The sequence below is a fragment of the Shewanella sp. YLB-07 genome, from assembly GCF_009377275.1.
Genome location: NZ_VOQB01000003.1, coordinates 519,043 through 576,713 on the forward strand (window position 1 = coordinate 519,043; position 57,671 = coordinate 576,713).

At 45.5% G+C, this 57,671-nt stretch carries 55 protein-coding genes and 1 pseudogene (2 of these 56 only partly in view); 15 read left to right on the top strand and 41 right to left on the bottom strand.

Going from position 1 to position 57,671, the window contains the following annotated elements:
* From dapB to dnaK, 5 genes are all read right to left on the bottom strand, one after another.
* A protein-coding gene (gene dapB, locus FS373_RS09080) for a 4-hydroxy-tetrahydrodipicolinate reductase (protein WP_144045366.1) crosses the window boundary here: on the bottom strand, window positions 1-23 show its 5' portion. Its footprint begins 790 nt before the window's first position; the window shows 23 of its 813 coding nt (coding positions 1-23); the start codon lies at window positions 21-23; its stop codon lies beyond the left edge, outside the window.
* A gap of 136 nt (window positions 24-159) precedes the next feature.
* Entirely contained in the window at window positions 160-777 is a 618-nt protein-coding gene (locus FS373_RS09085; RefSeq protein WP_152829290.1) for an FKBP-type peptidyl-prolyl cis-trans isomerase, read from the bottom strand.
* Window positions 778-860: 83 nt separating this feature from the next.
* A complete protein-coding gene (locus FS373_RS09090) occupies window positions 861-1,661 on the bottom strand; it encodes a M48 family metallopeptidase (protein ID WP_144045364.1) in 801 nt (266 codons plus the stop codon).
* 320 nt (window positions 1,662-1,981) lie between these two features.
* Window positions 1,982-3,112, bottom strand: a complete 1,131-nt coding sequence (gene dnaJ / locus FS373_RS09095) for a molecular chaperone DnaJ (protein WP_144045363.1) — start codon at window positions 3,110-3,112, stop codon at window positions 1,982-1,984.
* Window positions 3,113-3,238: 126 nt separating this feature from the next.
* Window positions 3,239-5,161, bottom strand: coding sequence for a molecular chaperone DnaK (dnaK, locus tag FS373_RS09100; protein ID WP_144045362.1), 1,923 nt, complete (start codon window positions 5,159-5,161; stop codon window positions 3,239-3,241).
* A 390-nt stretch (window positions 5,162-5,551) separates the two neighbouring features.
* Between dnaK and FS373_RS09105 the strand changes: the two genes are divergently transcribed.
* The gene (locus tag FS373_RS09105; protein ID WP_144045361.1) at window positions 5,552-6,469 is read left to right on the top strand and encodes a DMT family transporter; all 918 of its coding nucleotides are present in this window, start codon (window positions 5,552-5,554) and stop codon (window positions 6,467-6,469) included.
* 100 nt (window positions 6,470-6,569) lie between these two features.
* Here FS373_RS09105 and FS373_RS09110 read toward each other — a convergent pair whose 3' ends face one another.
* A complete protein-coding gene (locus tag FS373_RS09110; protein WP_144045360.1) occupies window positions 6,570-7,238 on the bottom strand; it encodes a hypothetical protein in 669 nt (222 codons plus the stop codon).
* 263 nt (window positions 7,239-7,501) lie between these two features.
* On the opposite strand from FS373_RS09110, the gene FS373_RS09115 reads away from it, so the two are divergent.
* Both FS373_RS09115 and FS373_RS09120 read left to right on the top strand, forming a co-directional pair.
* Window positions 7,502-7,732 carry a thioredoxin family protein gene (locus FS373_RS09115; RefSeq protein WP_144045359.1) on the top strand — a complete coding sequence of 77 codons (231 nt, stop codon included), beginning with the start codon at window positions 7,502-7,504 and terminating at the stop codon, window positions 7,730-7,732.
* Between the two features lie 110 nt (window positions 7,733-7,842).
* A complete protein-coding gene (locus FS373_RS09120; RefSeq protein WP_144045358.1) occupies window positions 7,843-8,166 on the top strand; it encodes a hypothetical protein in 324 nt (107 codons plus the stop codon).
* 59 nt (window positions 8,167-8,225) lie between these two features.
* Here the strand turns inward: FS373_RS09120 and FS373_RS09125 are convergent, their stop codons facing one another.
* Both FS373_RS09125 and bla read right to left on the bottom strand, forming a co-directional pair.
* A complete protein-coding gene (locus FS373_RS09125) occupies window positions 8,226-8,642 on the bottom strand; it encodes a GNAT family N-acetyltransferase (RefSeq protein ID WP_144045357.1) in 417 nt (138 codons plus the stop codon).
* A 581-nt stretch (window positions 8,643-9,223) separates the two neighbouring features.
* Window positions 9,224-10,060 carry a metallo-beta-lactamase gene (bla, locus tag FS373_RS09130; RefSeq protein WP_152829291.1) on the bottom strand — a complete coding sequence of 279 codons (837 nt, stop codon included), beginning with the start codon at window positions 10,058-10,060 and terminating at the stop codon, window positions 9,224-9,226.
* A 132-nt stretch (window positions 10,061-10,192) separates the two neighbouring features.
* Between bla and FS373_RS31445 the strand changes: the two genes are divergently transcribed.
* Window positions 10,193-10,336 carry a hypothetical protein gene (locus FS373_RS31445; protein WP_185976970.1) on the top strand — a complete coding sequence of 48 codons (144 nt, stop codon included), beginning with the start codon at window positions 10,193-10,195 and terminating at the stop codon, window positions 10,334-10,336.
* A gap of 305 nt (window positions 10,337-10,641) precedes the next feature.
* On the opposite strand, the gene FS373_RS09135 is transcribed toward FS373_RS31445, so the two are convergent.
* The 5 genes and pseudogenes from FS373_RS09135 to FS373_RS09155 form a co-directional block, all read right to left on the bottom strand.
* Window positions 10,642-11,916, bottom strand: a complete 1,275-nt coding sequence (locus FS373_RS09135; protein ID WP_144045355.1) for a glutamate-5-semialdehyde dehydrogenase — start codon at window positions 11,914-11,916, stop codon at window positions 10,642-10,644.
* A 56-nt stretch (window positions 11,917-11,972) separates the two neighbouring features.
* Entirely contained in the window at window positions 11,973-13,091 is a 1,119-nt protein-coding gene (gene proB, locus FS373_RS09140; RefSeq protein ID WP_144048859.1) for a glutamate 5-kinase, read from the bottom strand.
* Between the two features lie 196 nt (window positions 13,092-13,287).
* Entirely contained in the window at window positions 13,288-14,577 is a 1,290-nt protein-coding gene (locus FS373_RS09145; RefSeq protein ID WP_152829292.1) for an NCS2 family permease, read from the bottom strand.
* Between the two features lie 1,748 nt (window positions 14,578-16,325).
* Window positions 16,326-16,529 (bottom strand): annotated as a pseudogene (locus FS373_RS09150) (leucyl aminopeptidase family protein); the annotation flags it as partial.
* A gap of 24 nt (window positions 16,530-16,553) precedes the next feature.
* Window positions 16,554-18,089 (bottom strand): M17 family metallopeptidase, encoded by a 1,536-nt coding sequence (locus FS373_RS09155; RefSeq protein WP_144045354.1) that lies wholly within the window; start codon window positions 18,087-18,089, stop codon window positions 16,554-16,556.
* Window positions 18,090-18,389: 300 nt separating this feature from the next.
* Here FS373_RS09155 and FS373_RS09160 point away from each other — a divergent pair, with 300 nt between their 5' ends.
* A complete protein-coding gene (locus FS373_RS09160; protein ID WP_144045353.1) occupies window positions 18,390-19,850 on the top strand; it encodes an aminoacyl-histidine dipeptidase in 1,461 nt (486 codons plus the stop codon).
* 143 nt (window positions 19,851-19,993) lie between these two features.
* On the opposite strand, the gene dinB is transcribed toward FS373_RS09160, so the two are convergent.
* From dinB to FS373_RS09185, 5 genes are all read right to left on the bottom strand, one after another.
* The gene (gene dinB / locus FS373_RS09165) at window positions 19,994-21,079 is read right to left on the bottom strand and encodes a DNA polymerase IV (protein WP_144045352.1); all 1,086 of its coding nucleotides are present in this window, start codon (window positions 21,077-21,079) and stop codon (window positions 19,994-19,996) included.
* A 207-nt stretch (window positions 21,080-21,286) separates the two neighbouring features.
* Complete coding sequence (gene fghA / locus FS373_RS09170; RefSeq protein ID WP_144045351.1) at window positions 21,287-22,144, bottom strand: S-formylglutathione hydrolase; 858 nt, start codon at window positions 22,142-22,144, stop codon at window positions 21,287-21,289.
* Window positions 22,145-22,305: 161 nt separating this feature from the next.
* Window positions 22,306-23,436 carry an S-(hydroxymethyl)glutathione dehydrogenase/class III alcohol dehydrogenase gene (locus FS373_RS09175; RefSeq protein WP_144045350.1) on the bottom strand — a complete coding sequence of 377 codons (1,131 nt, stop codon included), beginning with the start codon at window positions 23,434-23,436 and terminating at the stop codon, window positions 22,306-22,308.
* A 165-nt stretch (window positions 23,437-23,601) separates the two neighbouring features.
* Window positions 23,602-23,868 (bottom strand): DksA/TraR family C4-type zinc finger protein, encoded by a 267-nt coding sequence (locus FS373_RS09180; RefSeq protein WP_144045349.1) that lies wholly within the window; start codon window positions 23,866-23,868, stop codon window positions 23,602-23,604.
* 19 nt (window positions 23,869-23,887) lie between these two features.
* Window positions 23,888-24,094 carry a phosphate-starvation-inducible PsiE family protein gene (locus tag FS373_RS09185; RefSeq protein WP_227992633.1) on the bottom strand — a complete coding sequence of 69 codons (207 nt, stop codon included), beginning with the start codon at window positions 24,092-24,094 and terminating at the stop codon, window positions 23,888-23,890.
* Window positions 24,095-24,357: 263 nt separating this feature from the next.
* On the opposite strand from FS373_RS09185, the gene FS373_RS09190 reads away from it, so the two are divergent.
* Entirely contained in the window at window positions 24,358-25,227 is an 870-nt protein-coding gene (locus FS373_RS09190) for a LysR substrate-binding domain-containing protein (RefSeq protein ID WP_144045347.1), read from the top strand.
* A gap of 56 nt (window positions 25,228-25,283) precedes the next feature.
* Here the strand turns inward: FS373_RS09190 and FS373_RS09195 are convergent, their stop codons facing one another.
* The 18 genes from FS373_RS09195 to FS373_RS09280 all read right to left on the bottom strand — a co-directional run bounded on the left by FS373_RS09195 (window position 25,284) and on the right by FS373_RS09280 (window position 42,046).
* A complete protein-coding gene (locus FS373_RS09195) occupies window positions 25,284-27,284 on the bottom strand; it encodes a methyl-accepting chemotaxis protein (protein WP_152829294.1) in 2,001 nt (666 codons plus the stop codon).
* Window positions 27,285-27,467: 183 nt separating this feature from the next.
* Window positions 27,468-27,674 (bottom strand): hypothetical protein, encoded by a 207-nt coding sequence (locus FS373_RS09200; protein WP_144045345.1) that lies wholly within the window; start codon window positions 27,672-27,674, stop codon window positions 27,468-27,470.
* A gap of 183 nt (window positions 27,675-27,857) precedes the next feature.
* Complete coding sequence (bfr, locus tag FS373_RS09205) at window positions 27,858-28,325, bottom strand: bacterioferritin (RefSeq protein ID WP_144045344.1); 468 nt, start codon at window positions 28,323-28,325, stop codon at window positions 27,858-27,860.
* 11 nt (window positions 28,326-28,336) lie between these two features.
* Window positions 28,337-28,807, bottom strand: a complete 471-nt coding sequence (bfr, locus tag FS373_RS09210; protein WP_144045343.1) for a bacterioferritin — start codon at window positions 28,805-28,807, stop codon at window positions 28,337-28,339.
* 235 nt (window positions 28,808-29,042) lie between these two features.
* A complete protein-coding gene (gene nqrM / locus FS373_RS09215) occupies window positions 29,043-29,267 on the bottom strand; it encodes a (Na+)-NQR maturation NqrM (protein ID WP_144048858.1) in 225 nt (74 codons plus the stop codon).
* 125 nt (window positions 29,268-29,392) lie between these two features.
* Window positions 29,393-30,409 carry an FAD:protein FMN transferase gene (locus FS373_RS09220; RefSeq protein WP_144045342.1) on the bottom strand — a complete coding sequence of 339 codons (1,017 nt, stop codon included), beginning with the start codon at window positions 30,407-30,409 and terminating at the stop codon, window positions 29,393-29,395.
* Window positions 30,410-30,544: 135 nt separating this feature from the next.
* A complete protein-coding gene (nqrF, locus tag FS373_RS09225) occupies window positions 30,545-31,792 on the bottom strand; it encodes an NADH:ubiquinone reductase (Na(+)-transporting) subunit F (protein WP_144045341.1) in 1,248 nt (415 codons plus the stop codon).
* Between the two features lie 45 nt (window positions 31,793-31,837).
* Entirely contained in the window at window positions 31,838-32,446 is a 609-nt protein-coding gene (gene nqrE / locus FS373_RS09230) for an NADH:ubiquinone reductase (Na(+)-transporting) subunit E (RefSeq protein ID WP_144045340.1), read from the bottom strand.
* A 5-nt stretch (window positions 32,447-32,451) separates the two neighbouring features.
* A complete protein-coding gene (locus FS373_RS09235) occupies window positions 32,452-33,084 on the bottom strand; it encodes an NADH:ubiquinone reductase (Na(+)-transporting) subunit D (protein WP_144045339.1) in 633 nt (210 codons plus the stop codon).
* On the bottom strand, window positions 33,084-33,878 hold the full coding sequence (locus FS373_RS09240; protein WP_144045338.1) for a Na(+)-translocating NADH-quinone reductase subunit C: 795 nt from the start codon (window positions 33,876-33,878) through the stop codon (window positions 33,084-33,086). The genes FS373_RS09235 and FS373_RS09240 overlap by 1 nt, the downstream gene beginning before the upstream one ends.
* A complete protein-coding gene (locus FS373_RS09245; RefSeq protein WP_144045337.1) occupies window positions 33,871-35,070 on the bottom strand; it encodes an NADH:ubiquinone reductase (Na(+)-transporting) subunit B in 1,200 nt (399 codons plus the stop codon). Before FS373_RS09245 ends, FS373_RS09240 begins: the two co-directional genes overlap by 8 nt.
* Window positions 35,070-36,404 (bottom strand): Na(+)-translocating NADH-quinone reductase subunit A, encoded by a 1,335-nt coding sequence (locus FS373_RS09250; protein WP_144045336.1) that lies wholly within the window; start codon window positions 36,402-36,404, stop codon window positions 35,070-35,072. The genes FS373_RS09245 and FS373_RS09250 overlap by 1 nt, the downstream gene beginning before the upstream one ends.
* Window positions 36,405-36,874: 470 nt before the next feature.
* On the bottom strand, window positions 36,875-37,384 hold the full coding sequence (gene luxS / locus FS373_RS09255) for an S-ribosylhomocysteine lyase (protein WP_144045335.1): 510 nt from the start codon (window positions 37,382-37,384) through the stop codon (window positions 36,875-36,877).
* Window positions 37,385-37,569: 185 nt separating this feature from the next.
* A complete protein-coding gene (locus FS373_RS09260) occupies window positions 37,570-38,667 on the bottom strand; it encodes a TRAP transporter substrate-binding protein (protein ID WP_152829296.1) in 1,098 nt (365 codons plus the stop codon).
* A gap of 34 nt (window positions 38,668-38,701) precedes the next feature.
* Window positions 38,702-40,027, bottom strand: a complete 1,326-nt coding sequence (locus FS373_RS09265) for a TRAP transporter large permease subunit (RefSeq protein WP_152829338.1) — start codon at window positions 40,025-40,027, stop codon at window positions 38,702-38,704.
* A gap of 38 nt (window positions 40,028-40,065) precedes the next feature.
* Window positions 40,066-40,602 (bottom strand): TRAP transporter small permease subunit, encoded by a 537-nt coding sequence (locus FS373_RS09270; protein WP_144045333.1) that lies wholly within the window; start codon window positions 40,600-40,602, stop codon window positions 40,066-40,068.
* A 269-nt stretch (window positions 40,603-40,871) separates the two neighbouring features.
* Window positions 40,872-41,171: a BolA family protein gene (locus FS373_RS09275; protein ID WP_144045332.1), complete on the bottom strand. Its 300-nt coding sequence runs from the start codon at window positions 41,169-41,171 to the stop codon at window positions 40,872-40,874.
* 200 nt (window positions 41,172-41,371) lie between these two features.
* Window positions 41,372-42,046 (bottom strand): alpha-ketoglutarate-dependent dioxygenase AlkB family protein, encoded by a 675-nt coding sequence (locus FS373_RS09280; RefSeq protein WP_144045331.1) that lies wholly within the window; start codon window positions 42,044-42,046, stop codon window positions 41,372-41,374.
* A gap of 157 nt (window positions 42,047-42,203) precedes the next feature.
* On the opposite strand from FS373_RS09280, the gene FS373_RS09285 reads away from it, so the two are divergent.
* The 3 genes from FS373_RS09285 to FS373_RS32560 all read left to right on the top strand — a co-directional run bounded on the left by FS373_RS09285 (window position 42,204) and on the right by FS373_RS32560 (window position 49,034).
* On the top strand, window positions 42,204-43,469 hold the full coding sequence (locus FS373_RS09285) for a methyltransferase (RefSeq protein WP_144045330.1): 1,266 nt from the start codon (window positions 42,204-42,206) through the stop codon (window positions 43,467-43,469).
* A gap of 1,062 nt (window positions 43,470-44,531) precedes the next feature.
* The gene (locus FS373_RS09290; protein ID WP_152829297.1) at window positions 44,532-44,762 is read left to right on the top strand and encodes a hypothetical protein; all 231 of its coding nucleotides are present in this window, start codon (window positions 44,532-44,534) and stop codon (window positions 44,760-44,762) included.
* Between the two features lie 390 nt (window positions 44,763-45,152).
* Complete coding sequence (locus FS373_RS32560; RefSeq protein ID WP_152829298.1) at window positions 45,153-49,034, top strand: S8 family serine peptidase; 3,882 nt, start codon at window positions 45,153-45,155, stop codon at window positions 49,032-49,034.
* 272 nt (window positions 49,035-49,306) lie between these two features.
* Here the strand turns inward: FS373_RS32560 and FS373_RS09300 are convergent, their stop codons facing one another.
* The 4 genes from FS373_RS09300 to FS373_RS09315 form a co-directional block, all read right to left on the bottom strand.
* Window positions 49,307-49,573 carry a hypothetical protein gene (locus FS373_RS09300; protein ID WP_144045329.1) on the bottom strand — a complete coding sequence of 89 codons (267 nt, stop codon included), beginning with the start codon at window positions 49,571-49,573 and terminating at the stop codon, window positions 49,307-49,309.
* A gap of 12 nt (window positions 49,574-49,585) precedes the next feature.
* Entirely contained in the window at window positions 49,586-50,149 is a 564-nt protein-coding gene (locus FS373_RS09305; RefSeq protein ID WP_144045328.1) for a porin family protein, read from the bottom strand.
* A gap of 307 nt (window positions 50,150-50,456) precedes the next feature.
* Window positions 50,457-51,317, bottom strand: a complete 861-nt coding sequence (locus FS373_RS09310; protein WP_144045327.1) for a sterol desaturase family protein — start codon at window positions 51,315-51,317, stop codon at window positions 50,457-50,459.
* 157 nt (window positions 51,318-51,474) lie between these two features.
* Window positions 51,475-52,551, bottom strand: a complete 1,077-nt coding sequence (locus FS373_RS09315; RefSeq protein ID WP_152829299.1) for a DUF2804 domain-containing protein — start codon at window positions 52,549-52,551, stop codon at window positions 51,475-51,477.
* A gap of 184 nt (window positions 52,552-52,735) precedes the next feature.
* Between FS373_RS09315 and FS373_RS09320 the strand changes: the two genes are divergently transcribed.
* The 4 genes from FS373_RS09320 to FS373_RS09335 all read left to right on the top strand — a co-directional run bounded on the left by FS373_RS09320 (window position 52,736) and on the right by FS373_RS09335 (window position 56,003).
* Window positions 52,736-53,302 carry a YajG family lipoprotein gene (locus FS373_RS09320; protein ID WP_144045325.1) on the top strand — a complete coding sequence of 189 codons (567 nt, stop codon included), beginning with the start codon at window positions 52,736-52,738 and terminating at the stop codon, window positions 53,300-53,302.
* A 50-nt stretch (window positions 53,303-53,352) separates the two neighbouring features.
* Window positions 53,353-53,949 carry a peptidylprolyl isomerase gene (locus FS373_RS09325; protein ID WP_144045324.1) on the top strand — a complete coding sequence of 199 codons (597 nt, stop codon included), beginning with the start codon at window positions 53,353-53,355 and terminating at the stop codon, window positions 53,947-53,949.
* A gap of 162 nt (window positions 53,950-54,111) precedes the next feature.
* Window positions 54,112-54,438, top strand: a complete 327-nt coding sequence (locus FS373_RS09330; protein ID WP_144045323.1) for a hypothetical protein — start codon at window positions 54,112-54,114, stop codon at window positions 54,436-54,438.
* A 146-nt stretch (window positions 54,439-54,584) separates the two neighbouring features.
* Window positions 54,585-56,003 (top strand): AmpG family muropeptide MFS transporter, encoded by a 1,419-nt coding sequence (locus tag FS373_RS09335; RefSeq protein WP_144045322.1) that lies wholly within the window; start codon window positions 54,585-54,587, stop codon window positions 56,001-56,003.
* Between the two features lie 114 nt (window positions 56,004-56,117).
* Here FS373_RS09335 and FS373_RS09340 read toward each other — a convergent pair whose 3' ends face one another.
* A complete protein-coding gene (locus FS373_RS09340; RefSeq protein ID WP_144045321.1) occupies window positions 56,118-56,603 on the bottom strand; it encodes a YajQ family cyclic di-GMP-binding protein in 486 nt (161 codons plus the stop codon).
* Between the two features lie 194 nt (window positions 56,604-56,797).
* Here FS373_RS09340 and FS373_RS09345 point away from each other — a divergent pair, with 194 nt between their 5' ends.
* Both FS373_RS09345 and FS373_RS09350 read left to right on the top strand, forming a co-directional pair.
* Window positions 56,798-57,163 (top strand): VanZ family protein, encoded by a 366-nt coding sequence (locus tag FS373_RS09345; protein WP_185976969.1) that lies wholly within the window; start codon window positions 56,798-56,800, stop codon window positions 57,161-57,163.
* A 79-nt stretch (window positions 57,164-57,242) separates the two neighbouring features.
* On the top strand, window positions 57,243-57,671 hold the beginning of the coding sequence (locus FS373_RS09350) for a ketopantoate reductase family protein (RefSeq protein ID WP_144045319.1). The gene runs 510 nt beyond the window's last position; the window shows 429 of its 939 coding nt (coding positions 1-429); it begins with the start codon at window positions 57,243-57,245; the stop codon falls past the right edge of the window.

Genomic DNA, 57,671 nt, shown 5'->3' on the forward strand with positions numbered 1-57,671 from the left:
GCCACTCTTACTTGTTCTGTCATCGTATTACTTCCTTAATGCTATCTAGCTAAATTATATAACGGGCAGTTCAACTCTTTATAGTCATAAAAGAGGAACTGTTAATTCTGATTCTAAAAAAATGCCTAAGCGTTAGCTTAGGCATTTAATGATATTGAATTAAAGAATGTCGAGCAATTCGACTTCAAATACCAATGCGGAGTATGGCGGGATAGAAGCACCGGCACCACGTTCACCGTATGCCAAGTGATGAGGAACATAAAGCCTCCACTTAGCACCCACTGGCATAAGTTGTAGCGCCTCGGTCCAACCGGCAATCACACCTGACACAGGGAACTCGGCAGGTTGATCACGAGCGACTGAGCTATCGAATACATCACCATTGATGAAAGTACCGTGATAGTGAGTACGGACCATAGCGTCAAGACTTGGCTTGTCACCCTCGCCTTCATTGAGGATCTCATACTGAAGACCAGACTCAAGCGTCACGATTCCATCACGCTTAGCGTTCTCACCTAGGAAAGTTTCGCCTTCAGCAGATGCCGCTTCAGCAGCTGCTTCCTGAACTTTCTGAATACGCTGACTGATCTCAGTAAACGCAATTTGAAGGTCTTCCATAGCAACTTGGCTCTCTTTACCTTCAAACGCATCGGCAAGGCCTAGCTGAACAGCTGAGATATCGATACCTTCGAATGAGTTAGCAGCCAATTGCTCGCCAAGTTGACGACCTACGCCATAACTTGCTTGCGCTTCAATACTAGTGAACTTGTCAGACATAATGATTCTACTCCCAGTTATTCAATTAATTTTCGCGCGCTAGTTTACCATATTTAAAAAAAGTGTTCTTTATAAGCTCAAGTTTATTTCGCAATCTGACAGCGATTCTTTACTTTATTTTTGCTCGCAAGATAAAGAGGCATAACTTGCGCCTGCATTTGGCTTAGATCATCAATTCTATGGCCGTGAGATGGATGGGTAGACAGTAACTCGGGACCTTGCTCCCCTCCGACTTTGGCCATGTTCTGCCAAAGCAGCATACTTTGACTCGGATCAAACCCCGCTCGAGCCATCAACTCCACTCCCATGATATCGGCCTCATTCTCCTGCTCACGACCATAGGGCAATATAAAGCCAACCTGAGTACCTAAACCAAGCGCCGCCATATACAGGTCTTTATTACTGACCCCTCCAGCCCCTAGCGCCGCATCAGCCAATTGCATACCCAGCCCGGTCATTTGTACACGAGACACCTGTTCATTACTGTGATGAGCCAATACATGAGCCACCTCATGTCCGATAACGGTGGCCAATTGGTCTTCATTTTCGGCAACTTTTAACAAACCGGTATAGACACCGATATGACCACCAGGCAGAGCAAACGCGTTAACTTGCTCGGACTCGAACACCACTACATCCCATTTAAGCGACTTATCGGGTAAGACCTGGGTCACTCGATTAGCGACGCAGTCTACATAAGTCACCAACTTGCTATCTTTACTCATCTTCTCTTGTTTTTTAATCTGCTCGAATGAAGCATCTCCCATCTGGTTAATTTCCTGAGATGAAAACAGCAAGGTCTGCCCACGTCCAGTAGGTGATTGATGAGTGGCACAGCCAGATAAGATCAAGGCAGAGAGGAGTAATGCAGGTATAGATTTCATCAGGAGATGGTCCTTTGTAATACAAGTCCTAGGAGCTAGAGTTTATCAAATTTCAGCAACATTATTATCATGAACGAAACACTTTATTGTTACCCTCGGATTTATTTGAATGAGGGAGTTAGGAGGAGATACGAGCCCACGGATGGCTAAAGGTAGAATAATGCAGGAGCAATTATCGAGAGTAACGTATGGAGCTGTTACCGAGGGAGCATTTCAGGAGCCCTGCGCCCGAGGATAACTCTTGTTAAAGAAGGGCCATGTACAAAAAAACCTCGCGAAGCGAGGCTCTATAAACTTAATTTCTGCTGTTTGAAATGAAGTTAGGTATTCAAATCCTGGAAGAACTTCTTCACGCCATCGAAGAAACCTTCGGCTTTCGGACTGTGCTTCTTGGAAGCATCCGAGAGTGTCTCATCGAATTCGCGTAACAGCTCTTTCTGACGTTCGTTAAGTTTGACCGGAGTTTCCATGACAACCTTACACAACAAGTCACCCACGGCATGGCTGCGCACAGACTTAACACCCTTACCACGCATGCGGAACATACGACCGGTTTGCGTCTCTGCAGGTATCTTAAGGTTCACCTTACCATCGAGTGTAGGCACTTCAATCCCACCACCAAGTGCGGCTTTACCGAATGAAATCGGTACTTCGCAATAGAGGTTATTACCGTCACGAACGAAGATTGAGTGCTCGCGTACGCTCACCTGCACGTAAAGGTCTCCTGGAGGAGCACCATACTCACCCGCTTCACCTTCGCCAGACAAACGAATACGATCGCCATTATCGACACCGGCTGGTATCTTAACTGATAAAGTCTTGCTCTTCTCGACACGGCCTTCACCATGACACTTGTTACAAGGATCTTTAATGATCTTGCCGCGTCCATGACAGGTAGGACAGGCTTGCTGCACCGCGAAGAAACCTTGACGCATCTGCACTTGGCCTTGACCATGACAGGTACCACAGGTTGTTGGTGAGGTGCCCTTCTTAGCACCACTGCCATCACAGCTATCACAGGTAGTCAACTTTGGTATGCGTAGCTCTTTAGTCAGACCTTTAACAGCTTCTTCCAAAGACAGCTCAAGGTTGTAACGCAGATCACTACCACGAGCAGCCTGACGTTGGCCACCACGACGGCCACCACCGAAGATATCACCAAACACATCACCGAAAACATCACCAAAATCGGCATTGCCACCGAAACCACCACCGCCACGATTAGGATCGACGCCAGCATGACCAAATTGATCATAGGCCGCCTTCTTATCGCTATCGGTAAGGATTTCGTAAGCTTCCTTTATCTCTTTGAAATTGGCTTCTGCAGTCTTATCGCCTGGGTTGCGATCCGGGTGAAACTTCATGGCTAAACGCTTATAAGCCTTTTTAATTTCACGTTCACTGGATTCACGACCGACACTTAATACTTCGTAATAATCTCGCTTTGACATATTCTCACGCTTTCTTTGCTGATGTGGTAGCTGTTCTAGTCGCTAATTTTGTAGCTAAAAACACAACTACGGGCATTAGAGTTTCCCCTAACGCCCGTATTCAAATAACTCAGGAGTTAGCCTTTATTACTTCTTGTCTTCTTTCACTTCTTCAAACTCTGCATCAACAACATCTTCGTCTGGCTTAGCCGCTTGTGCTTCGCCTTCAGGTGCTTGCTGTCCCTGCTCAGCTTGGGCCTTAGCCTGGGCAATTTCCATCAACTTAGAAGATGCTTCCATCAGCTCTTGAGTTGACTTATCGATAGCCTCTTTGTCCTTACCTTGAACCGCTGTTTCAACAGCAGTCATAGCAGTTTCAATTTTCTCTTTCTCGTCACTTGGCAATGCTTCACCAGCTTCTTCAATCTGCTTCTTGGTTGCGTGAACCATGCCATCGGCCTGGTTACGAGCCGTGACCAACTCTTCGAACTTAGCATCTTCATCGGCATGGGCTTCGGCATCACGTACCATAGCTTCTACTTCTTCATCACTCAGACCAGAAGAAGCTTTAATGGTGATTTTCTGCTCTTTACCTGTCTTCTTATCGGTAGCTGATACATGCAAGATACCATCGGCATCGATGTCGAATGCCACTTCAATCTGTGGAGCACCACGAGGAGCAGCCTCGATACCTTCCAGGTTAAATTGACCCAGAGACTTGTTACCACTCGATTGCTTACGCTCACCCTGGAGTACGTGAATAGTCACTGCACTCTGGTTATCGTCTGCAGTAGAGAAGGTTTGGCTAGCCTTAGTCGGGATAGTGGTGTTCTTCTCGATAAGCTTAGTCATCACGCTACCCATGGTCTCAATACCCAGAGACAGAGGTGTAACGTCGAGTAGCAATACATCTTTCACTTCACCAGAAAGTACACCAGCCTGAACTGCTGCGCCTATGGCAACCGCTTCGTCCGGGTTAACGTCTTGACGAAGTTCTTTACCGAAAAACTCAGAAACCTCGGCGCGAACCTTAGGCATACGAGTCTGACCACCAACCAGAATCACTTCGTTGATATCTGACACTGAAAGGTCTGCATCGGCTAAAGCAATTTTTAATGGCTCTAATGTACGAGTGATCAGGTCTTCAACCAGAGACTCAAGCTTAGCACGAGTGATCTTAACCACTAAGTGCTTAGGACCTGATGCATCGGCTGTGATGTAAGGCAGGTTAACTTCAGTCTGTGATGCACTTGAAAGTTCAATTTTGGCTTTCTCTGCCGCTTCTTTAAGACGCTGCATAGCCAGTGGATCGTTACGTAGATCCAGACCTTGGTCTTTCTTGAACTCATCGGCAAGATACTTAATCAAACGGTTATCGAAATCTTCACCACCTAAATGAGTGTCACCGTTAGTCGCTAGTACTTCGAAGGTTTGCTCACCATCGACACTATCAATTTCGATGATAGATATATCGAAAGTACCGCCACCTAAGTCGTATACGGCTACTATGTTATCGCCTTGCTTCTTATCGATACCATAAGCCAGTGCAGCAGCAGTTGGCTCGTTGATGATACGCTTAACTTCAAGACCAGCGATACGACCAGCATCTTTAGTTGCTTGACGCTGTGAATCGTTGAAGTATGCAGGTACGGTAATAACCGCTTCTGTTACTTCTTCACCTAAGAAATCTTCGGCAGTCTTCTTCATTTTCTTCAAGGTTTCGGCAGAAACCTGAGGAGGAGCCATCTTCTTACCATGAGCTTCAACCCATGCATCACCATTATCTGCAGCGATGATATTGAACGGCATGATGTCAACATCACGCTGAACTTCGTCATCTTTAAAACGACGACCGATAAGACGCTTAATGGCGTAAAAAGTATTAGTCGGGTTTGTCACTGCTTGGCGCTTTGCAGGTTGACCAACCAAAATCTCATCGCCAGTGTAGGCGATAATAGAAGGTGTAGTACGATCGCCTTCGGCATTCTCGAGTACACGTGGTGTGTCGCCGTCTAATACTGCTACGCAAGAGTTTGTTGTGCCTAAATCGATACCAATAATTCTACCCATGGGGTGCTCCTGAAATCTTTTCTTAAGTAATGCTAAATTTGTTATCTGATGGAGATATGGGGTTAGTAAAGACGATTTCAAGCCTGAAATTAAGTTAGTAAGAAATAGTTCTTAAGAATTTGGTCTCAGCGAATGGCTTGCTATATCAAGTTTCACTTTGGCGCTAACCGGCCCCATAATCTTGCCTTAACCTCTATATTGGGCCGTTTACATTAATTACAAGTGTAAATAGATAAAAATTGCACACAGGGGCATTTTTTTGATCTTCGACTCAAACTCAACACAAAAAATACCGTATAATGAATGCAATCTAGGAGTGCGCTCTCTTTGGCTTAAATAAGCAGCCAGGAAATCGTGTCGTTGTCTCTGCTGTAGTTAAGAGTAAAATCATTGAAACAATCAAATCAGGCCTATCTGTATGGCATTGCTGCCATCTGCCTTTGGTCAACGGTCGCCACCGCTTTTAAGTTGGCACTCGCCCATTTTAGCCCACTTCAGTTAGTGTTTGTCGCTACCATCACCTCTATCTTCGCCTTGAGCATGATTTTGCTGCTCCAAGGAAAGCTACACCTGATAAAAGCGCAATTTAAAGCCAAGCCACTATTTTATCTACAGACAGGTTTACTCAATCCCTTCCTTTATTACCTGGTGCTTTTCAAAGCTTATGACCTGCTACCGGCTCAACAGGCGCTGTCACTTAACTACACCTGGGCCATCTTGCTGCCGCTATTGTCGGTGCCGCTTCTTTCCCAAAAACTAAGAAAGAGTGACATGACCGCGGCCATCGTCGCCTATTTTGGGGTCTTCGTTATCGCTACCCAAGGCAATCTCACTAACTTTTCCTTCGAGAGTGGCACTGGTGTCATCCTAGCACTGACCAGCACAATACTTTGGTCTCTGTATTGGATAGTCAATACCAAGGACAAAGGAGATCCGGTCGTGAGTCTACTACTCAGCTTCCTTGTGGGTTTTCCGTTCATTTTGGTCACACTATTATGGACTCAGGAACTGCCCAGTTGGAACCCACAAGCGTTCGCTGCGGGTATCTATGTCGGCCTGTTCGAGATGGGAGTCACCTTCGTACTCTGGTTAGTAGCACTTAAAAAAGCGGAAAGAACGGCGAGCATCAGCACCTTAGTCTTCATGTCCCCAGTGATGTCTATCGGTTTTATCGCCTGGATTTTGCAAGAGCAGATAGCCAGGTCTACCTATATAGGTCTGGCCTTAATTTTAACGGCACTGGCATTGCAACAACTGCTGCCTCATTTGAATAAGCTCAAAGGAAAAGACAGCAGAGAATCAGTCTAAAACTTAAGTTCCGGATAGAATGAAGCCCACTGAAATGTGGGCTTTGTGTTGTTAATTAACGCTATTTCGCTCTTTGTTAATCAAAACTAAACACTGTTGACTAGAATTTGTGGTGTACATCTATCTGACCCACTCCCACATTTACATTTAATTGACCAAAACCTGTTTGGTCTTCACTGTGATAAGTCTGTCTTACAAAGTGTCTGCTAACCTCTACTTGCTGTCCGTGTAGGTCTACCGAGACCTCCCCAACACCCGATTCTAATGACACTGAGCGATATAGCATTTCATGCCTGATTTCTGCATGTCCAACACCTAAATCTATATCTATGCTGCTTTCCATGTTTAACACTTCAACTTGACCAACACCGACATTCAGGTTTACCGCTGCTTGACGCGGAAGGTAAACCACCCACTCTTGTTTAACATCATCTTGATCGGTTAGCTTAAGCTCAATCTCTTTAGACGCCTCAATGACATCCAGTTCAACATCGTCGATATCCAGGCTACTCCAAAGAGAAAACCAATTACTCTCACTAGGAGTGACCAAGACTTCGACACGAATATTTTGCTCATCGGTGGCAATAAACTTAACCGAACCTATATCCATATCCAGCAATACTTTTTGACCATCATAGGCATACGTCCGACTCAGTGATTTGGCGCTATCAGCCAATGCAGAGGTCACTGCCAGAGAAGAAAACGCGGCAGTAACCACCATGACACTACTCAAAGTTGCTGTTAGCAGTTTTTTTATTAGCTTATTCATGTTCGCCATCCTGATATTGAAATCCCTTGAGGTATACATAGACAAAGCAAGACCCAAGCCAACATTTAATCCACAAGTATTTTAATGACTTACACAACAACAAGTATGAAAGAGTCTCCTTATCCCCCTATACCTAGTCAATATCACTAATGGTTAGTGAATTTATCAATGAAGGATTCGGCGGCACCAACTAATGTTCAGCCACTATACTTATACAGATAGGTATCGAATCAAATATCACGCTTGGTTTATGGGAGCGCTTCATGCACGTACAACTGTTAGTGACACATACGGATTTTTGTATTCATAATCTAGAACGTGAACTCAATAATGTAGGTATTCAATACCGGATAGATTATATCGAGGATAACCCTAAGCAGATGAATGCCAATCATATAAGACACTCACCCAGCATATTCATTGAGGATAAGTTAGTCTTCAGGTACCAACCTAGCCCCACCGAGCTGAAAACACTACTCGCGAATGAAAACTGATATCTCGCGTTATCAGTAAAATCTAGTTTTAGATTTAATCAAATATCGCCATCAGCAACTATAATTATGGATCCTATGTTGATTGTTACAGTCCCTATGGAGGGTCTAAAATGTTATTTCTTATATACTGGGAATTGAATGAAGAAATTGATGCGATTTCTCGGCTACAAGCAGCTGAAAAACTTGCCGCCGCCGAGCTATTTCCACCTCAAAATGTCGAGGTACTCAGATTCGACAGTACGCCAGATCTCTGGGGCATGACTCTCATCGAGGCCTCTAATGTGGAAGATGTATCGAACGTAGTCAACATGTGGCGTATCGCCTGCCCGGGAATATTCAAAAAAACGAAGATCTCGCCCGCCAGACCAGTACAGGAATCTATGGCATCGATCGGCGAGCTAATCAAAAAGCTTGCAGCGGACAAACATACATAACCGCTTTTCTTATTCCAGCTCCTGAAAACGTGGGGGGAGGATTAACAACCTTTCCCCAATTACTTATAATTTTTAAGCATAAAATATCGAGCTGGACTGCCTGGAAACTCAGGCACCGTTCCTACAATTTCAAAACCCATCTTTTGGTAGAAGACGGGGGCTTGATAAGACAATGTATCTAGCTGGGCAGTAAGGCAGCCTCGTTTCTTTGCCTCAACTTCTGCTAGCTCCATTAATCTGCGCCCAAGCCCTGTCCCTCTGGTCTTTTTATCTACCCAGACTACGTCAATTAAGAAATTTCTATAAATAGTCTGTCCCGAGACACCACCAATGAGTTCGTTATCCTCATCACGAGCAACCACAGACAGAGGCAGAGTCTCTTCCGGCCCCATATTTTCATATTTATGCTCTCGAACACCTGCAACGAGCTCATCAAAAACAGCACTATCTTCTTCATTAATCACTTCAATTTTCACTACATGGCCTCCAAGCCAAGATAAACTACAAAGAGAACCCTATTTACTTATTAGAACAATGTAAAGAATCCCAGCGTATAGACTCTGACTCCAAGAAAGTTCCTTCTTATAAATGTTCCAGTGTAGATACAACTTAGGGCGTAGTATAAATGAGGCGAGCGGATTCATTCATTACCATAATCAAACACGCCTGAGGATTACAGTGGCCCCGTTGGAAGTTGCCGAAGTGGTTTGCTGAAAATAGTGTAAGGCTCACATGAATGTGAGACTAGCTTTCGGGGGCTTGGCCGTTCTTTGGCATCCATGCCATCACGGCATTTGTAAATCCATTGACATCAGATGCCCCATCGGAAGCGTTAGCTATTTTCAAAAAACACGTAGGAAAACAACTTCGCCGGGGCGTCATGTTGGATGCAAGGAGGATAAGGACGAACAGTCCTCCTTGCCCTGGTGTGGAATGGAGTTCCACGACTTTAATTTCAAACGAAGTTTGGACAAACATTAGAGTATCAAAAGTAGATATGAAGTTTCAGCTTTCAAACCTTTACCCTACATCAAATGAGCCCCCAAATGCCTCAGCTTCATTCCAAGCTGGCTAAACCTTTGGTGAGAGCCAAAGTATGGTCAATTATCGATGAGCCTTGGGCCCCATCTCCATGCCCAGGAAATACTAGCTTCACTTGCGGGTACCTGGCTTTAACCTTACTCGCAGAGTAGTACCAGTTTGCTAAGTCGGCATCTCCAGTCCAACCTAAGCTATTGGTATTAGTGGACTTAAAAAAACAGCCACCTATAAGTATTTTTTCATCTGGCAGCCAGACAACCAAATTATCCATGCTATGACCGGAACCAGGGAAATACGCCTTTATCTTGCCTTTAAGCAACTCGAATTCATCACCTAAAAATATATGGTTCGACCTTGGCTTGTGATCTTGCTCCAGTAAAGTATTGGTCATATCCGAGGCATACGTAACGAAACCATTCTTATCCAGATAGCCCAAGCCTGCCGCGCTATCTGAGTGATAATGAGTGACGAGTGCCCCTTTTAGCGTTAACCCTTTAACATGCAACCAACTCATTAAATCTGGCATATCCGATACGTTCCAAGGAGTGTCGATAAGATAAGCATCCTTTTCGTCGACATAGATAAAGGAGTTTGCATCCATCATGACTGCAGGTTTATCGGCAAAAAGCTGCACCTCTTGATGAGACCTCACCACGTAAAGCGTCGGTAACACCATCTCTATCTCAATCACCTCGGAAGACCAATCAGCCTGATTAGATGTGTTGTGCAGAGCAGCCTGACTTGAACTTATACTCATCAAAAGTATGAGAATGGAGGTAGGAATAATGAATGTACGCATAGAGGAAAGTGCGAAATGGTACATTGAAACGAGAAAACCTAGATATTTAGACATAACAAAACCTTATCGGTAAATATGTCCCTCAATATATAGATCAATTGTGGCGAAATTATAGCGCGATAATGGCAATCTGCTGTTTTGATTGATAAGCCATAAGAAACCGCATAGCGGCCAGGGATGCTTCTTATGAAATCAAGAGCCAGCGACTCGCAGACTATAAATAGCGATGAAGGTCAGGCCTTCAAAAAATTATCATACGCCAAAGAGGCTGGATTCCCGCCCAGAAGCATTGCGGGAATGACGAGCCGTAGAGAAACTATCGACAATTAGAAAACCTAAATCGAAGAGAATAAATCATCCAGTATAGATGTGACTGCGAGCTTAGGTTTCAGGGCGAAGTATCGCATTGTGAAACTCTCTGAGCGAGAGATAGGGATATCGAACTGGCCGTTAAACATGGAAGTTGTTGGAAACCGCAGAGCGGCCACGGATGGCTTTACAGCGACTCGCAGAAGTATCCGCATAAAGCCCGCTGCAAGCGATAGATAACCATGAAGGAACGACCTTCAATCACATCAACCAATAATAAAGTAATTAATGCTCCCCAAAAATGCCGTCAGCTTCATTCCAAGCCATCAACTCCGAGATGTATATTCCCCTACGCCGATCCACTTGTAGGTGGTCAAGGCTTCCAGCCCCATGGGACCACGAGCATGGAGTTTCTGGGTGCTCACCGCCACCTCGGCGCCTAGGCCAAACTGGCCGCCATCGGTAAAGCGGGTACTGGCATTGACGTAAACGGCTGCCGAGTCCACCTGATTGATAAACTCTGCCGAGGCGTGAATATTATCGGTTAATATCCCTTCCGAGTGTCCGCTGGAGTAGATTCTGATATGACTTATCGCCCCATCCATATCATCGACAACCTTGATGCCTAAGGCCAGTGATAACCACTCTTGTGCATAAGTTTCTTCGGTGGCAGTCTCGATTGCCACCCCTTGCTTTTCTGCAATAGCGATTGCCTTATCGCAGCCATAAAAGCTCACACCTAAGGCTGCAAGTATCTGATACAGTTGAGGTAACATCTTTGCGGCAATATCTCGATGGATTAATACCGTATCCAGCGCATTACACACGGTAGGTCGCTGCACCTTAGCATTGGTGATGACTTGAATAGACTTGTCAATATCGGCATCTTTATCGGCGTAGAGATGGCAGATGCCAACGCCGCCCAAAATCACAGGTATCGTCGCCTGCTCGGCGCATAAACGCTGCAGATTTGGACCACCGCGAGGCACTATCATGTCGACATATTTATCCAGCTTAAGCAGAGCCGATACCAGACTACGATCCGGACTTTTAATCAGCTGCACCGCATCGGCGGGTAATCCTTGCTCGACCACAGCTTCGCGTATAGCTTCGCTCAAGGCCAGATTCGACTGCAAGGTTTCCTTGCCGCCACGCAGTATCACCGCATTGCCAGTCTTAAGCGCTAACACAGCAATATCGACGGTGACATTGGGACGCGCTTCGTAGATAACGCCGATGACCCCAAGCGGGACCCGACGACGGGACAGGCGCAGACCATTATCCAGTAGCTGGCTCTCGAGCTCAGTGCCGACGGGATCGCTCAAATTGATCACGTTATCGATATCTGTAATCACAGCATTAAGACGTGACTCATCCAGTAGTAAACGATCGACCATAGCATCATTGAGGCCATTATCTTTCGCAGCTGCCACATCTTTCGCATTAGCAGCGACAATAACATCACTTTTTTCATTCAACTTAGCCGCAATCGCTTCGAGCAAAGCCTTTTTTTGAAGTCCATTCAGCCCCGCAAGTGCATAGCTTGCCTGTTTGGCTTGTTGACCGAGTGTCTGTATATTTACTTGGTTATTCTCTATCACGTCTCTTCATCCTAGATTTACGAAGGATCCGTCACTAAGATCCATTCACTTTCATTTTAAAGAACGACCATATCGTTGCGATGCACGATGGCATCGCCATAGTCATAGCCGAGCAGAGACTCAATATTGTCTGAATGTTTCCCCGCTATCTTGATAAGATCTTTGGCGCTATAACGGCTCATGCCTCTGGCATATTCTTTACCGTCACGGTCAATAAGCTGCAGAGTTGCCCCGCGTTCAAACTCGCCCTGCACTTCAATTATGCCTTTAGAGAGTAGGCTTCGTCCCTTCTGCGTCACCGCCAATACTGCACCTTGGTCGAGCACCAGTTTACCTTTAGTAGCCTGACCCGCTAAAATCCACTGTTTACGGCTCTCCAGCGGATTTTCCAACGCGGTGAAATGAGTGCCTACGGGCGCCTTACAGACAGATTTTTGTATCACCTGAGGATGATGACCCGAGGCGATAACCACCTCTACGCCAGCCCGACGGGCGATATCCGCCGCCTGCAGTTTTGTCGCCATACCACCGGTTCCCAGACCAGACACGGCACCGCCGGCTAACATGCGCAGGCTGTCATCGATATTGACCACTTGCTTGATAAGCTTGGCATCGGGATTTGAGCGGGGATCAGCATCAAATAAACCCTGCTGATCCGTTAACAAGATAAGCAAGTCTGCATCACAAAGCAGCGCCGCTCTAGCCGAGAGATTGTCATTATCCCCCACCTTAATCTCATTGGTCGCCACCGCATCATTCTCATTGATGATGGGGATAATGCCATGAGCGAGCAGTGCATTGAGTGAATCTCTGGCGTTGAGGTAGCGCTCCCGATCGTGAAGGTCGGCGCGAGTGAGCAGCATCTGACCCACGTGTAAGCCATAGATACTGAAAAGTTGTGACCAGGCTAGAATAAGCTGACTCTGGCCAACGGCCGCTAACAGTTGTTTATTGGCTACCGTATCGGGGAGTTCGGGGTAACCTAAGTGCTCTCTCCCTGCCGCGATCGCCCCCGAAGTACACAAGACGACTTCGACGCCCGCTTTCATCAGCGTCGCCATCTGCCTTGCTAACTCGACCATGTGTGCCTTATCTAGCTGCTTGCTGCCGGATGTCAGTACACTCGTTCCCAATTTTACCACTACGCGGCGGTAACCAATCTCACTTAAATTCATTATCATTATAAAAAAAGAGCCGAACTTAGCGTTATACCCAATCCTGAGGACAAATGGTAGTCAGCGGGGTAAAAGAAGCGTTAAAACCAGTTAATAGTGAATAAAAGCCATAAAAAAAGGCCATACACTGTATGACCTTTAATTTTCTGCCGCTATCCGTTGATAGTATGCAATATTCACTTTATCTCACTAATTGTTAGCCATGGATAAATTTCGCGATAAAGAGTAAAGCCAACACCACCACGCCGACATTGAGATCTTTATAACGACCACTCATCAATTTTATCACGGCGTAAGAAATGAACCCCATAGCAATGCCCGTCGCAATTGAAAATGTCAGTGGCATCAATATACAAACCACTACAACGGGGGCTGCTTCGGTCAAGTCTTCCCACTCCACATGTACTAGGCCTGACATCATCAGAATAGCCACATAAAACAAAGCTCCAGCCGTTGCATAGGCAGGCACCATGCCAGCCAGTGGTGAGATAAATAGCGAGAGTAAGAAAAGAACACCAACCACCACAGCGGTTAAGCCCGTACGGCCACCAGCGCTGACACCAGCAGTAGACTCGATATAGCTGGTCGTTGTCGAAGTTCCTAACATGGCCCCGGCTATGGTGGCCGTACTATCGGCAGTTAATGCGCGTTTAAGCCTGGGCAGACGTCCCTTATCATCCAAGAATCCGCCTCGCTGGGCCACGGCGACTAAGGTGCCAGAGGTATCAAACAAGTCGACAAACAAGAAGGCGAATACCACCGATAACATGCTGATCTCAAGCACACTGGCAAGATCCATCTTCATAAAAGTCGGCATGATAGAGGGAGGCATAGAAACCACCCCTGTATATTGCACGTCACCAAACAGTAATCCGAGTAGAGTAATAGACAGAATACTCACCACCACAGCCGATTTCATCCCCCGCTGTACCATGGCGATGATCAAGAAAAATCCCACAGCCGCCATCACGGCAGGAAAGGCTGTGATATCTCCCATGGTCACTAGAGTTGCAGGACTCGCCACCACTATCCCCGCGCTTTTCAAACCAATGAGAGCGAGGAATAAGCCTATACCCGCGGCGATGCCAAGTCTCAAGGACATAGGAATACTGTTGACAATCCACTCCCTGATCTTGACTAAAGAGAGGACCAGAAAACAGAGGCCCGATAAAAATACCGCCCCAAGCGCCGTCTCCCAGGTGTAACCCATCTCGCCAACCACGGTATAAGTGAAGAAGGCATTGAGACCCATACCAGGAGCCAAGGCGATTGGATAATTAGCCACGATCCCCATGATCAAACAACCAATAGCCGCGGCCAGACATGTCGCCACGAACACTGCGCCATGATCCATGCCGGCATCGGCAAGCATCATAGGATTGACGAAGATGATGTACGCCATGGTCAGAAATGTGGTTAACCCAGCCACCGCTTCCTGTTTTAACGATGTATGGTTCTCTTTAAGTTTAAATAGTCTTTCTAACATGACGCTCAATCCCTGAATATGAGTGTTGGAACATGTGGTCCTAATAAGCCTATAGTCAGTGAAATCCAGCTAAATGACAAACACTGATAAGGCAAACACTGAAAGGTAACCAGTCTTCAAGCTGAAGTTGGCTGGATTTGAGTCGCCACCTTGCACAATAAACAAGTTCAAGCTGCAGAATAAAAGGCAAAAAAAAGCCTGCTCAATGAGCAGGCAAAGACTAATTCAAGTGTTCCAAATGGAAAGAGTTTCCGCGCTAACAGTTACACTGGCATATAGACTCGCTCAAAAACGATCATCAATATACAACTTGAGTCATAACATCCCAAAAGGGATAAGGGTCGATAGATGGTAACTAGTTTGCTATCACAAGGGGTTAACTTAGATGATAGAAGGGACAGTCAGCCCTTTGTACTCTACAAATTAGCTTCTAAGGAAGGTTAGTCCTTGAAAGTCATCGGGTATAAGCCACCACGTAAAGCATCAGTACAAAACCAAGCGCTGTGCCAATAAGTGTGTTGCATTCCGGTATAAGACATAATTAATACTCCTAAACAAAGTTGTAATACATACTCTAGTCAAACTTGGTATGGCGTTAATCTAAACGCGATACCTCAGAGACAACTCGTCGCTCGATTCCTTGGAGAATTATCCATCCTGGATAGACTTAGAGGTGGAAGGCATCATTGCCTAACCAACGAGAGAGATTATATTCAAACTGTAATTTAATTACAAGATTTATTTCAATTTAACGTAAATAAAGCAAAAAACAGTCACTTTTAGTAATTAAAGTACAAACCCACACTTATTAGAGATTGATCGTAAAAAGGCAGGTATAGAGCTAAGTAAACTGGTTGAATAAGTGCGAAAGAAGCTCACTAAAATTCATCGAAAAAAAAAGCCTGCTCAATGAGCAGGCAACGACTAATTTCAAGCGTTCCGAAAGGAAAGAGTTTCCGCGCTAACAGTTACACTGGCTTATCATTCTGTTATTCAACATAAATTGAATAACTTAACAACAAACCTCTTGAGTCTAAAGATCCCAAAAGGGATTAAGGTTGATGGATGGTAACTAGATGGCTATCACTCAATATTAAAAATAGTGAGTAGATAACAGGGTAGTCAGCCCTTGAAACTGAAACTACAAGGAGGGTTAATCCTTGAAGTTCATCGGGTACAAGCCGCCACGCAAAGCCTCGGTACAAAACCAAGTATTTTGCCAATAAACGTACTGCATTCCAGTATAAGACATAGTCAACACTCCTAACAAAGTTGTAATTAAATTACTCTAACCATTCTTACCTGTTATCAGCGGGTTAAGCCTTTAAAGAAAAGAAAACACGGTAGAGTCAACTTGTCGCTCGATTCCTTGGAGAATTATCCTTCCTGGATAGACTTTATTGAAAGAGGCTGATTGCCTAATCAATAAAGCCATTATAGATAAATGTAGTTTTATTACAAGCTTTATTTGATCTAGATTAATAAAGCTTAATAATCAGGCTGAATCGACAATAAAACGCGTAACTTTACAACAAAAAAAGAAGTTTTAAGTCTATCTGTTGTAACAGAATGAAAACTGATGACAAGAATTAAACCACTCGGCTGTAGGAATAGCTAATAAGAATGAATGCCATTGGCTTATTAGAGCTAAGACCATGGGCACTCAGACCCGATGCTTCTAACAGAAACGCTGCTGGATACTGATGACCACGAGCCGTTACCGATAATAGATACCCATTATTCCTGAATCATTTACTGGTCATGTACTGAAAAAGACCGACAAGTGGTGTGGCCGTTGGGCTGCCATAAAGTGGATGGCCTTCAGTAGCACTGCCCGCGATATCTACATGGGTGAAGGCCATTGCCTTATTAGAGCTAAGACCATGGGCACTCAGACCCGATGCTTCCAATAAAAAGGCTGCTGGATACTGATGACCACGAGCCGTTACCGATAATAGATACCCATTATTCCTGAATCATTTACTGGTCATGTACTGAAAAAGACCGACAAGTGGTGTGGCCGTTGGGCTGCCATAAAGTGGATGGCCTTCAGTAGCACTGCCCGCGATATCTACATGGGTGAAGGCCATTGCCTTATTAGAGCTAAGACCATGGGCACTCAGACCCGATGCTTCCAATAAAAAGGCTGCTGGATACTGATGACCACGAGCCGTTACCGATGACGGTCCATTATTGGATGAGAGTATATCCGCCGCACCCGATGGATCGACTATCTTGGCAAAATCTTCACGGCGCAGCACAGACTGCTCGATAGGCTCGCCCCAAGCCAGCCCTAAGTTAGCCATACTGGCAGCCACGCCCGCCTGCTTCGCCACAGCATTTTCTACGGTGGCAGTATATCCGCCGAAACAGCGCACCACATGGCCGGTTAATGTCGCCACCGAAAAGAGCTCAGGCTTAACAGATTTTTCTGCTTTGATCCGCAAATGAGAAAGCAAGTCCGCCAGTACGAGGCGACCTTCCGCATCAGTATTGCCAATTCTGACTCGAACGCCGGCATGGCTTGTGATGATCTCATCGGTAACGAAGGCTTCGCTGCCTATGCTATTACGCACCAAGCCAAGCTCGGCAACCACACGGATCCCCTTTGGCTTAAGCATAGAAAGTGTCTTCATCAGGCCAGCGACTGCCGCCGCGCCACCTTTATCTCGGCTCATGCCAGCCATGCCACCGGCAACCTTGATATCCGCGCCGCCGGTATCATAGATAACGCCTTTACCCGCATAGAAGTAGGTATGTTCTATCTCACCTTCGCCAACATACTCAAGTTTAACCACACGGGGCTGATGCCTGGAAACCGCAAATGACGAGCGTCCTACGGCGCTAAGCAGAGGGTAATCCCGCTCCAAAACATCTCTGTCTTCCACCACACAAACCTTCAAACCGGAATCTTGATAGGCAGCAACACAATAATCTGCAAAGGCTGCTGCAGACATGCGCTCCGGCTCTGTGCCACATAGATCTCTGGCTAAGTTTCTGCCAGCCTCTATGGCATTCAGGCTCTGGCTAGCTTGGGTCGAATTGAACAGGCCTATGGCCTCAAATGCTGGCGTGTCGCCACTGACTTCACGTCTCTCAAGGGTTTGCCACAATTCCTGACCACAGGATAAAGCAGCGACTTGGGTAGAAAATTGGTAGCGCTCATGACCGTCACCAGCAACAACCATTAAAGGACGAATAGCACCGGCATCTCTGGCTAGCTTGATGCCCGCTCTCGCCGCATCGGCAAAAATACGCACATCTTCAAAATCATCCTTACTGTTCTTCACCGGTGAGATGATCAAGCGGCCACCAGCGAGTCCTGGGGCAAACAATAGCGTCGGAGATTGTCCTACGCGCTTATCGACCTTAGCGCCGTGCTCCGCCAGCAATGTCACCTCGTCAAAACCAGATTTACTGATATCTGTGGCTATGATAACCAAAGCATCCCAACCACTGCCTTCGAAGATTGCATCATCATCGAGTACATCAACAAAATTAACCTGAGCCATGAACCATCCTTCTGCTTGTGAGATCGTGTCATTTGATTCTATAAATCGCAGATAAAACCTTGTTTTAAATGAGTCATTACAGAACACACATTCTTATAGCTATTAGCAACTAGCGTGTGTTTATTGGTTAGTAATAATAACCTAAGTTAAGCCGATGCCAAGTGCTTATAAAATATTGCTGGAAACTTTGTATGACAGCCTTTACATAGGCAAAATTCTTGCCTGATATTCTTGGTGTTTAGCTGTGATAGAATGCGGTTAAATTTAGCCTCCAAGTCGTATTCTAAAGGGGAATTATCCGTGACAGCAATAAGCCAACTACAACCTCAAGCACTCTGGCAGTGGTTCGATCAGATCTGTGCGATCCCGCACCCTTCTAAGCATGAGCAAGCGCTCAGCGAGCACATTCAAGCTTGGGCTAGAGACAAGCAACTTGAAGTTGTTGAAGATAAAGTCGGTAACCTCATCATCAAGAAGCCGGCCACGCCAGGCATGGAAAACCGTAAAACAGTGGTCCTGCAAGCCCATATCGATATGGTGCCACAGAAGAACTCAGATAAGGTTCATGATTTTGAGAAAGACCCTATCATTCCTTACGTGGATGGTGACTGGGTTAAGGCTCAGGGCACGACTCTGGGTTCTGACAATGGCATTGGCATGGCGTCTGCGTTAGCCGTTTTGGGCGCAGATGATATCCCTCACGGCCCATTGGAAGTCCTGTTAACTATCGATGAAGAGGCAGGCATGACAGGCGCTTTTGGCCTGGAAGCCGGTTATCTCGATGCCGAGATCCTGATCAACACAGATTCTGAGCAAGAAGGCGAGATCTACATGGGCTGCGCCGGTGGTGTAGACGCCCAGATCAGTGTGCCTATGGTGTGGCAAGCCCCAGAGTCGAGCAATTTGACATACACCTTGACCCTCTCGGGTTTAAAAGGCGGCCATTCGGGTGTGAACATACATCTTGGACGTGGTAATGCCAACAAGCTGCTGGCCCGTTTCCTGTTTAACCATGCCGATGACTTGGCGCTGGAATTAACTGACTTCACCGGTGGTTCTCTGCGTAACGCCATCCCACGTGAAGCCAGCGTCAGCTTTATGCTACCCGCTGAAAATATCACTAAACTTGAGGCTCAGATCCAAGAGTTTCAGGCACTAATAAGGGCAGAGCTAGCCATTGCCGATCCCGATATGTTACTCGAGCTAGCCGAAGTGCCAGCGGCCAAGCAAGTGATGAGCGAAGATACTCAAAATATGCTGGTTGACCTACTCAATACTTGTCCAAATGGCGTCATTCGCATGAGTGATGAGGTTGAAGGTGTTACTGAGACTTCATTAAATGTCGGCGTCATCAGCACAGAAACACAGAGCGTTGAGATTCTATGCTTAATTCGCTCACTGATAGATTCAGGTCGTGAGGAAGTCGAGAGCGTATTAACCTCACTGACAAACTTAGCCGGCGTCGAGATAGAGTTCAGCGGTGCTTACCCGGGATGGAAGCCAGACAACAGCTCACCTGTGATGGCCCTGGTGCGTGAAACCTATGACGACATCTACAACAAGAAGCCGGTGATCATGGTGATCCATGCGGGTCTTGAGTGTGGACTGTTCAAGAAACCTTACCCTGAGATGGACATGGTATCGATTGGTCCAACTATCCGCTACCCACATAGTCCTGATGAGAAAGTACTCATAGAAACGGTAGGCCAGTACTACAAGCTGCTATTAGCAGTTCTGGAACGTATTCCAGAGAAAGGTTAAACAAGATTTCGAGTGCCTAGGTTTTAGTATCTAGGCACTCGAACTTCATTCCATAAACCTAGGCACTCAAATTTAGCATCTAGTTACGTCTTAAATCCTAGGAACTCGAACCTAAGACCTAGCGACTTCTTTTAAAAACCTTCTTAAAATCCTAAGTCCATCTGCGACTCTTTCACTCCACTCTCTGCCGCTCTGGTGTTAATCGCCGACTGACTCGCTAATCCGACAGATACTCCTAATAAACGAATGCCTCTCCCCTGCTGGCGTTCCAGCGCTTGTAAGAGCAGATCATAAAATAACTTCACCGACATCTCATCGGCTCTGTGCTCTATGGTGGTCTGTTTAAAATCACTAAATTTAAGCTTAACCACTTGTTTGTTGATGCTGCGATCTTTAGCGCTACGCGTCACCCGAGCCGCCAGCTCCTGAATAAGCTGAGGCATCACACCATGACATTGCTCCAGAGTGTAGATATCTTTTGCCAATGTCGTCTCGACTCCCACAGATTTACGCTCTCTGTGTGGCGAGATACCGCGCTCATCTAAGCCTTGAGCCCGCTCAATCAAGACAGCGCCAAATTTCCCAAAACGCTCAATCAGGGCCGATTGGGGATAGTCCTGTAGATCGCCGCAGGTTTTAAGGCCAATATCCTCAAGCTTCTTGCCCGTCACCTTGCCCACACCAGGGATCTTAGTCAGGGGTAAGCTTTTCACAAAAGGAGAGATCATATCCGGGGTAATCACATATTGTCCGTTAGGTTTATTCAGATCTGAGGCGACCTTGGCAAGAAATTTAACCGGCGCAATACCGGCTGAAGCCGTAAGGCCTGTGACCTCGAAGATCTCCAGCCTGATGGCTTCAGCTATCAAGGTAGCCGAGCCCTGGCATAAAGTGCAGTCGGTGACATCCAGATAAGCTTCATCCAAAGAAAGAGGCTCAATCAAGTCGGTATAGCGAGCAAAAACTTCACGGATCTGCATCGAGACCTCTTTGTAGACCGACATGCGCCCAGGCACCAATACCAGATCGGGGCAAAGTTTTAATGCATAGCCTGAAGCCATGGCCGAACGGACACCGAAGACCCGCGCCTCATAGTTACAGGTGCTGATCACTCCGCGGCGATCACTGCGCCCTCCCACAGCTATGGGCTTGCCCCTCAACTCAGGAAAGTCACGCATCTCGACCGCGGCAAAATAGCAGTCCATGTCGATATGAATTATTTTCTTCAAATTAGTTTTCAAAGCAGTTTTCAACACACTCTTCTAAACACTCTCTAAATAAGAAGCTCTCACGCCACTATACTGTATATAAAAACAGTACCCAACGAATATCGGACCAAAACAGAGGATTAGTTGCAGAAATGAACAAGGAATAAACAAAAATGCCATCAACATAAGCGTTAATGGCATTAAGAGGTGTGAAATTTACATCAAAGACTAATTAGATTTAAGATATTCTGCATGAAATTTCAAGTGTTGTTCCATGAAACTGGCAATGAAAAAGTAGCTATGGTCGTAACCTTCATGGCTTTCAAGCACTAGAGGATAACCACTCGCCTTAGCCGCAGCTTGCAACATCTCAGGTTTAAGCTGCTCGACTAAGAAGTCATCCGCTTCGCCTTGACTAACCAGAGCTGGAACAAATGACAAACCATTTCCCTCTGAGGCGTTACGCATTAAGGTACTGGCATCATAGTCAGACCAAACGGATGTGTCTCGGCCTAAGTAAGCGGTAAAGGCTTTCTTGCCCCAGGGGCAATTTATCGGATTGCTGATAGGACTATAAGCCGACACAGACTGGTAAGCAGCACTGTTTCTCAGGGCTATGACTAAGGCGCCATGTCCGCCCATTGAGTGCCCGGCAATAGAACGCTTATCGGTCACCGGAAACATGGACTCAATCAGGGCGGGTAACTCATGGACTATGTAATCATACATCTGATAGTGCTTGTTCCACGGCGCCTGAGTCGCATTGACATAGAAACCGGCACCTTGACCTAAGTCGTAGCCCTCATCGTCGGCAACGTCTCTGCCACGGGGACTGGTATCCGGCGCAACGATAGCCATACCGAGCTCAGCAGCCAAACGCTGGGCACCCGCTTTGTGCATGAAGTTTTCATCGCTACAGGTCAAACCAGATAACCAATAAAGTACTGGTACTTTCTGGCCATTCGATGCTTGTGGTGGCAGGTAGATGGCGAAACGCATGGCACAATTTAAGCTCGTGGATTGGTGACTATATTGCTTGTTCCAGCCACCAAAGCTCTTATTACTACTGAGATTTTCTACTGTCATTATTTATCCTTATTACCACTGTAATATCCCTATTCCCAACGTGTTTACAGGAATATTATAGCAGTAGGACGATTGATTAATCTAAGGTTGAAGCGGGGTTATCCGCTTCGAGAGCATTTATCCAAATGACTATTTGTCAAAGTGACTATTTGCCAAAGCGACTACTTATCGAAATGGATCACGGTACGAATGCTCTTGCCTTCATGCATAAGATCGAATGCATCATTGACCTGCTCAAGACCCATGGTATGAGTGATAAAGTCACTTAACTTAAACTCACCCGCCATGTAACGTTCAACATAGTCAGGTAACTCAGAGCGACCTTTAACGCCACCGAACGCTGAACCTTTCCACACACGGCCAGTGACGAGCTGGAATGGACGGGTTGAGATCTCCTGGCCTGCACCAGCGACACCGATAACCACAGACTCGCCCCATCCCTTATGACAGCACTCAAGCGCCGAGCGCATCACGTTGACGTTACCGATACACTCGAAGGAGTAGTCGACGCCGCCATCTGTAAGCTCAACGATGACATCCTGTATTGGCTTATCATAATCTTTAGGGTTGATAAAATCGGTAGCACCAAGCTTACGAGCCAGGGCAAACTTACTCTCGTTGATGTCGATAACTATGATGCGGCCAGCTTTTGCCATAGTCGCACCAATAACAGCAGACAGACCGATACCGCCCATACCGAAGATAGCAACAGTTGCGCCCTCTTCGACCTTAGCCGTATTCATCACCGCGCCCATACCGGTTGTTACACCGCAACCTAACAAACACACTTCTTCTAATGGTGCCTCTGGGTTGACCTTAGCCAGAGATATCTCAGGCAGAACTGTGTACTCAGAGAAAGTAGAAGTGCCCATGTAATGGAAGATGTCTTTACCGTCTTTGGAGAAACGAGTGGTACCGTCTGGCATCAAGCCTTTACCTTGAGTCTCACGGATTTTCTGACACAGGTTTGTCTTACCTGATTTACAGAACTTACACTCACCACACTCAGGAGTATAAAGTGGAATAACATGGTCGCCGACCTTTACACTCGTCACGCCTTCACCGATAGACTCGACGATGCCGCCACCTTCGTGACCTAAAATACACGGAAAAATCCCCTCAGGATCATCACCCGAGAGTGTGAAAGCATCGGTATGGCATACGCCGGTAGCGACCATCTTAATGCGCACTTCACCTTTTTGTGGTGGCATAACATCGACAATTTCCATAGACAGAGGTTGGCCAACGGCCCAAGCTACGGCGGCTTTAGATTTGATTGTTTGTGCTGTCATTTTAGCTCCAAAATATAATGGGTTAAATCATGGGACCGATACCAGAGAAAGATACTAAATCTAATTCCTGGCACCATGTCGTTTTGAATATGGGATAAGTATATCCCTTAAGATTAAAATGATAATCCTACTTATGGGTAAATTACTTTTACTCTAGAGTAACAATCATCGTAATTGACTGTCTTTACTACCACGTCGGTTATAACCAGCCATCTTTGTCTGTAGATTATCTTGCTCAGCTTGGCAACTAATGCACAAACGAACGCCAGGTACTGCATCTCGACGTGCCAGTGGAATTTCGGTGCCGCACTCTTCGCAATGAGCCAGACCCGAACCTGCACTTAATTTCCCTCTGGCTTGTGCAACGGCCTCACCCACACTGCTATCTATTTGCTCTTGCACCGCGCCATCTCTTGACCAACCTCCAGCCATGGATCTCTCCTATTTATTTCTAAGAATCTGTCAAAGCTTCTTTCTGTTTAAACGCGATCAACCAATAGGTTACACCTAGGGCGATAATGACCGCGGCAGAAGCCCAGACGTATTCGGCATCAACCTCTTTAAAATCCAGTACTATGATCTTTCGTGATATGGCCATCAGTGCTGTCGCTATCACTATCTGCACATCTATCACGCCCCATAAAATGACTAGAGTCATTAGGACCGCCAAAGCTCTTACAGCATAGTGCACTGCTTGGCCCAGCTTATTGATAATAGGTTCGTTATCTATTTTTCCATTTAAACTCCTTAAAGGCATAAGCGCAGAGCAGTAATATCAATGCTATCAGCCCCTAAACATGAGAAGGCACTTATCGGCTGACGTAAATTAAAAGCTGTACCGAAGAATTGGGTGTATTATATTCCTAATCAAAATAATGATAATCTAGTAAATTATAAAATCACTTTTACCAGGAGGTAATAATGTTTAACTGGGAAGGTGTCAGTGAGTTTGTCGCCGTGGCAGAAACCGAAAGCTTTACTCAGGCAGCAAAACGACTGGGCATATCCACGGCTCAAGTCAGTCGTCAAGTCAGTGCCCTAGAGACCCGCTTAGCCACAAAACTCTTCCACCGCACCACACGTAAGGTCTCGGTAACGGAAGCGGGACAAGTCTATTTTCAACATTGCAGGCAAGTTCTCGATGGGCTAGAAGAGGCTGAAAGAGCGATCACCAACCTGCAGAGCACGCCGCGGGGACGCTTGAAAATAACCGCTCCAGTGACCTATGGCGAGAGAACGCTAGCTCCCTTAATAAATGACTTTATCGCCAAATATCCCGAGCTCGAAGTTAAGCTCAACCTGACTAACCTCAAGGTAGATATGATCGATGAAGGCTATGATCTGGCTATCCGTCTGGGACAACTCGAAGACTCGAGCATGATGGCTAAGAAACTGGGAAAGCGAACACATTATATCTGCGCTTCTCCGAATTACCTTTCGACCTATGGTATCCCCCACTCCTTATCTGAGCTAGAGCAACATAACTGCCTGCTAGGCACCTTAGATTATTGGCGTTTTCAGGAAGGCGGCAAGACCAGAAATATCAGAGTCAGGGGTAGCCTGAGCTGTAACAGCGGCAGAGCTCTGGTCGATGCAGCAGTGAAAGCCATAGGTATCACTCAGTTGCCCGACTATTATGTCTTGCCCTATCTCGAGAGCGGCAAGTTAATGTCAATACTCGAACAACATAGGCCTTTCGATGATGGGATCTGGGCCATCTATCCACAAAACAGGCACCTGTCACCTAAGGTGCGTATGTTGATCGATCATCTGACAGAAAAGCTAAAATAAAAATGCCTGTCACTATATAACTGGCATTTCGCTGATTTGCACTCAAGGTCATGCTGCTAGATCGTAAACTGCTGGATATTCTTCGACAGCTCCCCTGTCACATGTTGGAACTCGGCCAAACTCACCGACAGGGCTTCACTCGATGCCAATGAATCATCGGATAAGCCTCGAATATTCTCCACATTACAGGCCACCTCTTCGGCAACCACGGCCTGCTGACCTATGGATGAGGTGATCTCTATCGTCTGCTGCTGAATCGCCGAAATGGCACTGGTGATCCCGGTTAGGGCTTCTTCGACCTGAATCGTCAGCTCCTGACCCACATTCGCCTGTTCGACCCCCTCTTCCATGACTTGCTCGGCCTGGAGTGCATTTTGTTGCAGGGTCTGGATTATCTCCTGAATATTGGCAGTCGAGTCTTGTGTCCTAGAAGCTAAGGTTCTCACCTCATCGGCGACTACGGCGAAACCTCTGCCCTGCTCACCTGCGCGGGCCGCTTCGATCGCGGCGTTGAGTGCTAACAGGTTAGTCTGCTCTGCAATACCACGGATCACGCTGAGCACCTCGCCAATCTGCTCCGAACTGGTCCTCAGATGGCGAACCACCTTAGCAGCCTCAATGACCTGAGAAGAGAGTGACTGCATACCTTGAGTGGCCTTAGCGACAATCTCCATCCCATCACGAGACTCTTGCTGGGCTTTCTCGGAAAAATCACTGGCACGTTGAGCACTATTCGCCATCTCCTGAGAGGTATGAGCCATCTCAGTGGCCGCCGTTGCCACGCTGGATATCTCCTGCTTCTGCTGTGAAACCGAATGCAATGCCTCATCACATATAGCGACCGCACCGCTTACCCCGGAATCGACTCTATGTGTCAGCTCTCGGGTCTGCTCCAGCATCCCTTGTACCTTAGCCGCGAAACGGTTAAATGCATCACCTAGTTTGCCCAGCTCATCTTCTCTGTCCATATGAATACGTTTAGACAGATCGCTATCACCTTGGGCAATATCTTCCATCGCCTCGAGTAAACGATTGATCTGACGCCTAAAGGGTAACAGCATCATCCAAACTGTAGCGCCTACCAAGAGCATGATGACCACGGCAAGCAAGCTTGCGTTGACCATAGCCTGGTTGACTGGCGCTTCTATCACAGCGTTAGGTAACATGAAGGCAAGGTGCCATTTTTGCTGGGGGAAGTCACCGCCTACGCTGACATAGCTGACTCTTTGTTCTACGCCCTTAAAAGTCACCTCGGCAACGCCCTGCTCCTGTGAACTCATCAGGCGGCTCAGTTGTCCAAAACCTTGGGTATCATTAAAATAGCTATCGACTTTGCTGGCTTGAGAGCCTGGCTGGAACTGCTGAGTAAATCCTGGGAAGTACACCAGTTGCCCGCTTTGAGTCATCAAGAATGCCTGGCCCTGACCATGGTACTTCATCCTGGCTAGCAGCTCGGTGCCTATGGTATCGATCAAGATATCCATGCCACCGATACCGATAAACTCCCCATTAGCATTCTTTATTACAGACTTAACCGTAGCCGAGATAGAGCCATCGTTGGCATCAACCGCAGGATCGGTCACATACATGCCATTTTTATTTATACCTTCCTGCCACCAGGGACGTTTGTTGGTGTAGTAGCCCGCATCATTGTATCGGCCATTGAGATCGAAATACTCGAAAGTATTCGCCGAGCCAAAGAACACCGACTTAATATCACTGTCACTATCTGAGAAATGTTTGAAGTATTGGATAACACTTTGATACTCGACATCGCGATCTAAGTTACTGAGTCGCTTATTGTACTGGCTTAACCAATTCAATACTTGAGGTGAAGCAAACACAGAATCGATCACCTTTGCTTTCTCGACAAAGTAACTGGTCACTTCGTTGGATTTCAGCTGTACCAGGGCGGAGAGATCGACATCGATCTGTTTACGGGTTCGGTCACTTTCGCCATTGACGAGGAAGGCGGAAACGATGGCGAGTAAAATAGCTAATGCCCCGACAATGGCAAAGACTAGCTGGAGACTGAGGGAGCTTTTAAGCTGCTTCATGGAGTACCTTTCATTTATTTTTATTATTAACCCATCAAACTAGCAGAACTGCGCTAAGTGTGAAGAGTTAACCGGGATAAAATAGTGAAAAGTGTTTTTTATGTATTGTAAATAAGGCGGAGCAATGGCAAAACATGTTAAGAGAAATAAAGAGGGCTTGGCTGTTTAACTCAATGATCGGACTCAGAACAGCTCATTAAGCATCTTTCTTTCTTCGTCACTGAGCAAAGAGATGGCGCCTAAACGGGGAAGCTCAGCTTTGGCCTGTAAGAGTTGCAACTCAAGGCTGGCAATCTTGAGCAATAGTGAGTTAACGATCACAGGAAACAATTCACTTAACTGACTGGTATCTGGATCGAGTGTAGAATTGATGTCTCTATGCCTGGTCATTTTCCCCTCCTGATTCTATAACATCAGGATAACCAATTTTACTGAATACAAGCTGTACAGAAGGACAGAAGGACAGAAGACAAAAAGTAAAAAGACACTCAAACGATTCTGCTTGAATGTCTAATATTCGCCGTAACCCGATACATCTATTTCAATACAGCCTATTATCGGGTAAAACCAAGGCTAGATCATAGATTGAAGATAGTTTTGCAGACCAACTCTGCCTATAAGTCCTAGCTGCTTCTCTAGCCAATACATATGATCCGATTCAGTCTCCTCTAACAAAACCGCTAAGATCTCACGAGTCTGATAGTCTTGCTTCTGTTCACATAAAGCAATTGCCTTACGTAGATTATCGGCTACTTGATACTCGTAATTGAGATCATTTTGCAGCATCTCCTGAGTATTCTTACCAATATTTAACGGCTCACGACTGGCGACGTCGGGAGTGCCCTCGAGAAATAAAATACGCTGCACTAACTTACCAGCATGAACTCTCTCATCATCCGACTCATGGGAGATTCGGGTATGAAGCTCATTTAGCCCCCAATCCTCATACATTAAACCGTGAACGAAGTACTGATCCATTGCTGATAGCTCGCCAGTCAGCAGCTGGTTGAGTGTATCGATAACCTCTTGGTTGCCTTTCATTTGATAGCCTCTTACTTATTAATTTTTGACTGAAGGTAATTCTGCGTACCAGTTAATGAGATCAACTCTTGCTGGGATTCGATCCAGTCTAAGTGCTCCTCTTCATCTTCGAGCAGATCTGCGAGTAGATCACGACTGACATAATCTCTTAGTGACTCACAAATCTCGATAGCAGATCTAAGCGCCAAGATTTGCTCCTCAATCATGGTTTTATCACAACTGAGCATCTCTTCGCAGTGCTCACCGATCCTGAGTTTTTGCAGTTGCTGCAGATTCGGTAAGCCTTCGAGAAACAGTACACGCTCAATTAACTTATCGGCATGCTTCATATCCTGGATGGATTTCTTATATGACTTATGATTCAGCTCTTCGAAGCCCCAATTTTTATACATGCGAGCATGGAGAAAATACTGATTGATGGCAGTCAGTTCGAAGGTGAGTATGTTATTGAGCTGACCGAGTACCTGAGGTTGACCTTTCATCTCTGCGTCCCTTAATTATGAAACTTGATCCAAATCAAGTATCAGAGACTATTACAGAAAAGAACAAAATGCAATTACCGTTATATTTCAACAACTTAATAATGAAAAGTATTCTTATTAAGATTCTTTTTAGCGACTATCGTTTTCGAGGGAAATGTAAACTAAAATATGACAGGCATAAAAAAAGGCATCTTGAGATCAAGATACCTTTCAGTTGTTTAATAGCTGAAATTGGCTAGATGATGCGGTCTTTGGCGAGTTTTTCACGTCTCTCATCTTCGACAGCCATTTTTGCTTTACGATTGTCACAAGGATCATCGCAATCGCACGCTTTATCGATCCCTAACACCCCTAAGCCACCACAACTTCCTGCAACTGCAGTTCGCTTAACGAGATAGCCAATAGACATCAAAAGAAAAAACAGCAATAAAACAACAAATGCCGCGATAAATGTACTCATCATATACTCCAACTGTAGCGTGAGCCGATTATATCATCAGATCACTCGAGTAGACTAAATCTATCGTCCAGAACAGACCTAATACTAAATTCAAAAATCTAGTATTAGCACAAAGCCCGATCGGTTTACTGATTTACATAAGGTTTAAAAGCATCACTGTAAAAGACTTTAAAGCCGTTATCTTGTTTCTCAATCAGCATGATGGCTAAGTTTTCCTGCTTAGCCAAGGCCAGAGACTTCTGGGTACCTAATACCATCATGGCCGTCGCGTAACCATCTGCCACCATAGACTGCTTATGCAGTACTGTCACAGAAGCTAATCTATGATCGATTGGATAGCCACTTCTGGGGTCGATGAGGTGAGAGAATTGACGTCCCTCTTCTTCATAGTAATTACGGTAATCACCGGAAGTCGCTATTGCCATGTCACCGGGTTCGACCACCTGTTGGATTTCACGATCGTCAACATCCGGCTGCTCGATAGCGACGCGCCAGGGCGAGCCATCCATTTTGTTGCCAAATACACTGAGCTCACCACCGATTTCAACCAGATAGCCATCGACATGATACTTATCGAGTATTGCTGCAACGACATCGACACCAAAACCCTTGGCAATCGATGAAAGATCCACATATAAGTCAGGATTAGTCTTAGTTAACTTGGTGCCATCCAGATGAAGATATTGCATGCCCGTTTTTGCCTTTGCTGCAGCGATAACTTCTTCTGAAGGTATGCTGGTTGGTCGCTTATCGGGTCCAAATCCCCATAGGTTTACTAAAGGACCTAAGGTGATATCTAATGCGCCGTCCGTAACGTCATAGAGATGTATTCCCTCGGCAATAACAAAAGCAGTGTCCCTCGACACAGTCACTGTCTCTTCATAATTCATGGAATTGAAGCGTGACAGCTCAGACTCAGGCCGATAGGTAGACATCTGATCATTGACCTTCTCTAGTGCGAGATCAATTTTAGCTTGAAGTAGGTTAGCTTCCGGAAGCTGCTGACTCGGTACCACTTTAATGTGATACGTCGTGCCCATGGTGTTGCCGGAAAGTGAAATTATTTGTGCAGGTTTACTGCACCCAGAAACAAAAAAGGCTAGCCATACGAGGGCTAACCAGTTTACTAAGGTCTTTTTCATTTTGACCTAAATCCTTATCACTATAAAACTTATGATCTACTCGATGCTTGATTAAAGACAGTGAGAAAGAGTTCCTCACTGTCTTTTTTAAACTCGAATGACAACTATCTCAAGATTCAAGCGTGTAAGATGTGATTAGCCGCCGAAGTCATCCAGAAGGATGTTTTCATCTTCGACACCAAGATCTTTCAGCATACCGATAACGGCCGCGTTCATCATTGGAGGGCCACACATGTAGAATTCACAATCTTCCGGCGCATCATGGTCACGCAAATAGCTTTCATACAGTACATTATGAATGAAACCAGTCTTGCCTTCCCAATTATCCTCAGGCTGAGGATCTGATAGTGCAACATGCCAATCGAAGTTTTCGTTATCTGACGCCAGGCCATCGAAGTCTTCGACATAGAACATTTCACGCTTAGAGCGGGCACCATACCAGAAGCTTATCTTGCGGTCTGTCTTAAGACGCTTAAGCTGATCGAAGATATGAGAACGCATTGGCGCCATGCCTGCACCACCACCGACAAAGATCATCTCGTTGTCCGTTTCTTTAGCGAAGAACTCGCCAAACGGACCAGAAATAGTCACCTTATCACCCTCTTTCAAGCTGAAGATGTACGAAGACATCTTACCGCAAGGCAGAGTTAAGTTACGTGGCGGAGGTGTTGCAATACGCACGTTCAACATGATGATACCAGCCTCTTCAGGATAGTTCGCCATAGAGTATGCACGGATTGTTTCATCTTCTACTTTAGACTCTAGCTTGAAGAAGCCAAAGTGCTCCCAGTCACCACGATATTGTGCAGGAATTTCGAACTCTGCATATTTAACATGATGTACAGGGGCTTCAATTTGAATATAACCACCGGCGCGGAACGGAACCGAATCACCACCAGGTATTTGAAGTTTAAGCTCTTTGATGAAAGTGGCCTTGTTATCATTAGAGATAACGGTACATTCCCACTTCTTAACACCAAAGATCTCTTCTTCGAGCACGATATCCATATCAGTTTTAACGCTTACCTGACAAGATAAACGACAGCCCTCACGAGCCTCACCTTTGCTGATATGGTCCAACTCAGTTGGCAAAATATCACCACCACCTGATTTAATATGTACTTTACACTGACCACAAGTACCACCACCACCACATGCACTAGAGACGAAAATACCGCTCTCGGCCAATGCACCTAGTAATTTGCCACCTGCAGGCAATTTTATGCCTTTCTCAGGATCATCATTGATACTAATTGTAATGTCACCGCTATTTACCAACTTTGACTTGGCAAACAAGATGATTAGTACCAAACCTAAGACGATAGCAGTAAACATACTCACACCGAGGTAAACCTCGAGTGGAGTAGATTTAAGAATATCCATTAACTTATCCTTAACAGTCCGAAACAGGAACCCTATGGGTCCCGATTATAGGGACACTCCAGAAAACGACATGAATCCAAGCGCCATTAGACCCGCGGTCACGAAGGTAATACCTAAGCCACGCAGTCCATCAGGCACATCAGCATATTTCAGCTTTTCACGGATACCTGCTAACAAGACGATAGCTAATGCGAAGCCCACTCCTGAACCCACACCAAACACCATACTCTCAAGCAGGTTGTAATCACGCTCAACCATGAAAGAGACTGCACCAAAGATGGCACAGTTTACAGTGATGAGTGGCAGGAAGATGCCCAGAGCGTTATAGAGCGGCGGGAAGAACTTATCCAACACCATCTCTAAGATCTGTACTAGCGCCGCGATAACACCGATGAAAGTGATGAACTTCAAGAAGCTCAAGTCAGCATCCGGTGCACCAGCCCAAGCCAGAGCACCTGGTGCCAAAAGCCCCTGATAGATGATCTGGTTAACAGGAACTGAAATTGCCAGAACCACAATAACGGCAACACCGAGTCCCATCGCCGTGGTCACTTTCTTCGATACTGCCAAGAATGTACACATCCCCAAGAAGAAAGAGAGAGCCATGTTCTCAATAAAAATAGAACGAATTAATAGACTTATATAATGTTCCATCGCGCTTACCCTTTTGCTTCTACTTGCTCTGGCTTAACAGTACGAATGATCCAGATCAGAGTACCGATTAAGAAGAACGCACTAGGTGGTAGCAATAGCAGACCATTTGGCTGATACCAACCACCGTCTGAAATCTTGCTTAATATCTCAACACCAAATAGCGAACCATTACCAAAGAGTTCACGGACAAAACTTACAGATAGAAGAATAGCACCATAGCCTAAGCCATTACCTATACCATCCATAAAGCTCATCATAGGCGGTGTCTTCATCGCATAAGCTTCGGCGCGGCCCATCACAATACAGTTAGTAATGATAAGACCAACGAAAACCGACAATTGCTTAGACACGTCGTAGGCATATGCCTGCAGCACCTGATCGACCACGATTACCAAAGATGCAATGATGGTCATCTGCACTATGATACGTACACTGCTTGGGATGTGATTACGCAACATAGAGATGAACAAGTTTGAACACGCCGTAACGGCAGTCAAAGCAATGGTCATCACCAGTGCAGTTTCCATCTTACTGGTTACAGCCAGTGCACTACATACACCTAGTACTTGCAGAGCGATCGGGTTGTTATTAACAATTGGTCCCGATAGAACCTGCTTAAGTTCTTTAGCGTTAGCCATTAGCTCAGTCCTCCATTACGAAATTTCTCGATGAAGTGAGCAAAACCTTCCTCACCTAACCAAAAATCAAGTGAGTTTTGAACACCGTTACCGGTCAAGGTTGCACCAGATAGCGCATCTACACCGTGGACAGAAGCCGCAACAACTGGGTTCTTAGTGACCTTAATCGCTAAGTTACCTTGTGCGTCATAGAGCTTCTTACCATGCCATTTCGCCATCCAGATTGGGTTTTGAACTTCACCACCTAGACCCGGAGTCTCACCCGAACCGGTAAATGCATAGTAAACCAGACTCTGAATAGTATTCATATCAGGCTCGATGGCCAGGAATGCATACATGGTTGACCAAAGACCGTAGCCTTTAATCGGTAAAATCAGTGTCTTTAGTTGCCCTTGGTCATCACTGACAATATAGACAACCGCAGTGTTTGCTACACGCTTAACCGAGGCGACATCGTTCTCAGGCTTAAATGAATTAGCGACATCACGAGAAACCTTATCGGCATCGAATGAATCTGCATCACCTTCAACCCAGTCACCGGTCTTTAAGTCGACAAGCTTAGCCACAACATACTTGTTGTATTTTTCAAGTACGTCGGCTTTAGTCAAAGGAGCTCCACTATCAGCAGTGAGGCCGGCAGCTTCAAGAATGTATTTTTGCTTATCCAGCAGTTTATTCTCAATCTGGATTGGCCTTAATATTACAGCTGCAGTCGATACGAAGATCGAACAGATGAAACATAAACCAACCACGACAAAGAGGGTTCTGCCAAAGGAATCTTTGTTACTAGCCACGTGCAATCCTCCGCTTGATATTTGCCTGAACAACAAAATGGTCAAATAGTGGAGCAAACAGGTTGGCGAATAAGATGGCCAACATCATACCTTCTGGGAACGCTGGGTTAACGACACGGATAAACACTGCCATTGCACCAATCAAGATCCCGTAACCCCACTTTGCCGAGTTAGTGAACGAAGCCGATACAGGGTCAGTCGCCATAAACATCATACCGAAGGCAAAACCACCTAAAACAAGGTGCCAGTACCAAGGCATAGCGAACATAGGATTCGTGTCACTACCGATAAAGTTCAATAGGTAAGAAACAGCAATCATACCGACCATCACACCGGCAACGATGCGCCATGATGCGATACGTGCGTATATGATCACCGCGCCACCGAGCAAGAGAGCAAGGGTAGACACTTCACCGACAGAACCAGGAATGAAACCTAGGAAGGCATCCCACCAATTTTGGTTGAATCCATATTCTAATGTGCCTTGAGCCGCTTGACTCAGTGCAGTAGCACCAGAGAAACCGTCTGCAGCAACCCAAGAGCTGTCACCAGACATGCTGAGCGGGTAAGCGAAGAATAGGAAGGCACGACCAGCCAGTGCTGGGTTAAGGAAGTTACGTCCCGTACCACCGAAGATCTCTTTGGCCACAACCACACCGAAAGTGATACCCAGTGCAACCATCCATAAAGGAATTGTAGCAGGCAGAGTCAATGCAAACAGCACCGAAGTGACGAAGAAACCTTCGTTAACTTCATGACCACGCACCGACGCAAACAAGACTTCCCAGATACCACCGACGGCGAATGTCACCGCATAGATAGGCAGGAAGAAACAAGCGCCGTACCACAGCAGGGCTGCAATACCTGAATTCTCATTCAGTTCAGTACCAAACATACCGAACAGGCTAACCTGCCAAACGTCTGGTGTCGCGAAACCGGCTACAAGCGCATCTTGAGCTTGCAAACCTACGTTATACATACCAACGAACATGGCTGGGAATGTACATGCCCACACCAAGATCATCATACGTTTCAGGTCTAAATTATCGCGAACATGGGTTGCGCCCTTGTTCACATGACCTGGGGTATAGAAAACCGTATATGCAGCTTCGAAAACGGCGTAAAACTTTTCGTATTTACCGCCCTTCTCAAACTGAGGTTCGATACCCTTAAAAAACTCTTTCAAACCCATTAGCCTTCCCTCACGATCGTATCTAGACAGTCACGTAGGTAGGTCGCATAGTCATACTTACCCGGACATACGACAGTACACAATGCCAAATCTTCTTCATCCAACTCCAAGGCGCCCAAGGTAACGGCACCATCGGAATCGCCTGACACTAAGTCACGCAATAACATAGTAGGAAGAATATCCAGAGGCATCACACGCTCATAGTTACCGATTGGCACCATAGCTCTGTCAGATCCACCGGTACTCGTCGTCATATTAAACAGACGTGAAGGTGATAGGTGACCTAAGAAAGAACGAGTGATAGAGAACTTATCACTGCCAGGCATAGCCCAACCGATAAATTCCTGCTCTCTGCCTTCTTCAAGCATTGATACCTGCAGATGGAAACGCCCCAGATAAGCATGAGGCCCAATCGCAGTTCTTCCGCTCAAAACTGAGCCAGAAACAACACGAACGTCACCGTCTAAGGTTTCATTTGCAGTTAATTCTGTGAAAGAAGCACCGAGTTGAGTACGAACTAATCTTGGCTTACTCGCCTTAGGGCCCGCTATGGCTACCACACGTTGAGTGTTTAATTCACCGGTAGTAAATAGCTGACCAATGGCGATGACATCTTGGTAACCCACATGCCAAACCGTTCTGTTAACCGATGCGGGGAGTAGGAAGTGTATATGTGTACCGACCAGACCCGCAGGATGTTTACCTGCAAACTCTTCGACTTGAGCATTGGCGGCTGGAATATCGGCTCCAGGCGCTTTACACACAAAGACTTTACCTTCAGTCAATCTTGACAGAACCTTAAGTCCATTCTCAAAATCAGCTTTTTGCGTACCGATAACCACTTCAGGGTCGGCAGCAAGAGGTTGAGTATCTATCGCGGTAACGAAGATGCCGGCAGCGGTAGAATCTACTGCTGGGGCTTTACTGAAAGGACGAGTTCGCAATGCTGTCCACAACCCTGATTCAATAAGGTTGTCTCTAACTAGCTGCGAATCCAACGACGCTAATTCTGCTGCACCATATTTAGCAAAGGAGACACTCTCTTCCCCTTCGATATCTATGACGACTGACTGCAGAACGCGTTGTGCGCCCCGGTTGACTTCTGAAATTGTGCCACTTGCTAAAGCCGTATATTTAACACCAAGGTTCTTTTTATCTTCAAAGATAATCTGACCTTTTTTAACTTTATCACCCACTTTGATTTTCATCGTGGGGCGTAAGCCAATATACTCTTCACCCAAAATAGCCACACGTTTAATGGCTGGGCCATCATGGACTACTTGCTCTGGCCCGCCTGCTATAGGCAGGTCCAATCCTTTCTTTATTGTAATCATATCCACAAGCACTACGTTATGAAGGAAAGATAATGCGCCGCGTTCCTGCTTAGTACGACAGGTTTAAAACAAAGCTCACCTCGATGAGCTAGCGCAGACTTATCACGAAAATGCGATCGCAATCACGCTGTTCGCGCGCATTTTACAGTAAATATCACGGTATCGCCATGAAAAATGTGGGTGTTTTAATAGGATTATGAATTTTTAAATTCGGCTTTAGCTCGCATTTTAGTGAATTATTTTGATTCAGCGCCTACTAATTCAAATAAGCCCTTTACCTAGCAAGGATATTGTCTTTTTCAAATAGTCAAATGAAGCCTAATCAATATTTTTTTAACCAAAGATTAGCGCACCCTGACCGCTGATTATTTGAGCACCAATAATCAGATTAGCGAGTTAACATTAGACTGAAAAAGTAATTTTAGGCATAAAAAAAGCGGCTTAGCCGCTTATTTATGTCTGCTCCTGAATCACAAACCTTTCAAGATGTCATCACTGAGCTTTAGCTCGTCATTCTTGTTAACGCTTATCCCTGCAGCAATTATCGACCGAGCGATGCCCTTAGCCTGATCCAGAGAGTGCATGTCATAAGTGCCACATTGGTATTCATTAAGCTCTGGGATCTCAGATTGCTCCGCGACTTTGAGTACATCGTTCATCGCCGCCAACCAAGCCTCGGCAACCTCCGCCTCGCCTGGCGTACCAATCAGGCTCATATAGAAACCTGTACGACAGCCCATAGGTGAGATGTCGATGATTTCAACAGAATCCCCATTGAGGTGATCACGCATAAATCCGGCATAAAGATGCTCTAAGGTATGTATGCCCCGCTCACTCAAGATGTCTTGGTTCGGCACACAGAAACGCAGATCGAATACTGTGATGGAATCACCGCTAGGCGTCTTCATGGTTTTCGCCACACGGACCGCTGGGGCATGCATGCGAGTATGATCGACGGTAAAGCTATCTAATAATGGCATCTCTACTCTCCAAATTTGTAGGGCATGGGTAAGGCTTAACAATTTAAAAGTATTCGCCTTATTTTTATTTTTTTGTATTCTAGCATAAGCCAATATCACTATGGCCAGTCTCGATAGTACCAAAAAACATATATGAGTCTGAACAAGACTAGTGCCTTCATAACTCTAATGCTGCTGAAATAAAGCTACTGCCTTAACCTACTATAAGCATCTTCCGAGATCAGGTGGTATTTTCTCACCCCGACTTGATACTCCATATAAGCATCATAGACTTTTTTCATGGTGTCATCTTGCTCGGACTGCTCTTTTATTACTAGCTTAGAGACCTTAGCGAGCTCTTTCATCACTTCATCCGGAAATTGCTTAATGATGACATCATGCTCATTGATAAGTGACTCCAGTGCTATCACATGCTTGCTGGTATACTCATCGAGCATATCCTGGTTAATCGCCCGAGCGGCGACCCTGACAATGGCCTGCAGATCTGCAGGCAAAGTCGCGAAAGCCTCTTTATTGATAAGAAACTCGAGCGTAGTTCCCGGCTCGTGCCAGCCCGGATAATAGTAAAACTTAGCCGCCTTGTGCAGACCAAAGGCCAGGTCGTTAAATGGCCCGACCCACTCGGTTGCATCTATGGCACCAGTCTGCAACGCGGTATACAGCTCTCGCCCAGGCAGCGTAACCGGAACCCCACCAACACGCTTGAGCACTTCCCCCCCAAGACCCGGAAGACGCATCTTCAAGCCCTTAAGATCATTAATGGAATTGATCTCTTTATTGAACCAGCCTCCCATCTGCACCCCGGTATTACCACCGGCTAAGGGTAAGATCCCAAATGGCTCATAGACCTCTTCCCACAGTTCCATACCACCGCCATAATGCAACCAGCCATTCATCTCTTGGGCATTTAGGCCAAATGGGATCGAAGTAAAAAACTGCGCCGCGGGTGCCTTGCCCTTCCAATAATAAGCCGCACTGTGCCCCATCTGCACCGAACCTTGACTGACGGCATCGAAGACCTCGAACGCAGGCATCAGCTCACCGGCACCATAGACCTTAATCTTGAGCCTGCCGTTGGACATCTCATCCACCAGCACTGAAAATCGCTCCGGCCCCATACCCAGCCCAGGAAAGTTCTTCGGCCAGGAGGTCACCAATTTCCATTCGATTGCTGCAACTTTATCGATATCGATATTGCTAACACTTTCTTGCTTACTCTCCCCCCCACAAGCACTGAGAAACAAGCCCGTCATTGCAATCAAGACCAACCTTAATCTGTTCATATTTTATTCCTTTTATCTGACAGTCCATAAACACTCATCCATAAATGACACTAGGTAGCCAGGTAACCAGTCCTGGCCACACACTCAAAATCAGCATTAGCACCAGCTGTATAATCACGAAGGGGATCACACCCCGATAAATTTGACCACTGGTCACCAAGTCTTTAGTCACTCCTCTTAGGTAAAACAAGGCGAAACCGAATGGAGGCGTTAAGAAAGAGGTCTGTAAATTTACTGCTATCATGATCCCGAGCCAGATAGGGTCTAGTCCCATGCTCAGTAATATCGGGGCTACCAGAGGTACCACAACGAAGGTGATCTCGATGAAGTCCAAAATAAATCCAAGCAAAAAAATCACCAACATGACCAATATGGTGGCACCGATAACGCCCCCTGGCATATTGCTAAAAATTTGATGTATGAGCTCATCTCCGCCCAATCCACGAAAAACCAGAGAGAAGATGGACGCACCGATCAAGATCAGAAATACCATGGAGGTGACTTTAGTCGTGTTTATCATCACCTCTTTTAGTATCGAAACAGACATCTGCCGCTTAATCAGGGCAATAACCAGTGCACCGAATGCGCCTACAGAGGCGGCCTCTGTAGGCGTCGCAACACCAAACAAAATCGAGCCCAATACCATAAAAATGAGTAATAAAGGTGGAACCAGCGCGCCCAGAGTTTGCAATATAAAGCCAAGGTCCACTCGCCTCGCCTCCCCAGGCTCGGGAAACTGCTCAGGCTTAAAACGAATAAGTAATAGGGTATAGAGGCAATACAGCACGAGTAATAGTAGACCCGGCAGTAAAGCCCCGGCAAAGAGATCGCCAACTGACACAGATTTCGGGCTGAAGATCCCCATCTGTAGTTGTGCCTGTTGATAGGCATTAGAGAGGACGTCGCCGAGTAAGACTAGGGCGATAGAGGGCGGGATTATCTGGCCTAAGGTGCCAGTGGCACAGATAGCGCCGGCGCTAAAGGCGGGATCGTAGCCACGCTTTAATAAGCTGGGCAGCGACATCAGCCCCATGGTCACCACAGTAGCGCCGACAATCCCGGTGCTGGCAGCTAACAACATGCCGACAAAGAACACACTAAAAATAAGTCCACCACGAAACTGGCCAAATAACTCGGCCATGCTAGTCAGCAGCTGTTCGGCAACTTTAGATTTCTCAAGCACCACGCCCATAAACACAAACAAGGGGACAGCCATCAAGATGGGATTATTTATCACGCCATACAGCCTATTAGGCAGGACGCCGAGCAGGCTAGTGTCGAAGACGCCGAAGAGCGAACTGACCCCAGCGAAGAGTAGCGCGACCCCAGCTAATGTCAGTGCCACAGGGTAGCCAAGCATCAACACCAGGCAAACGACAATAAAAAGCACAATAGCCACTATTGCTCTCCCCCGCACTTGCCGTCTTTCCCACTCGCAGAATCACAGTCATCACTGTTAAACAGGGCAACGCCATGGCGCACCAGTTCAACTATCCCTTGAAGTAATAGACTGACGACCAACAAGAGCAGCAGACTCTTCTGCAGATACACATAGGCTAAGCCACTAGCTTCGACTGAGCTTTCCCCGACTCGCCAGGATGCTAAAACATAATCGAAACTTGAATAGAGGATAAAGAGACAAACGGGCATCAATAGCAGTAGCGTACCGAGAAAATCCACCCAATGACGGCTACGAACGCTAAACTTACGGTAGAAGATATCGACCCTGACATGGCCATCATGTTTCAGTGTATAGCCAGCGGCTAAAGTAAACACGGCGCCATGCAGATATAAGGCAGACTCTTGCAGCGCCGTGGCACCGGTATTGAAGGCATAGCGCAATATCACTACCGCGAGTGTCATCAATACAATAAACAGGGTACACCAGCTCACCCCTCTGCCAATCAGCTCGGTTATCTTCTCTAGTTGATTCATCCCTTCTCAACATCAAAAACACACTTAACATATTGATAACAGAATTATTGCGATAGATAAACAAAAGCTTGTGCAGAAATAAAGGGATACAGAGGCAGGCTGGGAAACGATAAGGTTCTAGGATTCTAGGGACGAGGCTGTAGGCGGTAAGCGTGATACGGCCCAGAGAAAGTGGACACGGGGTTTACATTTTTGATTCAAAGCCTGTGGGACTCATTCTAATTAGAGTCCCAAATTTAGCTTCTGGTATTATTGTCTAGGGCTAGCTTCTAGCCTTTACACTTTGGAGAGTCAGGGACATTCGACTCTACAAGCCACTCTTCGGGAGTGAACGTGTGCATAGATAAAGCATGCAAGCCATTAGCGAACTCATCGGCTAACGCCTCATTCACCGCTCTGTGTCTGCCAAGTAAGCGTTTACCCTCGAAAGCCGCACTCGTAATAATGACCTTAAAATGTGTCTCTGAATTCGGAGGCACATGGTGATTATTACTCTCGTTGATCACTTCCAGGTGACTAGGCGACAGGGCCGCGGTGAGTTTTTCGGTAATGAGTTGCTCTACTGACATAGGGATATTCTCAAACAAGCAAAATACGATGGCGGCAGGTTAATACCTTAGCCACAAAAGATCAATGTTTGCCACACTCTCCTAGCCTTATATTAACGACAAGTTTATATAGATTGATATGAGACAATAAAAATCCAGTCGAGTGACAGACACTCTCAGTCAAAACAATCAGGCACTCTCGTCAAAAACAATCAAGAATTTTAGCCAAAATAATCTGCTATGACTCGCCTAAAAGTATAATTAACCCTAGGCTCGGTGACTCTCATACGCTTAGGTAAGGCATGCTCCCACCTGTCTTGCATCGGCCAATGCATGAGCAAGAGGTCGCCCGATTGCAGCGCAAAGGTTTGCTTCTCATGAGTGACTTTATCTCTGATGATAAAGTCTCGAGTCGCACCCAGTGTAATAGAAGCGATATCACTGCCTGCTGAGAATTCCGGCTCATTATCACAGTGCCAGCCCATGGAGTCCTTGCCATCGACATAGCGGTTAACCAGCACGCCGTTGGATTCGAGACTAAAATCCCGTTTGAGTTTTTGCCTCAGTCTGTCGGCATATTTAGGCCAGAGAAGCGCCTTGACCAGTAAACCCGAATACTTGGTATCGCAGCCCGAATCTCCGAACCAGACTTGAGATCTGGGTATGCGATGTCGTTTACCATAGACTTCGATTTCGGGAGACTCAAATGGATAGCCTTGAACCTCTCTCAGTAAGGCCATCTGTTGCGCTGGTGCGAGATAGCCTTTGACCCAAGTTACCGGAGGCTCTGATCGTCTGTCCAGTACCGGCTCCGATTCAACTTCCAATTCAGAGCCAGAGTCTAATTCAGAGTCAGAGATGGTGAGTCTATTTAAGTCTAAACTTTGTTGTTTCATCACTTATTATAAACCTTAAGCGGTTAATGGAACATTCGACTTACTATCAACTAATATCAAGAGTTATCGACAATTATCAAGAGCTATCGACCATATATACCTCAACCATTAAATCTGCGATAATGCGCGCCCTCATTTTATTGGTACAGTTTGACTTATGACAACTCAATTTTCAGTAGCAGATATCGAACTTGAATTACATCGTTATCCAAGTGAACAGGAATCAAACCTACAGGCATGGGATGCTGCAGATGAACACCTGATCAAGCATCTGACTGATATTGAGCAGACTGCAGTCACCACGGCTATCATCAATGATAATTTCGGCGCACTAACGGCTAGTCTTCTTTCTATCGACAGTCAGTGGCCACTTCTATTAGAAACTGACGCCAAAACCAGCCAGTTGGGTACCCAGCAAAACTTAACCAAGAATAAACTCAATAGCGAGAATATTCAGTGGGTTAATAGTCGTGAAGCACTACCCAGTTCAGTTGAACTGGTATTGATGAAGCTGCCTAAGAATCTGACTTATTTCGCTCACCAGCTTAACCGACTATCGCAGATTTTACCTCAAGGAACTCAGGTACTCATTGGCGCCAAAGCAAAATCGATCAACAAGTCACTACTCGAAGTGTTTGCCAAAAATTTAGGCCCGGCAAGTGCCAGCCTTACCTGGAAGAAAACCCGAGTAATAACCTGCATCAGTGATGGCAAGATTCGCTCCCTGCCCCAAGGTGTCAATTGGTCGATTCCTGAGTTAAAGCTAGAGATCAGTAACCTGAGTAATGTGTTCGCCGCTAACAAGCTGGATATCGGCGCCCGCATCATGCTGGATAACATGCCTAAGGGTGAGTTCACCTCTATCATAGATCTGGGTTGTGGCAATGGCGTACTGGGTCTGCATGCTAAGCAAGTCTTTCCCAAAGCTTATATTCATTTTATCGATGACTCTGAGATGGCTGTCGAGTCGGCAAGACAAAACTGGGCCCTCAATAACTTAGACACTGAAGGTTTAGTAGGTGAGCAAGCCAGCTTCGGCTGGGATGACTGTTTAACCCACCTAAACGAAGGTGTGCGTCCAGACCTAATTCTGTGTAACCCCCCTTTCCATCAAGGCGAAGCTATTACCGACCATATTGCCTGGCAGATGTTTCTCCAGTCCTGGCGCGCACTGAAAAATGGCGGCATATTGCATGTAGTAGGTAACCGTCACCTGGCTTATCACGTCAAGCTGCAGCGCATCTTTAAGAACTGCACCACTGTGGAGTCCAACGGCAAGTTTGTTATCTTGCAGGCGCAGAAGATCAGCAAGAAAGCCGAAAACCATGAAGATGAACACATAGAGCCAAGCTGTGCTGCGGCAGATAGCTCTCAACCGAGCGAGCCACACCCACAGAGTGGGCTTTATGGTGGAAGAAAGTAACTTGTAGGATCACAAATCCTAGCCACTTGTCCGATAACAAGTGGTTAAGTATCTTTTGGGTTGGGTTCATTGGGCAGAATTGGTATTTGGTATTTGGTTTTGTATCGAATACCAAAGCTTCATTGATGTTTATTGCTTGCAGCAGGTGCTGCAAATGGATTTACGAATGTCACGATCACAAGGTCAGAGATGTTCCCTTCATCTCAAGACATTTCCCATCTGACCCACACGAACGTGGGAAATACCTGAGTGATATCTGGAATATCGTAGGCCTTATGGGTCAGATGTGAATGAGTGACCTCACATGTAGATACTCTGCGAGTCGCTGTATATCTTTATAAATAGATCGGTCCCTATACGCTCTGCGGTTTCAAACAACGTCCAAGTTTAACGGCCACAGCCTCTCGTTCGAAGAGTATCACTTCGCGATACCTCACCCTGAAACCTAAGCCCTCGAACTCACTTATATCTGATCATTCATCTCTTCGATTTATGTATATGAGAAACTAGTGACACGATTTTTAGACATTAATACATTCTAACAACTATGAATGTCTCAGTTCTTTTATTGTACTTCATATTCATTTCATTTTACGGTGTAATAAAAATGAGTAGTAAATACACCATTTACTGTGTTTACTTTAAAATTTCATTTTTATACAACCCTGCCATCCGTTACATTTGACCCACAACCCTTAACATAAAGACAACACTTGAAGTGGTGCCGTATATTGTTCAACCATTAATTTCATTACCTTTAAAACTAAAAGGGCTATTTCAAACAACAGGAGAATAGAGGAATGAATATTTATATAAAATATATTTAATTATTTTTCGTATCATTTTTGTAAAAGTAATCTCTTAGAAGCTAAGGCCATTGTTAGTTCCAAATTTGCCTCTATTGCAAAGGCTGTCGATTCAGTTAAGCGCCTCTTTTATTTTAGGTCGACTCCATCATGACACTCTTTAAGTATCGACAATTTTCCTATGGCATTATTATTTTGGCTGTACCTTAGTATCGTAAATATAGGACCGACTTTTAATAACTCGAAGAGGTGCTCCATGAACCTGGTATCAATGTTGACCAAAGTACGGTTTATCGAACTGGCGCAATGTAAAACCTGCCAAACGACTCCACCTCAAGCCATTGAAACTAATGAGCTTTCACTGCACCTCCGCTATAAATACCGACAAAGCTACTTCTTACGGGGTAACCATTACCGAATGAAAGAAGGTCAATGCCCAGAAAGGCTTAAGCGCCGAAAAAATAACCATCTAGATAATGCGGTATAAGCCGATTATGGAATATTGAAAAGGCTTATCAATCCAGTACGAAATTTAAAATCAATGAAGACAGATTATGCAGCCATCAAATCATTTCAAGTTACGCAAATGTTAACATAAGGTAGTTAAAGACCTGATTGTTCGATCAAGGAATAGAAAGAGAGCTCCATCTAATTAACTAATCTTGCATTTAAATTTCAAACCAAAAAAGCAACACAAAGAAACATACCGCTCAACACTCCGTTTAATAACTGTTTCATTTTGTATCAATACATGGTAAATATTTTACGCACTGTAAATGATACTGATAGTTTCCAACATCATTGTGCGTGAGTAACACATAAATAATAAATACAAATAAAAGTAAACATGACAAGTTGACATATTAAGGAAGATACAATGAAAAAAAAATTAGCAGTGGCCATATCCTTGGCTTTGTTGTCTGCTGGCATCAAAGCTCAAAGCTTTGAAACTGCAAACGGAGAAACCGTTGAACTAAATATTCCAAACTCACTCGTTAAACAGAAACTAAGAAATAGCTTAGATTTTGTTGAAAACGTAAAGTTTATTCCTGAGTCCGGGTTAGGTGAGCATGAATATGTGTATATTATTCGATTAAAAGATCCGGCAGTAGCGAATTATCAAGGCCAAATCGCCGGACTAAAAGCAACCAGCCCACAGTTTGTCAAAAATAGCTCAGGTACTAACAAGCACCAAAGTGGCAAACTAAACATAGCAAAATCAGAAGTAAAAGCTTACAGAAGTTACCTGCAATCAAAACAAAGCCATTTTTTAATGAAGGCCCAAGCCACTACAGGTCACAATATCGAGGCCATCACACAATTTAGCTATGCTTTTAACGGGATGTCAGTTCGTATGACACAAGCTCAGGCGATTAAACTTGCAGCGCTTCCGGATGTAGCTTTTATTGAGCGTGAACGTTTGGAACGATTAGAAACCGATGTTAGCCAAACTCTCATCGGTTCACCAAAGGTGTGGGATGGTTCAGCAACCGGTACCAAAGCCATGGGCGAGGGAGTCATTGTTGGGGTCATTGACTCCGGAATTAACTCAGATCATGACTCCTTCGCCGATATTGGCCAAGACGGTTATGACCACACAAACCCATGGGGACAAGGTGTCTATGTTGGCGATTGTAAAACCGATTTCATCGAAATGTGTAACGATAAGCTGATCGGTATACATAGTTACTCGGAGATCACCGATAACTATGATGATGCAACTGTATTCGGCGATACACCACCAGCCAAAAACGGAGAGGATTACGGTGGTCATGGTTCCCATGTAGCAAGTACCGCAGCGGGTAATATTCTGCTAAATGTCCCTCTGGTCGAAGGTGCGGTGGGGAAACTTGAGGGCGACGGCATAGAAACTGGCGTTGAGTTCTCACAGATCTCAGGCGTCGCTCCTCATGCTAATATCATCGCTTATCAGATCTGTAGCCCAGGGGACGATAAAGATACCTATGCTGGCTGCTCAAGCACAGCTATCTTAAAAGCCCTGGATGATACAATCAAAGATGGAGTCGATGTCATAAACTTCTCCATCAGTGGAGGTGGCAACCCATGGCAGAGCTCTGCTGAACAAGCTTTCCTTAGCGCAAGAAATGCAGGTATTTTTGTCGCCGTTGCAGCAGGCAATACCCGAACAGGCGGTCCATTTCAAGTCCCCTACTCAACCAAAAAAAATGCACCTTGGTACACCTCTGTGGCAAACTCAACTCATAACAGAGATGTCGCAAGATCCGTTGAATTCAATAACACCAACTATGACTTTACGCCTGGCTCTGGTCCAGTACAAACACAGAGCATATCCGCTATTCCCCTATACGCTGGCAGTCTCGATATCACTAATGTTGAAGGCTGTAATGCTTTTGCCGAGAAAGCGTTCGAAAATAAAGTCGCACTCATTAAACGAGGAACCTGCGCCTTTAGCGATAAAGTCAATAATGCTACGGCAGCAGGTGCTACAGCCGTTATCGTATTCAATAAAGATGGTGAAGCGAATACCAGGTTGACCATGTCAAGTCTGGAAAAAAGCACAATCCCAGCTATCTTCATTGGTAACCTTGATGGATTAGAGATAGTTGCAACGCTTGCTGAAAACCCAGTATTGGAAGTCCGCATAGATCCTAAACCAAAAATCCTTGAGAGAGAAGCAGACGTGCTCTCTCCAGGCTCATTAATCGGACCTAACGCCACGAATGATGTCATCGTTCCCTTTGTTGCAGCGCCGGGTTCCGATATCTATGCAGCCTATTCTGATCAACAGTTTGGTCACGATAAATCAGGCACAAAGCCCGCTGACTTTACCTTAATGTCAGGCACCTCTATGGCAAGCCCTCATGTCGCCGGCGCTGGGGCACTACTGAAATCAGCGCATAAAGATTGGACACCGGACAATATCCGCTCAGCACTCATGTTAACCGCGACTACAGCCCAAGGGATGAAAAAAGCCGACGGGAACACCATGGCCGATGCTTTTGATGTGGGTTCTGGACGTATTCGTGTTGATCTGGCCGCAAAGACTGGTCTTATCATGGATGAATTAGCACTGAATTATGTGATTGCCAATCCATCAACCAATGGTGAACCACACAAGCTTAATATTCCCAGCATGGCCAACTCTAAATGTGTTAATACTTGCAGCTGGATACGAACGGTCACCGCAACCGGCGACGGTAACTGGAATGCCACAAGTACCAGCATCACAGACCACTTTAAACTGACGGTCTCTCCGGAGACATTCAGTTTAAAAACAGGTGAAAGCCAAGCGATTACGGTCACAGCAGATGTCACCGATGTCGGAGAGGATTGGGGCTTTGGCCAACTAACACTGACATCTGATGCATATCCAGATGCCAATATGCCGATAGTAACTAAGATAGCTAAACGTAACTTACCCACTCACCTCACCATTGATGCCTACCGTGATGCCGACGAACGTAACTACACAGATCTTAAAGCTATTGACCTTCCAGGCCTCACAGCTCGCGTCACATCGTTAAAGTTAAGTGACAGCTTTGAGTCTAAGGTAAAACAGGACTCAAATGTCAGCAGCGCACTGGATGACTTACAGGATGGTGTACAGATATTTAAATTTTCGGTGGATGATAATGCGCTCTATTTCAGAAGTTCAATCAGCTATACCACTTCGCCCGATCTCGATATGTTTGTCTTGTTAGACAAAAAAGATGGCAGCAATACCAGCTTAATAGCAAAATCCGCCTTTGCAGGCTCCAATGAAAGCGTATTGATCACCGCGCCTCAGCCCGGTGATTACTATATTCTAGTGCAAAACTATCAAGCCTCAGCAGCTGACTCTGAGGATACGTTCGGTCTCAAGCAACTGACGCTATATGATGAAACATCAGAGAATCTGTCGCTGAGTCTAAGCGGAGAGATGAAAAATTTCGCCTTGAACTTGGCCTGGGATGAAAAGATGTTAGCGGGTGATGAGGGGTTAGCGGTCATTAAACTGATGAGCTCAGATGATAAGATCGCGGATGTTTCACTACCAATCGTATTCGAGCGTAAAGCTGATGATGTGATTATGCCCTTAAAAGAAACCCTTTCAGGTGATTTATCGGCAGGTGTAGCGAAAACAGTAATCAGCAAGATTGAAGCGAATAAAACTCAGGAGACCCGAATCTATAAATTGGCAGCCAAGATACCTGAAGGCCATGAGGTGACCAACATCACTCACGACGGTAAGTTGGTTGATAATGTGATCAATTGGAGTGTCGAGATGACTTCCGGTATGACAAGACAAGATGTTAAATTTGATTTTATCCCCCGTAAAGCCAGCACACAAAACAGCTTAACCTTGTCCAATATTGTCGATAATCCAACGGCTAAAAAACTAGAACAAGTTTACAACTTCGATGTAGCTGAAGCTAAGCCAGTCGCTAAAGTCGATGCACCAAGCTCTATCCTAGAAGGCCAAACCTTAGTGTTAGATGCCAGTGTCTCTTCAGATCCTAATGGTGACACCTTAAGCTATAAATGGACCCAACTAGGTGGAACAAGTGTGTCATTTAATGATTCTGCAGACAAACTTAGCATAGTGGCGCCAACAGTGGGGGGCAGTGCTCAAACACTCTCTTTTCAAGTTGAGGTTCATGACGGCAACGGTAACAAAGACTCAAGCTTAATCTCTGTGTCGGTGACAGATACTGTAGAGAAAAAGAGTGGCGGCTCACTAGGCTGGTTATTACTGCTACTGCTTCCATTCGTTTGGAGACGTCGCACACAAAGTTAGTGCCAATCTGTTTGCGATATAAAAGGGTCAACAACTGTTGACCCTTTCTATTAAATTTAAAGATGACGCCTATGTTACGTTTCTTGCAGCTAAGCGTCGAACATTTTATCCGCCTTAAAATCGACTCTATCATTGAACTGCCATGCACCATGACGTCAAAAAAAGACAGGTAATTGCAGTGTTACTTTTTAGCAGCCAAAATATGCCTAATAATACAACCTTTAGAGCATTATTTTGTTAGCGAACCAACCAATAATCCCAAATCGAAGAAACTAATAACCCGATGTAGATAATGCGGCTGTGAGCTTCCAAAACAGGGCAGAAAAATGTTCCTTACATTTGTCGACATTTCCACCATCCGTGGCAGTCAGATGTTTTGGCAGAGCCCACAGGAAAGTGCTTGCGGCGACTCGTAGAACCTCCTCAAAGTAAAGAGGCACAATCCTCGCCGGATAGGCGATAGATAACAATGAAGACAAGATCTTTAAACACACTTCCCAATACCAACAACCTACAAAGAAAATGTACTCAGACTTCATTCAAAGGCTACATTAGAATCGATAGCTCATGCCGATGCTGAAATTTTGTACGATGAGTTCTTGAATCGGCACATACTGGTATTCCAGGTTGAGCCCTAGTCCGGATTGAAAGCGTATTCCCCAGCCTACCGCACCATAGAAATCGGTTCCGTCTGTTTCAATACTCTCAGTAGTGCCACTACCGAAAACACCTGAAACATCATAGTTAAGCTCATTAGCACTGGCACCTAACTTGGCATACAGGCTATTACTTTCAGACAGCGGAATTTGACCATATATTGCCGCTCGCACACCTTTGTAACTGATATTATCAACCGTAGAGATCAAGCCCGTAAATGCACTTGCAATACCACCACTACCACTGAAGATACTGCCCTCTAGGCCAAAGTTGTCATTAAGCATATATCGATAATATGCATCGATTCCAACACTATCTCCACCGCCGTACTTCTCACCATTGTCGGCCTCAAAATCTTGGCCGCCATAGCCAATATTACCGCCAATGATATGATTAGACTCACCAGCCATGGCACCAAAACTCAAAATAGATGCAATCACTATCGATAACAATTTCATACAAATCCTTTTCCCTAAAAATGGTCATAAACGCCGCAAAACGCGACAGAAACCAAACAAAAAACAAACCAGCAACGCTGATTTAACAGGCGTTATACTAGGCGCCTAAGCTGAACGAGGGATAATAAGTCATACAGGTGTAAATTAGCAGTGTTATAAACCAGCTTTACTCTTTGTATTGGTTTACTAAATTGAAGAGTGTAAATTTCACCGTAGACTTGATGTGTTTTATAGGAGGGTGTGCTGTTGGGGGCTGATTTTGTTAAAAGCCATTGAGCAATATCTCAATGGCCTGTACAACTAATGATTAAGGCTCATTATTGCCTCGTGGAGGTAATAGCAGATGACCCAAGCGCGCCTTCAATGACAATCCAGGCGTAAATACATCCCTAAACATCTCCTTCCATTCACTGAAAGTGACCACTAGCGGGTTGAAACTATTAATAGGTTTAGTGATGCCATACTCCACCGTCTCCTCCTCTTTGACGTAGGTACCAAACATGCGATCCCAGATGATCAACACGCCAGCATAATTCTTATCTATGTATTGAGGGTTGCGGCCGTGATGAACTCTATGATGTGACGGCGTATTGAATATCCACTCAATTGGACCTAAGGTTTTGACCGCCTGAGTATGAACGAAAAACTGTAGCCCAAGATTGAGTAAGACCACGAATACCACCCAATTTGGATCGAAGCCGACCACCACTAACGGCAGCCAGAACACCCACATGCCCGCTAAGGGGTACATCAGAGATTGTCTGAATGCGGTGCTGAAATTCATGCTTTCCGAACTGTGATGGGCTACATGGGCAGACCACATCCAACGTACCCTGTGGCTGGCACGATGGAACCAGTAGTAACAGAAATCCTGAGCTATCATGAGTAACACAAAGTTGATGACATTCATCTCGATATCAAACAAACGCCAACCAAAAAACATCAGATAGAGTTTAGCGATGAGCAAGCCCGTTAAAATATCCGCCCCTTGATGCATCCCCGCCAGACCGAAGTTACACAGTACCTCGGGAAGATGATAGCGCGCACTATGGGGTAATTTCTTTCGCCTATCGCCCAGATACCATTCCAGCAAGATGCAGATAAAAAAGATAGGTGCCAGCACGATAAGCAGCATCTCAGGGTGAGCGATCAGTGAACTAAATTCCATCAGACTTCCTTTCTGTTATTTTTATTCTTATTTTCTCTAAAACTGATTGTTGATACTGACTCTTTATTGCTGTTTCTTAATACTCGCAGTAAATTAAATCAGAACCTCTGTATCTAAGTACTAAGGACACTCGGTGATGCCAAAGCTAAACTCGGCTCTACCAACGGGCAAAATGATCTTCGGTGAGGCCCATGACATTGTGCAAGGTATGCTTGTTGCCTAAGTTATCTATTATCTGGCCCGAATAGTGACCAACATACTGCCTGAAGTTACTCTTTAACAGCCAGAGGTTTAGTTTCTCTGAGCGGCAGTTTTTGGGCTGAAAATTCAGCTCTATTTGACCATTATCGGAATAGATAAGCCAACTCGCGGCAGGCGTAGGTTCAGCACTGCCAGCATCTCGGGTAAACTCGAAATGTACCGGACCTAGAAGGTGTCGCTCGCCATTGACCCAAAATACATTTTCACTGCCGCCGGTCTCATTCACACCGGCGGCTAAATTCAAGCCTATGATCCCATCTTGTGTATGGGCATTGATACTCGCCCAACGCCAGCTCGTCTCACGGCGCATATATCCAGCGGAAAAATCGTATCCCGCCAGTGCCTGGTTCAGTGGCTGAGGCTCGTCGTGAATGGTCAAGTTTCCCTTGGGCTTTAAGCCATTATGTTTCTGGGTATAGGTCCAGCCACTATATCCCGTCGGGGTACAGAGTGAGATGGGCAGACTCAAGGGAGGTGATTCGAGTTCAAGCTCGGCCTCGATAGACTTCGTTGAGATAGCCAGATGCCACACACCCTCGCGCAAGTTAAATTCAATGCTCCCCTTTTTGCTGCTTATCTTAGCGCTGGAAGACAGAGGAGAAGGCTCCATCTGATAACCCATTCCAGGGGGTTTAAGCCAAGATGTTTCCGTTATTTGATTCTTACTGATGTCATAGAGATAGCAAAAAGCGCTGCCAACATAGCGAATATCGGCGATGGCCACGCCTATGATGTATCTGGGGGTCACCAGACTAACAAATTGAAACTGTTTGAAATGAAAGTGCTTCTTCAAGGATGATACTGGCTTATCCATTTCATTGAAGTAGGCAAACTTGTCTAGCGCTAAGTCCGTTACTGGCCCATCAAAATAACCCAAAATAGGCTTACCTTGACCATCCATGAGTTCCTTCGGTGCTGCCATTGTTGATATTTTATTAGCTTGCCAATCGCAGCTAGTCTGCGCTAATCCCATTAAACACATCCTGTATATAATTTGAACTTTTACTCTAACCTGATGGGATTCGAGATCAAAGTCAAATCTTCGATTCATTTAGCTTAACAAACTGAGCAAGTAGACTAGCTGTGGAAACCAAAATCATTTCTGGTATGCTGACACCACCTAGTTTTTGATATTACTCAAATAAGAAAATCAGCAAATGAAACGTCTCATTCTATTGTTCACTGCATCTGTTTTACTCTCGGCCTGTGCCAGCCAAACTCCGAGTCATATCGCCTTGAATCCACAAGTGCCAGAGGTTCAAAAACAAACGAACTCTCATCAGGCACTTGCCATCGAGACAATAGATACTCGTTCGGCCAATTTCATCGTAAGATTTAACAATGGTGACGATGCGGCCAAATTAGTCAGTCCCTCAGAGGCCCCAAGAAAGCAGATTGATAGTGTCTTTCGTGCAGGATTTACCCAAGCGGGTTATCAAATAGATCCAAGCTCAGTCAAGCATATGCAGATACAGTTAGAACAGCTGCTCACCGATGTGACTGAATCGATCTTCGGTTTCGAGGCCAAGAGCAATATCATCATTAATGTTATCGTCAAAAATTCTAGTCAAGAGTTGACCAAGCGTTACTCGGCTCGGGGCACATTATCGGGCCCGTTTAGTGCAGATTTTGCCACTTTAGAGCTTGAAATGAATAAATTACTCGGCCAACTCAGCGGCGACATACTCAACGACCCTGAGCTCAATCAATTTATCCAACAATAATCGGCGCTAAGCCAGTTCCAAAATAATTTTGAACTAAACAGGGAAGCCCTATGTTTCGTAGAATTTGCACCTTATTGATGCTCGGCTTGAGCATGAGTCTAAGCTCCATGGCCTTGGCCATAGATATTCAGCCTAATACTCTTTACCCTCAAGTTGAGCTCGACACTAGCATGGGAAAAATTGTGGTGGAGCTGGACAGAACCCGAGCCCCTATCACAGTGGATAATTTTCTCACTTATGTCGTTAAAGGTCATTACAACAACACCCTGTTCCATCGTGTCATCGCCGACTTTGTGGTTCAAGGCGGTGGACTCGACCTTAAGCAGGAAGAGAAACCCTATGATGCTCCTATCGTTAACGAATCCGGTAATGGACTATCGAACAGCTTCGGCACTATCGCCATGGCAAGGGATAACAATCCTCATTCGGCCACCAGCCAATTCTATTTCAATGTTGCAGATAATGAGCGCTTAGACCCGTCATCGAGACGTTGGGGATATGCCGTCTTTGGTGAAGTCACCCAAGGCGAAGAGGTGCTTGTTGCAATGGCCGCCGTGGCGACAGAACACAACAATAAGCTAGACTGGCCTGACTTTCCTGTTGAAGATATCATTTTAAAGAAAGCGACGCTGTTACCTCGAAAATAGCGCTTAAATAGATATTTAAACTTAATCTGTATCGAAATAAGTAACTAAAAAATATAGCCAAACATGAATTCAATTCAAAAACGTTCAATATTTTTCACAAATATTGTTCACGGTTTAATTTTTAGTCCTATACTGATTACGTTGTAATAAGGAGGCGACTTGATGACCCCAAATGAGTTCATCGATAATAAAGCGCCCCAGCTGGCCCAATATGGAAAAGCGTTTCTGAGAGATCAGCTCGATTTTAATGAGGTCCAGTTATATCTATGGGACACCCTAGAAGAATGGCAACAGTTCAATCATCAGGGTGACGCGCAGTCAGATATGGAGAGAGTGTTCTGGCATCTACTACATGCCTTTGACAGATGGCCCGATTGGATGATCCGCGGCAATCAATACCTGCGTAAGCAAGTTGATGAATGTTGTGATTATCTTAATCTCGGTGGCCAAGTGCCAAATAACTGCATTGGTATCAGACCTAACTCCTAACGCTCTTTATCTTTATTCTAAGAGCTGAACAAACGTAAACTCAAAGCCCGAACCATAGCGTTTGGGCTTTTTTTGTGCCGACTTAAGCTAGTCATTTGAACTATTTGGTATTAAGCTAGGTCGATTAGTATCTCTTAAGTCTCCCTATGTCCTCTTCAGTCTCTTCCAAGCTTGGCCAAGTCAAAGACGCTTTCTCGATTTACTGCCACAAACGTGTCTTAGTCCTGCTTCTGCTCGGTTTTTCCGCCGGTCTGCCCTTGATGTTGGTGTTCTCGACACTCTCATTCTGGTTAAGAGAGTCGGGCATAGACAGAACTGCCATCGGATATTTTAGCTGGATTGCCCTCGCTTACGGATTCAAGTGGGCCTGGTCCCCTCTGGTTGACAGACTGTCTCTACCCATCTTCACTAGGTTACTGGGACGCAGACGAGGCTGGATGCTATTTGCTCAAATACTCTTGGTGGGAGCCATTTTAGGCATGTCTTTCAGCGATCCAGTCAAAGATCTTGAGAGACTGGCACTGTTTGCGCTTATGGTCGCCTTTGCCTCCGCCACCCAAGATATCGTCATCGATGCCTTTAGAATAGAGTCAGCACCGGAGAAGATGCAAGCCGCTCTCGCGGCGGCATATCAAGTGGGCTATCGCAGTGCGATGATCATTGCCACCGCGGGCGCATTAACCATTGCAGCTTGGGTCACCCCAGGTAACGATGAATACAACCTATTGTCCTGGCAAATGGCCTATATGATCATGGCAGGCCTGATGTCCGTAGGCATTCTGACCACACTATTTTGTAAAGAGCCGGACGTAGAGGTTAAACAGGCCGACGAGCAAGAGCAGCTCATTATGCAAGAGTTGAAACAGCGCTACCCTAAGGTCATCGCCAATACCTTATCTTGGCTATACACGGCCAGCGTGTTGCCATTTATGGATTTTTTCAAGCGCTATGGGCGCAACGCCATACTGATCTTATTACTGATATCCTGTTACCGCATCTCAGATATCGTCATGGGGATCATGGCAAATGTATTTTATGTTGATATGGGCTTCACTAAGACAGAGATAGCAACAATCAGTAAAGTTTATGGCCTGATCATGACGCTAGTAGGTGCAGGATTTGGCGGTTTATTGATCGCCAGATATGGCACCATGAAGATACTCTTCATCGGCGCCTTGTTGGTGGCTGTAACTAACTTACTCTTCGCCTGGCAAGCTGTAATAGGCTATAACGTGCCATTTTTAACCTTGGCAATTTCTATCGATAATTTCAGTGCAGGCATTGCCACGGCAGCCTTCATCGCCTATCTATCCAGCTTAACGAGCACAGGATACAGTGCGACTCAATACGCCCTACTCTCATCCATCATGTTACTTTTCCCTAAGTTCATTGCCGGATTCTCCGGAGTCTATGTCGATAGCTTCGGTTATGTGAACTTCTTCATCGCCGCCAGTCTTATTGGCTTTCCGGTTCTACTGCTTGTGTATATTGTCGATAAACGCACACGCCATAATGAGCTGAATAAGGTTAATGACGGCATGACTGACGCATCAAGTGAAGCTTAGATGACTAAAACTTAGCCTTGGCTGTTGGTATTTCTCTTTCATCTAAAAACAAAAAAGATGCTTAAAGTGCTGTTCTTTAAGCGTCTTTATTTTAACTTTCTCTCGTAGAAAAAGTTAATCTCTGAAGTTATTAAACTGGAATGGTTGACCTAAATCGGCTTCGCGAGCCAGCGCCATCACAGCCTGCAGGTCGTCACGTTTCTTACCTGTGACACGAACCGAATCACCTTGAATTGAAGACTGAACTTTAAGCTTGCTGTCTTTTATCTTCTTAACTAACTTCTTTGCAATTAAGGTTTCGATGCCTTCTTTGAATTTAACTTTCAATGAGAAGGTTTTTCCGCTGTGAATCGCTTTATCATCGACATCCATAGATGCCGGGTCAACGTTACGCTTACTCATCTGCATGCGTAAAATATCAACCAATTGTTGGCACTGAAAGTCATCTTCAGCAGATAGCGTCACGATATGATCTTTATATTCGATGCTCGCTTCTTTGCCGCGAAAGTCGAAACGACTCTTAAGTTCACGTACCGAGTTATCGACCGCATTACGTAGTTCAACTTCGTCGACTTCAGAAACTATATCCATTGATGGCATTTCAAGTGTCCTATTAGCATAATTTAGTGGCGCTAGTTTACCGTATTTAAGCTATTAAAGTTATTTATACTGGGTGACTTCTTCCTGTCAGTGTATTAATTCGACTTAATAACCCACTAGAAACGAGAGTTTAATAGTGACAAGGGCTCGCGATTTTTTTATGATAAAAAAAACAACAAGACACATAAGAAATTTTGATCTCTAAACGACATATTTTTAGGCTTATTCTGGTCATAGCATTGATAGTCATCAGTTACCTGGTCTTTTCCAGGCCGCATTATCCTCAGCTTTTTTCAAATATGGATAAGGTCGGCCATCTTGGTAGCTTCTTCTGTTTATCTTTACTGACATATTTAGCATTTAAGCCTAAGTGGTATCTGCTTACAGCGACGCTGTCGGTTTATGCCATCTTCATTGAACTCGTTCAAGCCAGATTGCCCTATCGCACAGCCTCTGTGGCAGACTTCATCGCCGATATGGCAGGTATTCTTCTCTTCTATTTCTGCCTTTGGAGTTACCAGCGCTACTTTCGTGCCACTAAGCTCACCGAATCCCCTTAATCTGGAAAATAGCTAATCTAGCGTAATCGCTAGCCTTTAGTAAACGCTAATCATGGCCCTAAACTCGGCAAGGACACTTATGTATAACCCATCGATTGCCATCCTTGGCGCTGGCGCCATCGGACAGTTGATTTATCATCAGCTAGTCAGGGCCGAACTTTCCCCCTATTTTATTACCCGGGGAAAGACCCAAGGGAAACAAGTGCTCACCCTGACCCATTTAGACGGTCATGAGACAGAATCAAGAGCACATACTGTCAGCATAACAACCTCCGACAAACAAGAAAGTGAGTGCCTACTATTAAGCAAGACTCAGTTACTCATCGTCTGTGTAAAGTCCTATCAGGTCAAAGACGCATTAAAAGCGGTCATATCACAGCTTCCCCGAAACTGTCACATACTCCTGCTTCATAATGGCTTAGGTTCTCATCTTGAGGTTGAGCCTTTCCTCCAAGGCAGAGGTTTGAGTTTAGGTACCACCTCTCAGGGCGCATTCAAACAAAGCACT

Bases quoted from the DNA above. Each gene is read 5' to 3' on its own strand.
- FS373_RS09085 (WP_152829290.1), bottom strand. From the start codon at position 777: ATGTCTGACAAGTTCACTAGTATTGAAGCGCAAGCAAGTTATGGCGTA.
- FS373_RS09090 (WP_144045364.1), bottom strand. From the start codon at position 1,661: ATGAAATCTATACCTGCATTACTCCTCTCTGCCTTGATCTTATCTGGC.
- dnaJ (WP_144045363.1), bottom strand. From the start codon at position 3,112: ATGTCAAAGCGAGATTATTACGAAGTATTAAGTGTCGGTCGTGAATCC.
- dnaK (WP_144045362.1), bottom strand. From the start codon at position 5,161: ATGGGTAGAATTATTGGTATCGATTTAGGCACAACAAACTCTTGCGTA.
- FS373_RS09110 (WP_144045360.1), bottom strand. From the start codon at position 7,238: ATGAATAAGCTAATAAAAAAACTGCTAACAGCAACTTTGAGTAGTGTC.
- FS373_RS09115 (WP_144045359.1), top strand. From the start codon at position 7,502: ATGCACGTACAACTGTTAGTGACACATACGGATTTTTGTATTCATAAT.
- FS373_RS09120 (WP_144045358.1), top strand. From the start codon at position 7,843: ATGTTATTTCTTATATACTGGGAATTGAATGAAGAAATTGATGCGATT.
- bla (WP_152829291.1), bottom strand. From the start codon at position 10,060: ATGTCTAAATATCTAGGTTTTCTCGTTTCAATGTACCATTTCGCACTT.
- FS373_RS31445 (WP_185976970.1), top strand. From the start codon at position 10,193: ATGAAATCAAGAGCCAGCGACTCGCAGACTATAAATAGCGATGAAGGT.
- proB (WP_144048859.1), bottom strand. From the start codon at position 13,091: ATGAATTTAAGTGAGATTGGTTACCGCCGCGTAGTGGTAAAATTGGGA.
- FS373_RS09145 (WP_152829292.1), bottom strand. From the start codon at position 14,577: ATGTTAGAAAGACTATTTAAACTTAAAGAGAACCATACATCGTTAAAA.
- FS373_RS09155 (WP_144045354.1), bottom strand. From the start codon at position 18,089: ATGGCTCAGGTTAATTTTGTTGATGTACTCGATGATGATGCAATCTTC.
- fghA (WP_144045351.1), bottom strand. From the start codon at position 22,144: ATGACAGTAGAAAATCTCAGTAGTAATAAGAGCTTTGGTGGCTGGAAC.
- FS373_RS09175 (WP_144045350.1), bottom strand. From the start codon at position 23,436: ATGACAGCACAAACAATCAAATCTAAAGCCGCCGTAGCTTGGGCCGTT.
- FS373_RS09180 (WP_144045349.1), bottom strand. From the start codon at position 23,868: ATGGCTGGAGGTTGGTCAAGAGATGGCGCGGTGCAAGAGCAAATAGAT.
- FS373_RS09185 (WP_227992633.1), bottom strand. From the start codon at position 24,094: ATGACTCTAGTCATTTTATGGGGCGTGATAGATGTGCAGATAGTGATA.
- FS373_RS09190 (WP_144045347.1), top strand. From the start codon at position 24,358: ATGTTTAACTGGGAAGGTGTCAGTGAGTTTGTCGCCGTGGCAGAAACC.
- FS373_RS09195 (WP_152829294.1), bottom strand. From the start codon at position 27,284: ATGAAGCAGCTTAAAAGCTCCCTCAGTCTCCAGCTAGTCTTTGCCATT.
- FS373_RS09200 (WP_144045345.1), bottom strand. From the start codon at position 27,674: ATGACCAGGCATAGAGACATCAATTCTACACTCGATCCAGATACCAGT.
- bfr (WP_144045344.1), bottom strand. From the start codon at position 28,325: ATGAAAGGCAACCAAGAGGTTATCGATACACTCAACCAGCTGCTGACT.
- bfr (WP_144045343.1), bottom strand. From the start codon at position 28,807: ATGAAAGGTCAACCTCAGGTACTCGGTCAGCTCAATAACATACTCACC.
- nqrM (WP_144048858.1), bottom strand. From the start codon at position 29,267: ATGAGTACATTTATCGCGGCATTTGTTGTTTTATTGCTGTTTTTTCTT.
- FS373_RS09220 (WP_144045342.1), bottom strand. From the start codon at position 30,409: ATGAAAAAGACCTTAGTAAACTGGTTAGCCCTCGTATGGCTAGCCTTT.
- nqrF (WP_144045341.1), bottom strand. From the start codon at position 31,792: ATGGATATTCTTAAATCTACTCCACTCGAGGTTTACCTCGGTGTGAGT.
- nqrE (WP_144045340.1), bottom strand. From the start codon at position 32,446: ATGGAACATTATATAAGTCTATTAATTCGTTCTATTTTTATTGAGAAC.
- FS373_RS09235 (WP_144045339.1), bottom strand. From the start codon at position 33,084: ATGGCTAACGCTAAAGAACTTAAGCAGGTTCTATCGGGACCAATTGTT.
- FS373_RS09245 (WP_144045337.1), bottom strand. From the start codon at position 35,070: ATGGGTTTGAAAGAGTTTTTTAAGGGTATCGAACCTCAGTTTGAGAAG.
- FS373_RS09250 (WP_144045336.1), bottom strand. From the start codon at position 36,404: ATGATTACAATAAAGAAAGGATTGGACCTGCCTATAGCAGGCGGGCCA.
- luxS (WP_144045335.1), bottom strand. From the start codon at position 37,384: ATGCCATTATTAGATAGCTTTACCGTCGATCATACTCGCATGCATGCC.
- FS373_RS09260 (WP_152829296.1), bottom strand. From the start codon at position 38,667: ATGAACAGATTAAGGTTGGTCTTGATTGCAATGACGGGCTTGTTTCTC.
- FS373_RS09265 (WP_152829338.1), bottom strand. From the start codon at position 40,027: ATGCTTGGCTACCCTGTGGCACTGACATTAGCTGGGGTCGCGCTACTC.
- FS373_RS09270 (WP_144045333.1), bottom strand. From the start codon at position 40,602: ATGAATCAACTAGAGAAGATAACCGAGCTGATTGGCAGAGGGGTGAGC.
- FS373_RS09275 (WP_144045332.1), bottom strand. From the start codon at position 41,171: ATGTCAGTAGAGCAACTCATTACCGAAAAACTCACCGCGGCCCTGTCG.
- FS373_RS09280 (WP_144045331.1), bottom strand. From the start codon at position 42,046: ATGAAACAACAAAGTTTAGACTTAAATAGACTCACCATCTCTGACTCT.
- FS373_RS09285 (WP_144045330.1), top strand. From the start codon at position 42,204: ATGACAACTCAATTTTCAGTAGCAGATATCGAACTTGAATTACATCGT.
- FS373_RS09290 (WP_152829297.1), top strand. From the start codon at position 44,532: ATGAACCTGGTATCAATGTTGACCAAAGTACGGTTTATCGAACTGGCG.
- FS373_RS32560 (WP_152829298.1), top strand. From the start codon at position 45,153: ATGAAAAAAAAATTAGCAGTGGCCATATCCTTGGCTTTGTTGTCTGCT.
- FS373_RS09300 (WP_144045329.1), bottom strand. From the start codon at position 49,573: ATGAAGTCTGAGTACATTTTCTTTGTAGGTTGTTGGTATTGGGAAGTG.
- FS373_RS09305 (WP_144045328.1), bottom strand. From the start codon at position 50,149: ATGAAATTGTTATCGATAGTGATTGCATCTATTTTGAGTTTTGGTGCC.
- FS373_RS09310 (WP_144045327.1), bottom strand. From the start codon at position 51,317: ATGGAATTTAGTTCACTGATCGCTCACCCTGAGATGCTGCTTATCGTG.
- FS373_RS09315 (WP_152829299.1), bottom strand. From the start codon at position 52,551: ATGGGATTAGCGCAGACTAGCTGCGATTGGCAAGCTAATAAAATATCA.
- FS373_RS09320 (WP_144045325.1), top strand. From the start codon at position 52,736: ATGAAACGTCTCATTCTATTGTTCACTGCATCTGTTTTACTCTCGGCC.
- FS373_RS09325 (WP_144045324.1), top strand. From the start codon at position 53,353: ATGTTTCGTAGAATTTGCACCTTATTGATGCTCGGCTTGAGCATGAGT.
- FS373_RS09330 (WP_144045323.1), top strand. From the start codon at position 54,112: ATGACCCCAAATGAGTTCATCGATAATAAAGCGCCCCAGCTGGCCCAA.
- FS373_RS09335 (WP_144045322.1), top strand. From the start codon at position 54,585: ATGTCCTCTTCAGTCTCTTCCAAGCTTGGCCAAGTCAAAGACGCTTTC.
- FS373_RS09340 (WP_144045321.1), bottom strand. From the start codon at position 56,603: ATGCCATCAATGGATATAGTTTCTGAAGTCGACGAAGTTGAACTACGT.